This window comes from Brucella pseudogrignonensis (assembly GCF_002252525.1).
Taxonomy (GTDB): Bacteria; Pseudomonadota; Alphaproteobacteria; order Rhizobiales; family Rhizobiaceae; genus Brucella; species Brucella pseudogrignonensis.
Map to the genome: position 1 here is coordinate 230687 of NZ_NNRM01000041.1, position 55150 is coordinate 285836.

Below are 55150 nucleotides of genomic sequence, written 5' to 3' on the forward strand. Positions count from 1 at the left end.
AGCCATCACTTGCCGCGACAGTGCCGACCTTGTCCGTGTCCGACTTGGATCCGACGACGACAGTGCCTTCGGTGTAGTAAGGTGTGCTGAAATCAACAACCTTGCGGCGTTCATCTGTCACCGAGAAAGCGCCGATAATGAAATCGACCTTGTTTTCGGTGAGCGATGGAATAAGGCCATCCCATGCCATCGACTTGAATTCGCATTTGTCTGCGAGCTTTTCGCAGAGTGCGCGTGAAAGGTCCGCTTCCAGCCCTTCCCATTCACCTGCAGCATTGACCTGAGTGAAAGGCATATATGGCTCAGGCGTCATGCCGAGACGAAGTTTACCTTCCGCCTGTGCTGCGCCGCTGGCCAATACAGCAAGTGCGATCGCGCCTGCAATTTTCCCTTTAAAACCAACCATGTTCCCGTTCTCCTTATATTTTTGTAACGGCTCACCTTTTTATTACGGCAAGCACGGGGAATGCATATAGAAAACGGCTCAGGAGCGGGTGCCCCTGAGCCGTAAGACTTACTTGCGATACCAGCGAAGTGACATGCAGGAAAGACCAGCGTCGATCTTGCCAATCTGCGTGGTTTTCAGTGGAACCACGTTATAACCGCTCTTTTCCAGCAGCTCGATGGTGCGCGGGAAATCGGAGCCGACCATCACAACGTCATTGACGCGCAATGCATTGGCAGCGGCTTCCTCGCCTTCCGGCACGATCAGCTGACGAAGACCGGAGAAGACGCCGGACTTCGCGAGGCGGCTCGTGGAGAGAACAGTTTCTTCATCGACCAGCGAGCAGTCGGTTTTGAAATGAAGGACGCCTTCCGGTGTCGAAACAACTTCACCCTTGCGACCGATCTTATCGAGGCTTGCGATAAGCGCTGCTGCACCTGCCTTATCGGTACGGGCAGAAAGGCCGATCATCACGCTCTTCTGTGTCGTCAGAACATCGCCACCATCAGCAAAGCCTGGCTCTGGAAGTTCAACAACGGTGTCGAACATCTGACGGAGGGTTGGCTCGATAACAGCCGTTTCACCAACGCGCGTTACTGCGCCCGGACGGAGCAGAATTGCGCCTTCCGTGAAAACGAGTGCTGGATCTTCAACGAAGATGGAATCAGGGAAATCTTCGAGCGGAGGAAGGATCGTAACCTCAACGCCTGCAGCCTGCATGGCAGCGATATAGGCGTCATGTTCGGCCTTAACGCCTTCATAGGTTGGGTTTCCGGTATCCAGCGCACGAAGACCATTCACCACAGAGCGCGAAGGCTCACGGACGATGATCGAGTTGAACTCATAAACGGGTCTGTTAGAAGACATGGAAGGTTACCCTCAATTTAGCTGGAGCCTATCTACCCGGCTCTTGTTGTTGCGTAAAGCAAATGTGTGCCGTTTGTTGTGCGGCGCGAAAGATGAATGCCAGCCAACATGCAGCGGACCGATCCGCCAGCCAGCTCAATCGTCGGAACGGCGAAAGGCAGCAGCTTTGCGGTCTGTTCGATTGTCTTGATCTGATCCTTGCTCAAAGCGGCAAGAGCGCGGGCAGAAAGAGCCAAAACCCGGCCATCCTGGCCTTCCAGTTCTATGGCATTCCCGGCAAACTCACCAATCTGTCGTGCTGAAAGATGAATGACCGTGCGTCCGGTTTCCTGCAGACGATCAACGATTTCCTGACGGCGGGCCGGATCAGTAATCATATCGGTTCCGATCAATGCGTAATCCGCACCGATGCACATCAGCACATTAGTGTGATAGATCGGCTTGCCGGACGAATCGACCGCGTCAAACACCATTGGCTCAAAGTTGAAATGTGTGCAGAAGCGCTCGAGCGCCACTTCATTGGTGCGATTGGAACGGGCTGCATAGGCCACACGTCCAATATGGTCGAGCACCATGGCGCCTGTGCCTTCGAGATAGAAGTGATCACGCTCGAGGCCCGAATAATCGATGACGTCCTGAACGCGATAGTCGCGCTTCAGCATTTCGATCACATCAGGGCGGCGTTCTTTCTGACGGCTTTCCGAAAACATCGGATAGATGGCAACATGGCCGCCCGAATGGGTCGAAAACCAGTTATTCGGGAAGACTGAATCGGGCAAGGCGTGGGTTTCGTCTTCAAAAAGATGAACCGTTACGCCCGCATCAGCCAATCCCTCGGCCATGAGCGTTACCTCATCGAAAGCAGCTTTCGCCAGCACTTCAGCAGAGCGACGCTCGTCGACGGACTGAAACGCATTATCCTTTGCGGTTTGCGCATTGGGGGTAAAATGATGCGGTCGGATCATAACGACCGATTTCGGACTCTGGACAGATGGTCTGCTCATTCTCAGACTATTCTCACTGCTAAAGCATGTCGCAAAAGACATGCATAAAAACAAAGATTTAAAGCGCTTATCGCTTCACCAACGGAAGCGAATTTGGCATCGCTGCGCCATGAACTCTGGTAGCTCGATCAGGCGGCTTTTCCTGCTCTCCAACATACTCACACGCTCCTCCATCAGCACTCCGACAAGCAGAGTAGGAGGGCATAAAGTCAGTTAAAATTGTAAAAGTGTCGGGTCACTTGTAAAAAATCTGGCAATTTGCACAGTCGAACTGTAAAAAGTGCCATGCATATTTTTGATGATCTGGATCATAAGCTGATTGCCATTTTGCGGGAGGACGGACGTGCGCCGCTCTCAAAACTGGCGACTATCCTTGGCGTTTCACGCGGAACCGTTCAGGCGCGCCTGGATCGCCTGTTGGAAACTGGTGCAGCACTAGGCTTCACAATCCGGGTTCGGCAGGATTACGATGATGGGGTTGTGCATGCGATCATGCTGATCGAAGTGCAAGGCCGATCGACAACCAAGGTGATCAAGCTCTTGCGGGGATTGCCGCAGATCCGCACTTTGCATACGACAAACGGTTCATGGGATCTTGTGGCGGAGATCCATGCAGAAAGCCTGCACGATTTTGATCGCGTCTTACGTGAAGTGCGAACGATCGATGGTGTCATGAACAGCGAGACCAGCATTCTTCTGAGCAGCGTATAATGCAAAAGGCCGGTGGTTTTCACCACCGGCCTTGCTTTTGCTATCAGGCTGCCTGCTTCAGCGCCTTTTCGCATCGAATGAGCATTCCATAAAGGTCGCGTGGCTCGTCAGGATCAGCCAGCATATCCAGCTCGACAAAGAGGCCCGTTTCCTCCAACTTGCTGCGGACATATCGCAGCGCCGAGAAATCTTCGATTGCGAAACCAACACTGTCAAACAGGGTGATGGCTCGGTCGGAAGCACGGCCAGAGATCGCACCGGTGATGACTTCCCAGAGCTCTTTGACCGGATAATCGGCGTCAAGCTGCTGGATTTCACCTTCGATGCGGGTCTGCGGCGGGTATTCGACAAAAATGTCGGAACGCAGCAAAATGTCTTTATTCAACTCGGTTTTACCAGGGCAATCGCCACCAACGGCATTGATATGCACGCCAGGGCCGACCATGTTGTCACTGAGGATAGTGGCATATTGCTTGTCGGCCGTAACAGTCGTGATGATGTCGGCACCTTCAACGGCTTCCTGCGATGTGTTGTGAATCGAAACAGAAAAGCCCTTGTCACTCAGGTTACGCGCACAGCGCTCGCTCGCAGAACGATCAATGTCAAAGAGGCGGAGATTTTCGATTCCCAGGATGGCTTTGAACGCCAACGCCTGAAACTCGCTCTGTGCGCCATTTCCGATGATCGTCATGGTCTTTGAATCAGGCCGCGCAAGATGTTTGGCTGCGACTGCTGACATTGCAGCTGTGCGAAGCGCTGTGAGAATCGTCATCTCCGTCAACAGCATTGGGTAACCGTTGCCGACATCGGAGAGCACGCCAAAAGCGGTAACGGTCTGGCGACCTTCCTTTGTGTTCTTCGGATGGCCGTTTACATATTTAAATCCATAAAGCGTGCCGTCGCTTGTCGGCATCAGCTCAATTACACCTTCGTCGGAGTGGGATGCGATACGCGGCGTCTTGTCGAACTGTTCCCAACGGCGGAAATCTTCTTCGATCACGTCGGCCAGCTCTTTGAGGAAGGTTTCAACTCCCACCGTGAGCACAAGCTTCATCATGTGATCGACACTGACAAACGGAACAATATTCAGCTTTTCATTGGTCATTGATATGAACCTTTATCCAACATGTTTGGGCAAAGCACTGCTGGCTCAGGCCTTGGTTACGAGAAAATTTTCCGCAATCATCGAAACGATCTGCGGCAGGACTTCAAAGGCATAAGGCGCGTGTACACGCTCAAGCTTCTGGTGGAATTCACGTCCCCATGGGCCAATATTGACCACCGGGAATTGTAAGGCGTCACCCGCCGGATGATCGACAAGACGGGCGACCGGCGTGTTGTTTGAAACAATATCCTGCCCAAGCGTCGCCTGCCCCAGAAAGCTCATATCGGAAATGCCCTGGAAATACGGCTTCCAGACGAGTGACTGATCCGGGAAGGCCGCAAATGCCTGCATCGTTGTGTCGATAGCCTGTTTGAACGCACGATCATTAGCCTGCGTATGATCAAGATGGCTCGCTGGGTAATGAAGACCAGCAAAACCCACAACAACTGCCGGACCTGACAGATGTGCAACGCCGACAAGCCATTCAGTCAGTTGGCGGCTGACCGACAACGGATTGTCGATATCGGCAAGGCGCTTTTCCTGCTCGCTGTAAAGAGCTTCAAACTGCTCACCGGCGACCTCTGCAGCCATCACGCGCAACTGCTCGAATGTGATGAGCTTCGGTGCTGCCGGAATTGCGCCAGCGCGTTTTCCGATCAGTTCTCCGAACGCTTCCGACTGCCCGGCAAAGCGCTCAACGGCCTCTGTCGCACCAGCCAGAACTTCATCCTTGAAACGACTGAACAGCTCTTCCGCCGTCATGGCATGATAAAGCCAGTTAAGCGCGATCCAGAAACGTTCTGGCGTCGTCACTTCATATCCGTCACGCAGGTCTTTTGCTTCAAGGCAGATTGGTGGCGGCGAGATATCATTCGCATCGCGATCAGCAAGCGCTGCATTGCCTTCAAAGCGTGCAAGAATGCTGGCGGCCATCGCCTGTGCGCTCACGCCTTCATATGGATAGCTCGCATGTGAGCTCAATCCGATAACCAGCGCAAAGGGCAGCAGCTTTCCGATGGTCCCAGCATAAACCGCACGACCTTCTTTTCCGTCGCCCTGATCAGATGTCACATCGAGATTGATCGCAGCCGAGATTTCAATGTCAAAGTCGCGGGCGATAGCTGGCAGCGCATTGCGCATCGAACGCATGCCACGGCTTTCGCGTTCTTCATCGGGGGTGAAAACCAGCAACAAATTACCGCTGCGATCCGGGTCAGCCGCAAATTTTTCAGCACAGGCTATACCCACGGCAAGCCCGCTTTTCATATCGAGCAGGCCACGTCCCGGGAGGAAATCGCCGCTCAGCAAATCTTCCAGCGCGCGCTCTTCCTGAGCGGAGCGTGAACGGTTAGACAAATCCTTGATAAGAGCGTCCTTGAGTTTCAGGCTCTCACAAGCGAGCGACTTAAGCTCGTGGTAGTTATCGGTTGCGACCGTATCAAAATGGCCTGCGAGAGCGAGCGTGCGCTTGCCGTTTCCGCGCACCAGCGCGACCACATTATGGGTCAGCGGATCACCGTGGCTGGCTACTGTGCGGATATTATCCGGGTTCTGCTGGAAGTAAGGTATTTCCTTGAGTACGGCTACGAGATGATCGGAAAACTCCGCCTCTCCGGGTGTGCCTGTTTCACTGCCCCAGCCAACAAGGCGCAATGCCAGATCTTCGACATGCTGCGCATTAATATGGTTGTGCGCGGTCGTTACGGCGTTGGACGCGCCGTTTGAAACACTCGCAGTCATTGAATCTAATCTCCGTCGATTAGAGCGTGTTTCGAGATGTCAGAAACACGCTTCAGAACATAAACTTCAGGCTTCGGTCGTTTTCGACCGGCTTATTGCGAAAGATGCTTTCGTAGGAAGGCTCTTGTCCGTTCCTCGGTAGGATCGGACAAGACTTGGCTTGGCGCGCCTTGCTCAACCACCACGCCACCATCCATGAACATCACATGGTCGGAGACTTCGGCGGCAAAGCGCATTTCGTGGGTGACGATCAGCATGGTCATGTGCTCGTTTGCGAGCTGCTTCATGACCTGATTGACTTCTTCGACCAGCTCCGGATCAAGCGCAGATGTCGCTTCATCAAAAAGCATAACTTTGGGCTGCATTGCCAAAGCGCGAGCGATGGCAACACGTTGCTTTTGGCCGCCAGAGAGACGTGCCGGATAGGCGTGCCCCTTATCGACAAGGCCGACCTTGGCGAGCAGAGTGTTAGCGCGTTCCAATGCATCCGCCCGGGACAAGCCCTTGAGCTTCATCGGTCCGACCATGATGTTCTGCAAAACCGTCAAATGCGGGAAGAGGTTAAACTGCTGAAAAACCATCCCCATTTCCTGACGGATGTGGTTGATGTGCTTTTCAAAAGCACGCACCTTTAGCGGACGGTTTACCTGATGTCCATCAAGCCAGATTTCACCGCTTGAGGTTTCCTCCAACATATTGATGGAGCGGAGCAATGTGCTCTTACCCGATCCGCTGGGGCCGATGATGGAAACGATCTTCCCGCGTGCAACAGTCAGGTCGATGCCTTTCAGCACCTCGATTTCGCCGTAAGATTTCCGAATTTGGCGCAATTCGATCATGGGGGTCTGTGTGTTCATCGGATAGCTTCCGCTTTCTTGGCCGCTTTGCTCAAACCCCATTCCATCAGAAGGTTGACGAGGTAATAGAGCACGGCTGCAACGAAGTAGAACTCAAAAGGACGATAGGTTTCGCTGATGCCACGCTGGGCATTCAGCACCAGTTCTGTGATGCCGAGCACCGAAAGAACGGCCGTGTCCTTGAGCAGGATAATGCTGTTATTGCCGACCTGCGGCAAAGCCGTAAGGATTGCCTGCGGGATAATGAAATAGCGCAAAGAGGCACCATTGCCGAAACCAAGCGAACGAGCGGCTTCCATTTGTCCCTTGTCGACAGCCTCCAGCGACGCGCGGAAAATATCGGCATTATAGGCGGCATAATGCATACCAAGCCCGAACACACCGGTCCAGAATGCAGGCACCATGATCCCGATCTGCGACAGGCCATAATAGAGCAGATAAAGCTGCAGCAGCAGCGGTGTGCCCATGAAAAGGAATACAATGCCGCGCAAGGGAAGGCTGATCAGTTTGGGCGCATGAAGGGTGACGATTGCAATAACAATGCCAAGCACAACACTGATAACGCCAGCCAGAACAGTGATCAAAACGGTCCAGAGAAGACCGATGAGCAACAGTTCCGCATAAGGTGGAACAACTGTGAAATCCAGACTCATGCTCCTGCCCTCTTCTCAGCGTTGAAGTAGGTTTCAAGTCCGCGAACGATCAGCGAAATGACGGCTATGATGACGATGTAAGCAGCAGCAGCCACCGCAAAAACCTCGAAGGGCTTGTAGGTGGAAGTGACAAAGCGCTGCGCGGTATAGGTCAACTCAACCACACCTATGGTGGAGACAAGGGCAGTACTCTTGGTCAGAATAACCGTATTGACGCCCAGCGACCGGATCATCAAAGGAGCAGCCTGTGGCAGAATGAAGAGCCGCATCGTGCCAACTCGACCAAAACCAAGCGACCGGGCGGCTTCATTCTGGCCTTTATCAACGGCCAGGATCGCCCCGCGCATACCCTCAGACATATAGGCGCCGATGTTGAAGCCCATCGTGATGACACCCGCCACAAAGGGCGTGAATTCAAAGCCGAATTGCGGACCACCAAAGAACACGAGGAAGAGCTGCACCAGAAGCGGCGTACCACGCATGATGCTGATATAGGCCACAGCAATCCAGCGCACTGGTGCATATCGCGAAAAGCGCGCCATAACGAGCAGACTGGCGACAACCAGACCGATCAGCAGCGACACGACAGTCAGTCCGGCAGTGACCCAGGCAGCTTCAACAATGAAGGGAAAAATCCGCTCGATAAGTGCGATATCCATCCTTCAACCTTTCTGCTCCATCAGGAGGAACATCTGCCACGAGATAGTGCTTCAGCGAACGGCTGAAACGAGGCCATGGCAGAGTTTAGGAACGAGAGCATTGTCAATAAAGCTGCTTAGAGCGCTCAACATGAAGACAATGCGTAAAACAGAAAATGCGGCTATAGATTTTCACTCATGCCGCTTCCGTGTTTGAGGCAGGGCAGCAAATTATGCTGCCCTGACCCGAAACAACCGGATTAACGGATATCCGCGCCAATCCACTTTTCGGAAATGGTCTTGTAAGTGCCATCAGCCATCATATCGTCGAGCGCTTTCTGCATAGCGTCGCGAAGTTCAGGATTGTTCTTGCGAACAGCAATGCCAATGTCATAGCGCGGAAGCTTGTCATCCTTGATCTGCTCGATCGGCGCATTGCTCTTGGAAATGGCAACCAGAACAGGCACGTCGTCGGCAATCACGGCGTCGATGCGGCCCGAACCGAGGTCGAGAAGCATTTCCGGCAGGCCCTTATAGGTGCGGACTTCATACTTGTTCTGCTCGCGAACCCACTTTTCAGAGGTTTCGCCAAGCGTCACACCAATTGTCTTGCCGTCGAGTTCGTCGAGCGACTTGACGCTGTCGCCTTTACGCAGGAACAGGCCAAGACCGGAGCGGTAGTAAGGTCCGACGAAGTCGATTGCCTTTTTGCGTTCTTCGGTGATGCCCATCGAGCCGACGATTGTATCAAAGCGGCCGGTAACGAGGCCCGCAATGATGCCATCCCAGGCAGTGGTGACGATTTCAGGCTCAGCCTTCAGACGGCGTGCAATTTCAGAACCGATATCAACGTCGAAGCCAACAACCTTGTTGGATTCATCGACAAAACTGAACGGAGGGAAAACGCCCGAAAGCGCAATCGTCATCTTGCCGTTCTTCTGAATTTTTTCCAGATCATCAGCCTTAGCCGCATGGGCGGATAGTGAGATGCCAAGTGCTATAAGCGCTGTGGAAAAAAGTCTCGCCATTTTCATTATCAGAGTTCCCTACGAAAGCCCCAGGCGGAGCTGTTGACGCTATTTTGATAGCCTTGTAACCGGCCTCAACAGGGATTTGCGCAGCGTTCCTATCGCTTGCAGCATTTTAAGAGCCGCTTATGCACTCCCCTTGGCCAAAATCATTATCTGCAATTAGATTGACAAAAAAGAATATAAAGTGATTATTTTTATAAAATAGTGACGATATCGTCAGCATAACTTACTTTTAAGGAAGCCGTATCAATGGATGAGCTGGACAAGAGACTGATCACGGAGCTTCGCATTAATGGCCGGGCTTCTGTTCCACAGCTTGCAGAGCTTTTAGGCGTTGCACGCGCCACCGCACAAAAACGCCTCGACCGCATGATTGCGAATGGCGACATCAAAGGCTTCACTGTCCGTGTCCGTGACGATATCGGCAAAGATCAGATCCGTGCCTTCATGCTCATCGAAATGTCAGGCTCGTCACTGAAGGCAACAATCAGCGCAATCAAACGCGTTCCAGGCCTCACGGGCGTTTTTAACACTAACGGCATCTGGGATGTGATCGCCGAGCTGGAAGTCTCGACCATCTCCGAGCTTAACGAAGTGATTTCGACGATACGCTCACTTCAGGGCGTCAGCAAAAGCGAAACTTTCATCATGCTCGGGCCAGCATAGGCCTTCTTTGCCGACTATTTATACGCTTTATCGGAACCAAACCCGACGCCAACTAGTTACTCGCTCAAATTCACTTAACAGTAGAGTGGTCAATGCATGTTCTAAATGCGGGGCCGCTATTCTGTTGCGTGGGATATTATAACAAAACGCAAAAAGGCGGTGGCGAATGGCGCAAAGCGATGCTGCAGGCAGCTCATCTCAGGCTACACCATTACAAATTCACGACATCAAGGTCATCGATAACACCAAGCTTAAGAAAGCCATTACCGCTGCGGCCTTGGGCAACGCGATGGAATGGTTCGATTTCGGCGTTTACGGCTTCGTGGCCTATGCATTGGGCCAGGTATTCTTCCCCAATGCCGCCCCGGGCATTCAGACAATTGCAGCGCTTGCCACATTCTCCGTGCCGTTTCTGGTGCGCCCTCTGGGTGGCTTGTTTTTCGGCGTAATGGGCGACCGTTTCGGACGACAAAAAGTTCTCTCACTTACAATTATCATCATGGCTGCCAGTACATTCTGTATCGGCCTGATCCCCTCCTATGCCACTATCGGAATCTGGGCGCCTATCCTTTTGCTGCTTTGCAAGCTGGCACAGGGCTTTTCTGTAGGCGGCGAATATACCGGTGCTGCGATCTTCGTCGCCGAATATGCTCCCGACAGGCGTCGCGGCTTCCTGGGCAGCTGGCTGGACTTTGGCTCGATAGCCGGTTTTGTGCTGGGTGCGGGTCTCGTCGTTTTCCTCAGCACCATGGTTGGTGAAGACGCCTTCTTGGATTGGGGCTGGCGCATTCCATTCTACCTTGCCGCTCCGCTCGGTCTGATCGGACTTTATCTTCGTCATGCGGCTGAAGAAACGCCCGCATTCACACAACAGCTTGCGGCATTGGAAAAAGAAGACCGTGATGCCATTGAAGATCGGCCGATGGTGTCCTTCAAGGAAATCGTCAGCAAATACTGGCGTGCATTGAGCGTCTGTATTGGCATGGTTCTGGTGACAAACGTCACCTATTACATGCTGCTCACCTATATGCCGACCTATCTTTCCCAGAGCCTGGGCTATTCCGAAGACCACGGTGTGCTGATTATCATTGTCGTGATGATCGGTATGCTGTTTGTGCAGCCCGTCGTCGGCTTCCTCAGCGACCGGTTTGGCCGCAGGCCTTTCCTGATTATCGGCAGTGTGGGCCTATTGTTGTTTGCCGTGCCGGCCTTCCACCTTGTTGCCAGTGGAAACATTGCGACTATTTTTGCTGGCTTGCTGATATTGGCGATATTGCTCAACTGCCTCACAGGCATCATGGCATCGACACTGCCAGCACTGTTTCCGGCGCGTATTCGCTATAGCGCTCTTGCTGCAGCCTTTAATATTTCAATTATCGTGGCGGGACTGACCCCGACTGTTGCCGCATGGCTTGTCGAGGCAACAGATAATCTTTATCTGCCTGCTTACTATCTCATGTGCGCAGCCATTGTGGGTCTCATCACAGCATTCTTCCTTCCTGAGACGGCCAACAAACCGTTGCGTGGCGACACGCCAAGTGCCTCAAACAAAACGGAAGCCAAATTGCTGCTCAAGGAAGCCTATTCCCATATCGAAGAACGCGTCGATAAGCTCGACGATGAAATTCTCTCGCTCGAACAGCAGATCGAAGAGCTGCAGCAACGCCGTCAGGCACTCGTTGACCGGCATCCGAAACTAAACTGAGCCGCTCCAGCTTTCGGCCTGTTGCTCACCAATCCCCATCAGATCAATGGCTCGCGCTGCGATCTGATGGGCAATTTCATCCACCGTCTGCGGGTGCAGATAAAAGGCAGGCACTGGCGGCATCACGATTGCGCCCATCTCGGTGACCGTACACATATTGCGCAAATGGACCAGATGCAGTGGTGTTTCGCGGGTGATCAGCAGCAGCTTGCGTCGCTCTTTGAGCTGCACATCGGCAGCGCGCGTTAGCAGACTATCGCTGAAGCCATTGGCTATCGACGCTAAAGTGCGCATGGAACAAGGCGCAACAATCATTCCTGCCGTTTGCACGGATCCGCTGGCAATAGCTGCTCCCACATCCTCAATCGAATAGGTCTTTTCTGCCAGCCTATGCAGCATTGAATAGCCGTTCGGGCCCAGCTCATAGCGCAAAGTCCGCTCAGCGGCTTGTGATATAACAAGATGCGTTTCAACGGACTGCATCTTGTTCAGGCACTCAAGTATTTTCAGTGAAATGAGCGACCCGGACGCACCTGAAACTCCCACGACGATCCGCTTCACTGTCTGCTCTCCCTGTCGATTCCCAATTCGCCCCACATCGCGTCGACCCGAGCAATGGTCTCTGCATTCATGGAAAGGACAGCGCCCCATTCGCGATCGGTTTCCGCACCAATCTTGTTGGTTGCATCGAGTCCGAGCTTTCCGCCAAGCCCTGAACGCGGTGAAGCGAAATCAAGATAATCCACCGGTGTATGATCAAGCGTAATCAAATCTCGGCTCGCGTCGAAGCGTGTCGATAGCGCCCAGAGCACATCATCCCAATTGCGCACATTGATATCGGGATCGACGGCAATGATAAGCTTGGTGTAGCTGAACTGTGGCAACATTGACCAAAGCCCCATCATCACCCTGCCCGCTTGCCCCGGATATCGCTTGTCGATGGCGACCACCATTGCGCGATAAGAACATGCCGCAGCTGGCAGCCAAAGGTCAGTGATCTCGGGAAATTGTTTGCGCACGACCGGCACAAACAGCTTGTTCATCACCTCGCCGAGCTTTGAAGGTTCATCAGGCGGACGCCCGGTGTAAGTGGAAAGATAAATCGGGTTCTTGCGCATGGTGATCGCGGTGAGACGCATAACCGGAAAATCTTCCACACTGTTATAATAACCAGTGTGATCCCCATAAGGGCCTTCCGGCGCGGTTTCGGTTGCCGATACAAAACCTTCAAGCACAATTTCCGCATTAGCAGGGACGTTGATTGGCACAGTGCGCGCGTCTGTGATTACGGGCCTTCGCCCCGACAAAAGACCCGAAAACGCAAGCTCGCTCATCCCTTCAGGCAAAGGCATGACAGCTGCAAGAATTGTCGCTGGATCCGCACCGATCGCAACAGCAACAGGCATATCCTTCCCGGCCTTCTGCCACATGCGATGATGCCGCGCGCCACCCCGATGTGCCAGCCAGCGCATGACCAGCCTGTCTCGCCCGAGCTTCTGCATCCGGTAAATACCGACATTGATGTCGGATGGATCGTCAGGCGCACAAGTGATGACCAAAGGCCATGTTACCAGTGCAGCAGGCTCTCCGGGCCAGCACCATTGTATCGGCAACGCGTCCAGATCAATGGCGTCTCCCTCGCGTGTGATTTCATGCACCGGCGCACGGCTGACACGCCGTGGTCGCATTGCCAGCGCTGCTTTTGCCAGAGGCAGCTTGCCCCAGATTTCGCCTGCTGAACGCGGCGGCGTCGGCGCTCTCAACTCTGCCAGCAGATTGGCTAAATCAGGCAGCTCTTCCGGACTGCGACCAAGCCCCCATGCAATCCGTCGTTCAGCACCGAACAGATTGGCAAGCAACGGGATGGATTGCACTTTGCCTTCAGCATCGACCGGATTTTCAAACAGCAAAGCCGGTCCATCAGCTTCCAGAACGCGTTTATGAATTTCCGTGATTTCATGAAGCAGTGAAACTGGACGCTGGATGCGGACGAGATCGCCGCGTCGTTCGAGCTCCGATACGAAGCTCTGTAGATCGCCATAGGAAGAAGGCAGAGGGGATGCATTTTTCATGTCTCACTTTGAATACGCAATTCTTCTGCCGTCTTTGATCCAGATCAAACTCTTACAGGCTTGAATCGCCTAGTCCTTGAGAAGAGGTCGTAAGCTGGTGCGCATAGAAGTGTCTGGAGCAAAGTCATGATGAAAATTCCGCCTGCCGTGGTCGCTCCGGTTCGGTTTGTTCCGCCATTTCTGCTCAAGCCGCTTGTTTCTCGTGTTTTCTTTCAGGTTATCCGTGCGCATCCCGGCCTGTTTGAGCGGCTGGGCGAGCACGTCAACAAACGATTTGGCTTCCGGCCATCCGATCTCCCTTTCGCCTTTCTGGTTGAACCCGGTGCCCCCCGTATTTCGGTACTGCGCAACAAAGACGACTTTAAAGCCGATGCCGCAATCGAAGGCCCGCTCGTCATGCTGCTCGCTCTTCTGGAGGGCAAACTTGATGGCGACGCCCTGTTTTTCTCGCGCGACATCACTGTGACCGGCGACATGGAGGCCATGCTGGCCCTGCGCAATGCGCTGGACGATTGCAATGTTGACCTGCCAGCTGATCTTGGCCGCGGCGCAGGGCCATTCGCCCCGGTGGTGCGAACCATTGCAGGCTTTGTGCGCGACAAAGCGCTCGCTGCCGACACAAAAGAGGATACCCCTTCATGGAACTGATCTGTCCTGCCGGAACACCTTCCGCACTTCGCGAAGCCGTGCAGGCCGGAGCTGATGCAGTGTATTGCGGCTTTCGTGATGAAACCAACGCACGCAATTTTCCGGGCCTCAATTTCAGCCGCGAAGAGCTACGGGAAGCGATCAATTTCGCCCATGCCCGTCGGACGCAGGTCTTCGTTGCAATCAACACCTTCATGCGTGCAGGTGACGAGCATATCTGGTACCAAGCCGTTGATGATGCCTCGGCATTGGGTGCCGATGCCGTGATCCTCGCGGATTTTGGGCTGATGGCCTATACGGCAGAACGCCACCCGCAACAGCGACTGCATGTTTCAGTGCAAGCATCTGTTTCCAATGCCGATGCAATCAGCTTTCTGATCGATGCTTTCAAGGCAAAACGTGTGGTGCTGCCACGCGTGCTGACAATCCCTGATATTGCAAAGCTTGGACGCAAGATCGCCTGCGAAATGGAAGTTTTCGTCTTTGGCGGTTTGTGCGTCATGGCTGAAGGCCGCTGCTCGCTGTCGTCTTACGCCACCGGAAAGTCACCCAACATGAATGGGGTCTGCTCGCCTGCAAGCCATGTGCGTTATCGCCACGACGGTTCAGAACTGGTTTCAGAACTTGGCGATTACACCATCAACCGCTTCCCGGCAGGCGAAGCAGCAGGCTATCCAACCCTTTGCAAAGGGCGTTTCAACATCGGCGATGAAGAAGGCTATGCATTTGAAGATCCTGTATCTCTTGATGTGATGAACCACATAGACGAACTCCGTGCAGCCGGCGTTTCAGCTCTGAAAATCGAAGGGCGGCAACGTGGGAAAGCCTATGTTGCTGAAGTTGTTTCAACGCTCCGTCAAACTCTTGCAGCCGGACCCGAAAAGCGGGCCGCACTGCTTTCACGACTACGCGCATTGAGTGAAGGTCAGCAGACCACATCGGGCGCCTATGAAAAGCGCTGGAGATAGCCATGTCCGATCCAAGTTTTAATCCCAGCCTCAGCCTTGGGCCTGTTCTCTTTCTCTGGGACGGTCCGAAATGGCGCGATTTCTACTTCCGCATAGCCGATGAAGCACCAGTCGACCATGTCACGCTCGGCGAAATTGTTTGTTCCAAGCGCTTTCATTTCATCGATCCATACATGGGAGATGTGATCGAGCGCTTACAACAGGCAGGCAAGACAATCAGCCTTGGCTCACTCGCGCTTGTCATGCTTGAACGCGAGGCAAAGCATGTTCGGCAGACCACCGAACAATCGCTTTTTCCGGTCGAAGCCAATGATCTCTCCGCGCTGGGCCTGCTGGCTGGCAAGCCGCATATGGTTGGCCCATTGGTCAATGTTTACAACGCCGCCACTGCCAAAGTTCTGGCCGCTCGCGGCGCACAATGCATCTGTCTGCCACCGGAACTACCGTTGGCTTCAATCCGTGAAATCATCAAGGGAGCGCCAGATGTTGCCTTCGAAATCTTCACTTTCGGCCGCATACCACTCGCCATTTCAGCGCGCTGCGCCCACGCACGCTCAAAAGGACACATCAAGGACAATTGTCAGTTTGTTTGTGCCGAGGAGCCGGACGGTCTGCCAGTCAAAACACTCGATAGCCAGTCGTTCCTTGCCTTGAACGGTGTGCAAACGCTGTCGCATACCTGTCAGGCACTCATTGAAGATATACCCGAGCTGAAGGCAGCGGGTGTTGCACGTTTCAGGCTTTCGCCGCAGGATTGTGACATGGTTGCTGTCGCAAAGGTTCACCACGACGTGCTGCATGAACGTATCGACACGGAAGAAGGCCTTGCCCGATTGCAGGCGATTTACCCGACCGTTCCGCTTTCCAACGGCTTTCTACATGGTGGCATCGGTGCCGCCTGGGTCAGTCGACACAAAACTGCATCGGTTATGCATAGCTGATAAAATCAGCTTGCAGCCGACAGCGCTCTAAGCGGGGTAATGGTTTCAAGCCAGTCTGCGAGAACCGTCTGGTCCGGTGCAAGCAAAACACCGAAATCGCCTGCGAACTCGTTCCAGCCCTCAACATAGGTTTCGCGCACGACTGTCAGCACGGGTATCTGCTTTGCATAGGCCAGCTCGATAACGGTCCGAAACCCCTGACCTTCCGTTTCGCCTTTGCCAAAACGGTTGAGGATCAGCAGATCTGCTCCGGCTTCGATTTCGGCACGCAACGATCCTGCCACATCTGCAAGTGCTGCCGGATCGAGCCTGCAACCGCGCGAGCCGGTGCCGAGCGGTTGCGAGATAATTTGCCGATTGCCGCTGCCAATCCGTTCAATAACAATTTCCCGGCAGCATTCGTCGGTATCGGGGCCACGGTGTTGCAAAAAACCCGCGACCTTCAAGCCACGTTCTCCGGCCCTCGCAGCAACCGACGCCAACAGCGGATCGACCGCCACGTCTTTCTCGGCCAGAATTGCTGCAAGAATCGGCTGTGTGGTCATTTGCTTTCTTCCTCACCGGACAAAAGGTCGATACCGGTAATCTCTGCCTCTGCGGCCAAAATAGCAATATATTGCGAAACAGCTTTCGACCAGGTCGACGCTTCAAGCCAGCCCGCGATGCGCTCAGCCACAAAATCGAATGGCAACACCTCGCCATCGACACGATGATCGAGCTTGATAATGTGAAAGCCAAAGCGGCTTTCAATTGGTGCCGCTGTGATTTCACCGGGTGCAAGACGATCAAGCGCACGCTCAAACTCCGGCACGGTACTGCCTCGCGACAATTGCCCAAGGCTGCCACCCTGTGCAGCTGAAGGGCAGGCGGAATATTCGTGCGCCATCGCCGCAAATGTTGCCGGTTCAGCCAGAATGGAAGTCGCCAGGAACGATGCCGTGCCGCGTGCCTTTTCGCGCGCCTGCTGATCAGCTGGGTCGGCAGCAATCAGAATGTGGCTTGCTTGAAGCAAAGGCGAGCTGGTGAAACGCTGCCGGTTTTTCTCATAAAAGCGCAAACATTCATCGCTTGATGCAGAAGGCACTTCAACTTCCTGATCGATGACCATGCGTACCAGCGCATCGTCGTCGGTTTCAGGACGCCCTTCGGCATCTTTCTCACGTTCTGGGGTGATGCCGACTTCTCTTGCGCGCTGCAAAAGCAACTCCCGGACTGCAAGGGCGCGAGCGGCTGCAAGCAAGGCTGCTCCCGGGTTTTCTGCCGGGTGGTTTTGTGCCTCCGTCAGAATGTCGCTTTCGGCAATCGCAACGCCGTTGACCGAAACCGCATCAAAGATCGGGCGCGGCTTTGGCGGTATGCGTGTATCCGGCTCCTGGTATGTGGAATAGCTACCATGCCCGCCTGAATGCTTATGGTCATGTGCTTTCGGCTGTTTGCTTTCAAAGAGTGTCGCCATCAGTTCTGCTCCGCCCGAAAGTTGTTCTGAACGCGGGCATGGGATGGTGCCCGGCTATTATTGCGCTTGCGCACAACCTGATAACCGGGACGCCAGATATAACGCACAGGTGCGCTCAGCATATGAACGAGACGCGTAAACGGGAACAGCAGCAGGATTGTCAGACCCAAACCGATATGCAGCTTGAAGATAAGCGATGCATCGGCAACGTAGCTTGAAGCTTGCGAGTTGAAAGTGAAAATACCCTGTGCCCAGCTCATGAATTTCACCATTTCATGGCCATCCAGATGCTGTAGCGATACCGGAATGGTCGCAAGCCCCAGCAGCAGCTGAATCCAGAGCAGAATGATGATGAGCGTGTCAGTCGGACGCGATGACGCGCGAATACGCGGGTCAAACAGGCGACGATGCACGAGAAGCGTGGCACCGATAATTGCCATGACACCTGCAACGCCACCGGCCACAATGGCGAGTATCTGCTTGGCTTCATGGCTGATGCCGAGCGTATCAAATACCCAGATTGGCGTGAGCAACCCGACAAAATGCCCGGCGAAAATCACAAGCACACCGAGATGAAACAGTACCGAGCCCCACATCAGCTGTTTGCGGCGCAAAAGCTGGCTGGAACCGGAGCGCCATGTATAGGGCTCGCGGTCATAGCGGAAGATTGAACCGAGTGCCAAAACGCTCAGCGCAATATAGGGATAAATCCCGAACAGGAACGTATTGATATGACTAGCCATCATCCGTCTCCTAGATTTGGCTGGGGTTTGACGATGCCGCCGGATTACGGCGTGCAGCACGCACCTGCATACGCAACCGGTCCGGACCGCAGGCGTTTTCGCCAGCATTAGAACTGCCAAATGTTACGGCTTCTTCTTCCCAGATGCGGTCGAGAGCAGCCAGATCGTCGGGATCATCCTCTTCCTGGCGCAGCAATTCACCCAACAGCTTCTCATCAGGCTTCACGCGGCCAAGATGCGAAAGTGCAGCAAACGCATTGGCATAGATCGAGCGCCGCTTGCGCAGGCGTTCGCCGATGGCTGTGGTGATGTGTGCAGTCTGCGCCAGCAGATCGTGGATTTCTTCCGGCGAACGCGTCGACAAAAATTCAAGAAACAGCGGCAGATAATCCGGTAGTTCCTTGGCATCAATGTCGAAGCCATTTTCCTCATACATCTTCAAAAGATCGACCATTGCCTGACCGCGATCGCGGCTTTCGCCATGCACATGCTCAAACAGATGCAGCGACAGCGCGCGGGTGCGATCAAACAGATGCACATAACGCTCCTGCGCCTCATAGAGATCGCCTTTGCAAAGATCATCGATCAGATTGTCGAGTAGCTTCTGGATTCCGGGCGAAAGACTTGGGTCGCTGGCGACAGCAGCTTTCAGTTCCTCCCGTCCAGACTGCACATCCTTCGAAGGATAGGACAGCAGAAGCGATATGATTTTCAGAGCCTTGTTCATTATACTTGTTCCCTGAAAATGTCGGTCGGTGTCTGCACGACCTTCTGACGCTTGGCACCGAACAGGTCTTCCGTGGAAGAACCACCCGAGCAGCCATTGCCAAAGGTGAAGCCACAGGAACCATGCAGATCATAGGCATCTTCTGTGACTTCGCGATGCGTTGTTGGGATGACGAAACGATCCTCATAATTGGCAATTGCCATCAACTGATACATTTCCTCGATCATGCCGCTACTCATGCCGACGCGATCAGCAATTGCTTCATCAATGACGCCATCAATGGTCTTGGTGCGCATGTAGGAGCGCATGGCCAACATGCGTTCAAGCGCCGAGATAACCGGCTCTTCCTTACCAGCGGTCAAAAGATTGGCGAGATAGCGGACCGGAATACGCATCGAGCGAACATCCGGCAGCGGACCATCCATGCCAAGCTTGCCCGCAGCAGCAGCCGACTGAAGTGGCGAAAGCGGTGGCACATACCAGACCATTGGCAGCGTGCGATATTCAGGATGCAGCGGAAATGCGATCTTCCATTCCATGGCCATCTTGTAGACCGGCGAATGCTTGGCAGCTTCCAGCCATGCATCCGGCACACCATCCTTGCGCGCCTGTTCAATCACTTTCGGATCGTTCGGGTCGAGGAAGATGCTAAGCTGTTCTTCGTAGAGATCCTGCTCGTTGGCGGTTGATGCTGCTTCCGAAATCCGGTCGGCATCATAAAGAATAACACCGAGATAGCGGATGCGACCGACACAGGTTTCCGAGCAGACAGTTGGCTGGCCTGCTTCAATACGCGGATAACAGAAAATGCACTTCTCGGACTTGCCGGAACTCCAGTTGTAATAGATCTTTTTGTAAGGGCAGCCGGAGACGCACATGCGCCAGCCGCGGCATTTTTCCTGATCGATCAGAACAATGCCATCATCCTCGCGCTTATAGATTGCACCCGAAGGACAGGCTGCAACACAGGTCGGGTTGAGGCAGTGCTCGCAGAGGCGAGGCAGATACATCATGAAGGTGTTTTCGAACTGGCCGTAGATTTCCTTTTCCACGCCCTCGAAATTGTAGTCCTTCGACCGTTTGGCGAATTCGCCACCGAGAATTTCTTCCCAGTTCGGACCCCATTCGATCTTCTCCATGCGTTCGCCGGAAATCAGCGAACGTGGACGGGCGGTCGGCATGGTCCTGCTTTCGCCTGCCGTCTGCAAATGCCCATAATCGTAGTCGAACGGCTCATAATAGTCGTCGATTTCAGGCAGATCTGGATTGGCAAAGATTTTAGCAAGAATGCGCCATTTCGCACCCATCTTGGGTTCGATCTTGCCGTTCTTCTTGCGGACCCAGCCGCCATTCCACTTCTTCTGGTTTTCCCACTCTTTCGGGAAACCAATACCGGGCTTGGTTTCAACATTGTTGAACCAGGCATATTCAACGCCTTCGCGGCTGGTCCAGACGTTTTTGCACGTCACAGAGCAGGTGTGGCAGCCGATGCACTTGTCGAGATTGAGCACCATGCCAATTTGCGCGCGGATTTTCATTCTGCTGCCTCCTTTGCCACTGGTGTCTGGGGCAATGTCGCTTTGCTTTCGTCGAGCGGACCTTCCATCCAGTCGACCTTGTCCAGTTTGCGCACCACGACAAATTCGTCGCGGTTTGCACCGACGGTGCCGTAATAGTTGAAGCCATAGGACTGATGGGCGTAACCGCCGATCATGTGGGTTGGTTTGGTGATGATGCGCGTGACCGAGTTATGAATGCCGCCGCGCTGCCCTGTCAGAGGCGATCCCGGCGTATTCACGATCTTTTCCTGTGCGTGATACATGAAGATCGTGCCGTCCTTCATGCGCTGGGACACAACCGCACGCGCCACGATAGCACCGTTGGCGTTGTAAACTTCCACCCAGTCATTATCGACGAGGCCCGCCTTCTTAGCATCCGGCTCCGAAATCCAGACAACCGGACCACCACGATTGAGCGTAAGCATCAAAAGGTTGTCGGAATAGGTCGAGTGGATGCCCCATTTCTGGTGCGGCGTAATGAAGTTCAGCACGAGATGCGGTTGACCGTCTGCCTTTTCACGAATGGCAGGATTGACCGTCTTGGTGTCGATTGGCGGACGATAGACGCAGAAGCCTTCACCGAAAGCGCGCATCCACAAATGATCCTGATAAAGCTGCTGACGGCCTGTCAGTGTGCGCCATGGGATCAGTTCATGCACATTGGTATAGCCAGCATTGTAGCACACACTTTCCGATTCAAGACCGGACCATGTCGGCGACGAGATGATCTTGCGTGGCTGTGCCACGATATCGCGGAAGCGAATTTTCTCGTCTTCCTTCGGTATTGCCAGATGGCTGTGATCGCGTCCAGTGAACTTCGACAGTGCTTCCCAGGCCTTCACCGCCACTTCGCCATTAGTTTCGGGGGCAAGCGACAGAATGACTTCCGTCGCATCAATGTCAGTCATGATACGCGGGCGACCTTCGGTAGCACCAGGCTCATGAACCTTGCCGTTGAGCTTGCCGAGAAGTTCTACCTCGTGATCGGTGTTCCAACCGATGCCCTTGCCGCCATTGCCGAGCTTTTCAAGCAATGGACCAACCGATGTATAACGCTTGTAGAGGTTCGGATAGTCACGCTCGACCACAACAATATTTGGCATGGTCTTGCCGGGGATCGGTTCGACTTCACCCTTCTTCCAGTCCTTCACATCAAACGGCTGCGAGAGTTCACCTGCCGTATCGTGAAGGGTCGGAACGAGAACCACATCCTTCTCAACACCCAGCACTTCGGGCGCCACATCCGAGAATTTCTTGGCGATGCCTTTGAAGATTTCCCAGTCGCTGCGTGCTTCCCATGCAGGATCGGCAGCACTTGAAAGTGGATGAATGAAGGGATGCATGTCGGAGGTGTTGAGATCGTTCTTCTCGTACCAGGTGGCAGTCGGCAGAACGATGTCCGAATAAACGCAAGTCGTGGACATGCGGAAATCCAGTGTCACCAGCAGATCGAGCTTCCCTTCCGGTGCCTGATCGTGCCAGACGGCTTCCTGAGATTCCTGCGCGCCTTCCGGACCGAGATCCTTGCCAAGCAGGCCGTTCGATGTCCCGAGCAGATGCTTGAGGAAATATTCGTGGCCTTTACCCGACGAACCCAACAGATTGGAACGCCAGACAAACATGTTGCGCGGCCAGTTTGCCTCATTGTCGGGGTCCTCACAGGACATGTTGAGACTGCCGGATTTGAGCGCTTCAGCAACAAAATCCTTGGCCTCTTTGCCCGATGCCGCCGCCTGCTTGGATACTTCAAGCGGGTTGGTTTGCAATTGCGGTGCCGATGGCAGCCAGCCCATACGTTCAGCGCGGATATTATAATCGTGGAATGTACCGTCCCATGAACCTTCCGGTGCGGTCGGCGACAGGATGTCGTTGACCTTGACCGTCTCGTAGCGCCACTGATCGGTATGCGCGTAGAAGAATGACGTCGAGTTCATATGGCGGGGTGGGCGGTTCCAGTCGAGTGCGAAGGCAAGCGCTGTCCAGCCGGTCTGCGGACGCAGTTTTTCCTGTCCGACATAATGGCTCCAACCGCCGCCCGACTGACCGATGCAGCCGCACATCACCAGCATGTTGATGATGCCGCGATAGCTCATATCCATGTGGTACCAGTGATTGAGACCAGCACCGAGAATGACCATGGAGCGTCCCTTGGTCTTCTCTGCATTATGAGCAAATTCGCGCGCAACAGCGATGATCTGATCCTGCGGAACGCCAGTAATCTTTTCAGCCCAGGCAGGCGTGTAAGGCAGGCCTTCATCAAAAGCTTTCGCCGAGTTCTTGTCGCCAAGACCACGATCAAGACCATAATTGGCCGCGAAGAGATCGAAAACGGTGGCAACCATCGTGTCGCCGTCTGCAAGCTTTACCTTTCGGGCTGGCACCTTGCGCACCAGAATGCTGTCATGATCGGTACCTTCAAAGAAATCGTGTTCTCGATTGCCGAAATAAGGAAACGCCACATCGGCAACCGCATCGTGATCACCCTTGTCGATAAAGCTCTTTGCCAGCTCAACATCGTGGCCCTTGCCGTCTTTTTCTTCCAGATTCCACTTGCCGTCTTCGCCCCAGCGATAGCCGATAGAACCACCGGGAGCGACGTAAGATGCAGTCTTCTTGTCGAAGGCCACGGTCTTCCAGTCCGGATTGTTGCTTTCGCCAAGTGTATCGACAAAGTCGGAAGCGCGGATGAAGCGGTCAGGCACATAATGACCGTCCTTCTTGCTGAGACGAACCAGCATTGGGAAGTCAGTGTATTTGCGGCAATAGTCCTCAAAATACTCCACCTGTCGATCAAGATGGAACTCGCGCAAAATGACATGGCCAATCGCCATGGCAAGTGCAGCATCTGTGCCCTGTTTCGGATGCAACCACAGATCGGAGAATTTGGCGGCTTCCGAGTAATCCGGTGACACCACGACCGATTTTGCGCCCTTATAACGGGCTTCGGTGTAAAAATGTGCATCAGGCGTGCGGGTCTGCGGAACGTTTGAACCCCAGAGCATCAGGAAGCCAGCATTATACCAGTCAGCGGATTCAGGAACGTCGGTCTGTTCGCCCCATGTCATCGGCGAGGCAGGCGGCAAATCGCAATACCAGTCATAAAACGACATGCAGACGCCACCAAGCAGAGACAGATAACGTGAGCCGGCTGCATAAGACACCATCGACATGGCAGGGATCGGCGAGAAGCCGATCACGCGGTCAGGACCATAGGTCTTGGCTGTATAGGCGTTGGCGGCTGCGATGATTTCGTTGACTTCATCCCAGGTCGCACGGACGAAACCGCCAAGGCCACGCACCTTCATATAATCGGAGCGCTTTGCCGGATCCTGCTGGATCGCAGCCCATGCACCGATCGGGGTCTTCACCGCACGTTCCTTGCGCCAAAGCTTGAGCAGACGCGAACGGATCAGCGGATATTTCACGCGATTGGCCGAATAAATATACCAGCTGTAGCTTGCACCACGCGGGCAGCCGCGTGGCTCATGATTGGGCAGATCAGCGCGGGTCCGCGGATAATCGGTCTGCTGGGTCTCCCAGGTGATGATGCCGCCCTTGACATAGATCTTCCATGAGCAAGACCCAGTGCAGTTCACTCCATGGGTTGAGCGGACAATTTTGTCATGCTGCCAGCGCTTGCGATAGGCATCTTCCCAGTCACGGTTTTCAACCGTGGTAACACCATGCCCTTCGGAAAAGGTGTCCGCATTCTTTCTGGCAAGAAAGTTTAGCCGGTCGAGGAGTAGGCTCATAATATTGTCCTCTCAATCCATTCATTAAGTGGCAGGCGCGGATGGAAAGCAGCTTTCCGCCTTCCTCGCGCTGCCTTTGTGGTCAGGCAGCAGCGGTCGCAGGTTTGCGATTGTGCTCGACGTCATAGAGGAGGCCACCTTTTCGGGTGTAGACGGCCCAGGTGATAATGAGGCAGCTCACATAGAAGATCAGGAATGCCCACAGAGCTGCTTCCGGTCCGCCCGTCATACTGATGGACGTGCCGTAGCCTTTCGGAATGAAGAAGGCGCCAAAAGCAGCAATGGCCGATGTGAAGCCAGTAATGGCAGCGGATTCCTTGCTGGCTTCCAGACGACGTTCTTCGGCGCTTGCTTTGGGCATCAGGCGGTCCATTTCCTTCGACATGATCGCAGGGATCATCTGGAAGGTGGAGGCATTGCCGATACCTGTTGCGAAGAACAGCAGAACGAAGGAAGCGAAGAAGCCGCTGAATGCATAAGGCTGATCCTTGATGCCGACGAACCAGAGCACGCCGCTCACGCCGATCATCATAAGGATGAAAGCCCAGATAGTTACGCGTCCGCCGCCATATTTATCGGCAAGCCAGCCCGAGCCCGAACGCGACAGCGCACCGACCAAAGGTCCAAGGAATGCGTAATGCAGCGCATTAACTTCCGGGAACAGAATGTTGGTCAGGAGCGGGAAGCCAGCCGAATAGCCGATGAAGGAGCCGAATGTACCGGTATAGAGCCAGCACATCAGCCAGTTATGCTTGCGGCGGAAAATGACAGCCTGATCCGCAAAGGATGCCTTTGCCGATGCTATATCATTCATGCCGAACCAGTTGGCAAAGGCAGTGATCACGATGAAAGGCACAAAGAAGAAGCCAGCATTCTGCAACCAGAGCGGCGAGCTGCCAGCTTCGGTGGCCACAAAAGCCGGATCCCCACCAAGCTTGCCGAAGATGCCAGCGGTAATAACCAGCGGAACGACAAACTGTACGACACTGACACCAAGATTGCCGAGGCCTGCATTGAGGGCTGCCGCATTGCCTTTTTCCGCCTTGGGGAAGAAGAAGGAAATGTTTGACATGGAGGAGGCGAAGTTGCCGCCACCAAAACCGCAGAACAGAGCGAGCAGCAGGAACACGAAGTAAGGCGTATTCGGATTTTGCACCGCATAGCCAATGCCGATGGCCGGAATAACCAGCGACCACGTGGTCAGTGTGGTCCAGAGACGACCGCCGAAAATCGGCACCATGAAAGAATAGAAGATGCGCAGCGTTGCGCCCGAAATGCCGGGAAGTGCTGCAAGCCAGAACAACTCGTCCGTGGTGAACTTGAAGCCAACCAGCGGCAGCTTTGCAACGACCACCGACCAGACCTGCCAGATCGCAAATGACAGCAAGAGCGCTGGAATAGAAAGCCAGAGATTGCGCTTGGCAATATGCTTGCCTTTCTGTTCCCAGAAGGTCTTGTCTTCCGGTTCCCATTCAGTCAGCACGGCATCGCTCTTGCGGGCTGGCTTGACTTCAGCCTTTTTCAAGCCCTGCAGTTCTGCGAAAGCTGGAAGTTCCTCCGTTGCCTTGTCCTGTACTGCGCGTTCCATCTGGCGGATCGAAACATGCATCCAGGCAAACGAGACTGCAACGATGACGAACAGCAGCATGAAGCAGCTTGTCCATAGACCTGTGAGATCAAGCAGAACACCAAACAGGATCGGCAGGATGAAGCCGCCGAGGCCACCGATCATGCCGACGAGACCGCCGACCGCGCCAACATTGTCGGGATAATAAACCGGGATGTGCTTGAAGACCGCAGCCTTGCCCAGCGCCATGAAGAAGCCGAGGATAAACACGGAAACCGTGAAGCCGACCACGCCCATTTCTGCCGTGAAACGCAGCGGACCATTATCGCTCTGGATGATGTATTCCGTTGGTGGGTAAGAGAGAATGAAGGTGGCGACGAGAGCGACGAGGAAGGTCCAGTACATGACCTTGCGCGCACCATAAACGTCAGACAGATGGCCGCCATAAGCGCGGAAAAGACTTGCCGGGATAGAGAAAAAAGCTGCGATCATACCGGCATAGCGAATATCGACGCCATAAACATGGATCAGATATTGCGGCAGCCACAGCGCCAGCGCCACGAACGCACCGAAAACAAAGAAGTAATAGAGCGAGAAGCGCCAGACCTGAATATTCTTGAGCGGTTCGAGTTCCAGAAGCGTGCTGACGGGCTTTTCACCCGTGCGCTTGCGCTCAAGCAGAACCGGATCATCGCTGGTGGTAAAATAGAAGATCAGCGCCATGACGACCATCGCCGCTGCCCATATTTCGGCAACTGCATGCCATCCAAGCGCAACCATGACCATCGGTGCGAAAAATTTCGTGACGGCCGAGCCGACATTACCGGCGCCAAAAATACCAAGGGCCGTGCCCTGTTTTTCCGGCGGATACCAGCGCGAGACATAAGCAACGCCAACCGAGAATGAACCGCCCGCAACACCAACGCCCAGCGCTGCAATCAGCATCTGAGGATAGGTCGTTGCATAGGTCAGGAAATAGGTGGCGACAGCTGAGATCAGCATGGTCAGCGTAAAAATCGCGCGTCCGCCGTAGCGGTCCGCCCAAATGCCGAGAATGACACGGATCAGCGATCCCGTAAGGATCGGGGTGCCAACCAGCAAGCCGAACTGCGTTTCACTCAGACCGAGATCAGCGCGGATCTGTATGCCAATGATTGCAAAAATGGTCCAAACGGCGAAGCAGACTGTAAAGGCAATCGTGCTCATCGTCAGAGCAGTAGTCTGCTTACGGTGGGAAGCCCCCGGGACGTGTGGCATAGGCGTACTCCGAATTGAATACCATGGAAGGTTTCGTTTGCACTTATGCGGCGTCTGTCTGTTGAATACATTGATTAGGATCAATATTTGATAATCAATCAAGGGTTTTTGTAGTTAATAGTCATCATATGCTGAAAATAGATTTAGTTTTATGACACAATTGATAAAATAATACTTGATGATTGATATTTATCAAGACTTTTGCTATAATAAAACTAGAGATGAAAGGTAAGGTTTTAATGCGCGATGAGGATATCCTGGTTCTAAAGACGCTTCCGCTCTTTCTTGGAATGCGGGATAAGACTTTTGAGTTCCTCATAGCTCCCAGCTTTGCGCAATCCTTTCCGCCGCGAACCACCTTGATTGAAGAAAATCAGCCGTCTGATTTTCTCTTTGTCGTGCTCGATGGACTGGTGCTTATGTCTGCCCGCTCCGAAGAAGGTGAAACGGCACTGGAAGTTCTGCGCTCAGGTGATGTTTTCATCCTGGCTGCGTCGTTAAACAATGATGTGTGTTTGCAAAGCGCACAGACATTGACCGCCGCGCGCGTGTTGATGATCCCGTCATCGCTTGTTCGCTCCATGATGAGCGAAGATTCAGGCTTCATGCAGGCTATCGTTTTCGAGCTGGCGCGGTCTTACCGACGGCTTGTAAAAGAGCTGAAGACGCAGAAATTACGCAATAGTGTCCAGCGGTTAGCCAACTGGATCGTTAAGGAATCGCTCGCCAATAACGGAACGGATGTCGTTACCATTCCTTATGAAAAACGCATCCTGGCGGCCTATCTCGGCATGACGCCGGAGAACCTGTCGCGCAGCTTTGCCAACCTTGGCGCACATGGTGTGAGTGTGCAGGCATCAGCCGTTAAAATTATCGACTATGACAAACTTCTGGCATTTGCATCACCCTCGCCCCTGATCGATAAGGAAGAGCCGGTGCGAGGGACTGACCAAAGTCTCTGATCGTGCTGATCGAAAACTATCCCGCCAGCATTCGATAGATTGCGGGCAAAGCAATCGGCAATTTCGCGAGCTTTTCAACCATTGCAAAGCCCCCGTGGCCGAAGAGAGCAGGCAGATAAGCATTTGCCTCGCGGTCAACCGTCACGGCAAAAACGTTGACGCCTTTGGCACGCGCTTCATTTGCCGCCCGTCGGGTATCTTCCAGTGCAAAGCGCCCCTCGTAATGATCGACATCATTCGGCTTGCCATCGGTTAGCAGCAGCAGAAGTTTCTTGCGATTGTGCTGCTCGGTTAACTTTGCCGTGGCGTGACGCATGGCGGTACCCATACGCGTATAAAAACCCGGCTTGAGCGCAGCGATGCGATGCTCAACAGTCGGACTGAAAGCCTCGTCGAAATCTTTCACCGTTTCAACACGCACCCATGAGCGTCGCCGCGACGTGAAGGTCAGGATCGAACAGCGATCACCGCAGGCAGCGATGCCATTGGCCAGAACCAGCAACGCTTCCTTTTCCACATCAAGCACCCGACGGTTATCCACCCAGGCATCAGTGGAAAGCGAGACATCGACAAGGATCGTCACCGCCAGATCATTGGCCTGAGGACGGCTCATCAAATGCACACGTTCGCTGCCCTGCCCACCGGCTGCAAAATCACAACGCGAGCGCACCACGGCATCAAGATCAAGATCATTACCGTCGAGTTGTGCGCGCATCATTTCGCGTCCGGGTCGCAAAACTTCAAACTGACGCCGGACCTTTCGTACAAGGCTACGCGCCTCGTCATCCAGTTTAAGCGCGTCATCGTGATCCTGCACAGGTGCCATCAGCACACTACAATGATCCTGCAAATAGGTCGCTTTGCGATAATCCCATTCAGGATAGGTCAGCTTGGCGGTAAGCATACTGTGGTCGACCGCCTCTGGTGGGAGATCGAGGTCAAAGCGAAAGCGTGACGCGGGTCTGCCCTTGCGCTCGCCCAGTGTCAGATCATCGAGCTCGTCAGCCGACTTTGCATTCTGCTCGTCGCTGTCATCCGAAGGCCGATCAACACTGACCATTTCCGCCATGGCGAGAATTTTCTCAAAGCGATTGAGAATGAATGGGCTTCTATCAGCAAATCGCGGATCTTGCTGCTCGCGCTGCGCTATCTGGCGGCCTGTTTCCGAACCTTCGGCCCGGGAGTCGCGCACGGGTTCATCTTCTGCGTTCCGCGATGCTGTTTCATCGCGACGGATCAACCCCGGCCAAAGCGGCACCGGAAGGAGCGGCAGATAGCCCGCAGGCGCGCGATGGGGGAAAATCGTTGCAAGGCTGAAGTCAGGCAGCCCGGCCCCTTCTTTCAACAAGGAAAGAACCCGGTCTTCGACAAGCTGTTCGAGTTGATTAAGCCGTCTATTTGGCCGTGCATCCAGCACCGCATCGCAGAGCCGCGCATAGCGATCTTCAAGCCCCGGAAACAATTGGCAGGCTTTTGCCGCCGTTACTGCAGCCATATCGAGCGCCGCGAGGTCGCGGCGCAACGGGTCATCAGGAACAGCACTCATATCAGTGGGCATGATCGCCATGTAGCCCGCGAGCCAGACATAGAGATCGTAATTCAGTGTGCGATCAGGAAAGAGCGCAATCTCGGGCGGCAACATCAGCGTTGCTTCATCGCGCAAAGGGTGGCTGAGTTTTTCCTCCCCCAGAGCCATACGCTGCCGCAAGCCAAGCCGATGCCCGGAAGTTCTTGCGCGTGCTGGCGCAATCTGCACCGCAACATCGCCGCCAAAACCACGGAAGCAGATGGCAAGCCTCTGGCGAATGTCGGTAAGCCTTACCGCTTGGTCGGGATATTGCGGCCAAGATCCCGTCTTACCGATAAGCCGATGCCAGGCCCGGCCAACGGTTTCTTCAAGCTCCAGAAAATCCAGCATGACATACCCGCCTATTTCAACATCGCATCGGCGATTTCAAGCAATGCTGCCTTCACATCCGGCTCGTCGGTCAGCGGCTCGATCATGGCGGCACGAGCAGCGTCACGCTGTGACATGCCGGCGTCTATCAACGACGCGCAGTAAACCAGCAGACGTGTGGAAACGCCTTCTTCCAGATCATGTCCTTTCAGACCGCGCAGACGATGAGCGAGCGCCACAAGCGGCGCAACCTTATGGGCATCAAGTCCGCTTTCAGCGCTCACCACCGCAATTTCCTGATCCTTGGGCAGGAAATCAAATTCGATAGCCACAAAACGCTGGCGTGTGCTTGGCTTCAGTGACTTAAGCAGGTTCTGGTAGCCGGGATTATAAGAAACAACGAGCATGAAATGCTCTGGCGCTTCGAGCAGTTCGCCGGTGCGCTCAAGCGGCAGAACGCGACGATCATCAGTCAGTGGATGCAGAACCACAGCCACGTCCTTGCGTGCCTCAACAATCTCGTCGAGATAGCAAATGCCACCCTCGCGCACCGCACGGGTTAATGGCCCATCAACCCAATGCGTATCCCCGCCTTTTAAAAGATAGCGGCCAGTCAGATCAGCTGCTGCGAGATCGTCATGACAGGAAACGGTTGAGAGCGGCAGACCAAGCTTCGTTGCCATATGGCTTACGAAGCGTGTCTTTCCGCAGCCAGTCGGACCTTTAAGAAGCAATGGCAGCTTTCGTTTCCATGCCATTTCAAACAAAGCGCATTCATTGCCGGATGGGCTGTAAGCGGGGATCGATGAATCGATGATTTCAACGTTCTTGAGAATGCTGTTCATGGCCGTCTTCCTTTGGTCAAAGCATTTCCGGCAAAAGTGCGAAGCGGTTTTGCGTGAGGAAAATGCGTGAAAACAAATGATTAGAGCGGCTATAGCTATTCAGTCGTAATTGGAGCCGCTCTAAGTGAAGAAGCCTCGCCCGAAGGCGAGGCTTTCGTGTCGATCATTCAGCGGGCTGTACAAAGCCAGATGCGTTTTCCCGGCTTTCCTTGCCTGGAACGAGCATCGCCCAAATGAACATGAAGGCAGAGATTACGACCACGACGCCGGAACCCAGACGTATCCAGTAAAACAGTGCCAGCTGGTCCTGCACGACCATGAAACTTTCGCCCAGTACACGCTGCAGATGGGTCTGCACCACGCCTGCGAAAGTAAGTGCGAAGGTCATGACAGACATCGCCGTACACATCGCCCAGAAGCTCACCATGGAAAGCATTTGGTTATATGGCGCACGTCCGCGCAGTTCGGGGATGGCATAGGCCATGACTGCAAGGTTGAGCATGACATAGGCCCCGAAGAAGGCGAGGTGGCCATGGGCTGCTGTCAGCTGTGTGCCATGGGTGTAATAGTTGACGGACGACAGTGTGTGCAGAAAGCCCCATACGCCTGCACCGAAGAATGCCATCACCGAGCAACCGATCGACCAGAGCAATGCGGCACGGTTTGGATGTTTGCGACCGGCCTTCCATGTCATCACGAAAGTAAAGATGACCATGGTGAAGAACGGAGCGACTTCCAGCGTCGAGAACAGCGAGCCGATCCACTGCCAATAACCAGGAGCACCAATCCAGTAATAGTGATGACCAGTGCCTAGAATGCCTGAGAACAGGGCCAGACCAACGATCACATAGAGCCATTTTTCAACGACTTCACGGTCGATACCATTGAGCTTAATCATCAGGAAGGCGAGGATCGAAGCCATAATCAGCTCCCACACACCTTCAACCCAGAGATGGATCACATACCACCAATAAAGCTTGTCGATGGCGAGATTGACCGGGTTATAGAAGGCGAAGAGGAAGAACAGAGACAATCCCCACAGACCGAACAACAGAATGTTTGTGACGGTTGTCTTGCGGCCCTTCAAGGCGGTCATGGTAATGTTGAACATGAACATCAGACAGACGACGAGAATGCCGACCTTGATGATGAAGGGCTGTTCAAGAAACTCACGACCTTCATGGATTTTGAAGAGATAACCCACAACGGCAACGCCTGCGGCAACGAAAAACATCCAGAACTGGATGACAGCAAGCTTGGTGCTATAAAGTTCGGTTTCTGTCTCTTCAGGCAAGAGATAATAGGTTGAACCCATGAAGCCCATCAGCAACCAGACGATCAGCGCATTGGTGTGGATCATGCGGACGATGTTGAAGGGCAAAAGCTCGGAGAGCGTGTTGGGCAGGACATAGATCGTACCGGCGAGAACACCGAATGCGACCTGTGCTACGAACAGGACGAGCGCTCCATAAAAATAGAGCATCGCAACCTTTTGGCTTTTATATTTCATATCATAAAACTCCGTTCATCCCGCGCCTCAGCCTGCCTCATTTGGTGGCCAGTCCTGCGTCTTGATGCGGCTTGTCCATTCGAGGAAATCAGCCAGATCGTTGAGTTCCTGTTCGCTCAGGTTGAACTGCGGCATCTGACGACGGCCCTCGATTCCGGTAGGCTGCGCCTGCATCCAGGCTTTCATCGTTTCACGAGCGCCTTCCGGGTCTTCTTCGCCCCCCCAACGCTTCCAGACATTGCCCAGCTCGGGCGCGAAATAGGCGCCCTCACCCAGCAACGTATGGCAATTGATGCAGGAGTTTTTCTCCCAGATGTGTTTGCCGCGCGCGACTGCATCAGTGAGCGTCGATTCATCCGTGGATGTGGTTTTCATGTAGTAATGGCTGTGCGCCGTCAGTCCCACGAAGATCGCGAAAAAGAATATGGAACCGCCGTAGAAGACGTTTCGGGCGCCGGTCTTGGTTAGGCGTTCTGCCATCCCCTTCGTCCTTTCATTGGCCGAAGGCAGAGCCTCGGCATTCAGAGCGCATTTCGATCAGAATGAACCAGATCAGCGCTCTAAATATTTGTTTTAACGCGCATCTTTTCCCGAAAGACGTTTCACACTTCTCGGGATGCGCTCTGATCCCCCGTCGATTATGCGGCTCGTCAAACCCCTCACCAGCATCACGGGACTTCATCCTTCTATCGGGCAGGCGAAAGACGTCTTTGCGTTTTGGCAAAGACCACAGCTGTTCTTCAAAGCAGGAAGCGCACTGCGACAGAACGCGCCAGCGCAAGTGTGAGCAAAGCGGCGGGCCACGCGAGCAAGGCAGGCTTGAGCCCGCCTTTGGTGCCGCGCATTTCCATAAAGTCCAGGATGACGAACCAGCCTTTTGCAAAGGCGAGAATCAGCACCACCACAATCGCCATCAACCGTCCATGGCTGAGACTGGCAATCAGCGCGCCAGTGAGCGCAAGAACAAGCAGAATGAAAAGCGTGCGATTTAAAGACATGCGACCTTTGTGTGTCATTCATTGCCTCACGCAAGATAGAGGACTGGGAACATCACCAGCCATACGAGATCGATGGCGTGCCAAAGAGTGGTGATGAGCAGAACATTGGAAGCGGATGGCCGCCATGCGACCAGCGCCAGAATGATCGATCCAAACAGCACATGCATGAGGTGAAAGCCGGTGAGGAGAAAGTAGAGCTCGAAAAATGCGCCTGCCGCTTCATCGCCGACAAACTGCATTTCATGCGAGTATTCGATGAATTTGACGGCGACAAAAATCAGGCCAAAAAACGCCGCGCACAGCAGCGGATTTCGTGCCTTCTTCCCGTTATGTCGTCGCCGCACAGCTATTGCTGCCTGCCAGCCGCTCATTAGCAAGACAATTGTGTTGGTCGCCGCCAGACCCGGGCTGAGATGCGCCCGCAATTGGGCAACACCTGCAATATCGATGATCGACATCACCAGAAAGGCAATCAGCAAAATTGCAAAGGTGATGAGTTCACTCCAGACGAGAATCCAAAGCAGGAGGTTTTCCCCCGGCTCATCATCCGAAATCGTCGCCGCAAAGGCTGTATCTTCCGTTCCAAGCATGGGTCATGCCTAGACTGAGCGGCCATGCCGTTCTTTGCGTTTTGGCAAAGAAAAATCGCGACCGCATATGCATTATGCATTTTCAGAGCAAAGGAATATTTCAATGACAGATGCACAGATCGGGCTCATGGTTGCTACCCCCGCCATTATCGGCTTCTCGCTCGTTCTTTACCGCATGGGCGCTTTGCAGGGTGCCGGTACGTTGTCGGCCGTTGCAGCATCCATTGTGATCGCCATCGTGCTATTCTTTGGCCAATAGATGAAACCGGACATGACAGCTGGCTCCCCTCTTCATGCATCCGACATCATTAGGCTGGAAACACACCACAATGCCTTGCTTGAACTGTGCCTGCAGCTCGAAGAAGCTGCGGAAGATGTAACGACCGGTACCGAGACAGCGTTCGATTATCAAACACTCGCCAAAGCAATTCCTGCGCTTCTTTCAGAAGCACATTTGCTGGAAGAGACAGTGCTGTTTCCGGATTTCGACCATCATGCCGGATCGGGCTTTGCAACGGTCGTTATTGAGCGGTTGAAGGCTGAACACCGCTGCGACCGGCTTTCCGCCGAAGAGCTTGCAGGGTTGCTGCAAGCCGTGTCTGAAGGACAATGCCAACTCGCAGCCGATACGGTGGCCTATATGATCCGCGGCTTTCTCGAGAGCTTGCGCCGCCACATCCTCTCTGAAAATCTGATGCTGGAAGCCTTGCTTGCCGCCAAATCGGAAAAGCGGGAAGTGTTTGGATAAGTGACTGCTCAAATTGTCTTTTAGTATTTCCAGCAAAAGAGCGAAGCGGTTTTGCGTCGGATAATGCGTACAAACAAACAGTTACAGTGGTTCCAACGTTCTTTCTTAACTGGAACCGCTGCAACTGTCCGCATCCGTACAGGACAATTGCCCATCGGGGCCGGTACAATTGCAACCAAGATCACGCAGCAATCCGTCTTTAAGTCCGTAAATCCAACCATGGATAGCAATGCTCTTTCCCTCCTTCCATGCCGATTGCAAAACGGGGGTTCGGGAAAGGCTTTGTACTTGAGAAACGACTGTCAGCTCACAAAGTCTGTTCAACCGCTCTTCCGGCTCCGTTATGGCCTCCAGTTCGGTTTCTGATGCCTGCGCGATATCGCGAACAGGCTGCAACCAATGATCGATTATCCCGTGACGATACCCATCCATGGCTGCACGCACGCCACCGCAACCGTAATGACCGCAAACGATGATGTGTTTGATCTCCAGCGTTTCCACCGCAAATTCAAGCACGGAAAGCAGATTGAGATCAGCACGATGAACAAGGTTGGCGACGTTGCGATGGACGAAAACTTCCCCCGGCTGCAAACCCGTTACAACGTTGGCGGGTACACGGCTATCGGAGCAGCCGATCCACAGGTATTCCGGTCGCTGCATGGCAGACAACCGCCTGAAATAATCAGGGTCTTCCCGCTCTCTTTCCGCAGCCCATTGCCGGTTATGATCGAAGAGATCTGATATCATCCGCAAGTTTCACCTCAGAAATCGTGGTTCAGTGAACATTTCCAGGATCTGCATCATAGTGGAGCATGAACATATCATAATTGATCCAGAACAAGGCTGTTCTGCCTGAGAGCCATTATTTGTCATCTTGTTTGAGATGCAACAAAGCAGCTTCGCATCGATCAGATTAGAAAAGCTCTCATGATGGCGCTGGCTGTCGTCATCATCTTTCGACAATGACGGCCTGGGAAAATTATAATGCCAATCGAACCAGTTTCAGCAAATCCAGTCATCGACGTGCGCACCATTCCGCCTATTACGCGACATGCGACGATCTTTTCCATGATCGATACGCTGGAGCCAGGCGATGCGCTGGAGATCGTCAACGATCACGATCCGGTACCTTTGCGTCGCCAGCTGGAAACGCGGAATCCCGATGAGTTTTCCTGGGTCTATAAAGAGAACGGCCCTATCTGGCGTGTCGAAATTGCACGACGCAAGATCCATGGTTCAGACCATGAATGCACTTGCGGCAATCACTAAGCTGTTCTTCATCAAGGTTTGAGATGATCGGTGCCGCGCTTTCCCGCTGGACTTTGTCCTATTTTGCAGCCTCCCTCGCCTTCCTCATAATCGGGGTCGGAATGATGGCAGGCGGCTTTGGCTACCCGTTCCACGGAATTCGGGCACCGGAAACTCTCATTCTCGTCCATATCATCGCCATTGGCTGGCTGGCACTGCTGATGAGCGGTGCGCTGCTACAATTTGTGCCGGTTCTGGTTGCAAAGCCGCTTTGGGGCAGTTCCGCACAACTACCAGCCCTTCTGCTGCTGCTTTCGGGTCTAATCGGATTGCTTTTGGGCTTCGCAGGCATGGCCGGATTGCTTGAAGATACAATTGCGCTGCTTCCCATATCCGGACTGCTTTTGATCGCAGGCTTTTCGCTGATCGTTCTGATGCTTGGTGTGACCATCTGGAAAGCACGGCCGATTTCATTGCCAACGCGTTTTGTGGCCGTCGGCATTGGCTGCCTGCTGATCGTTGCCAGTCTTGGCGGGCTTTATACTTTCGTGCTGTCCGGAGCGACGGAGCAGATAATTGCTCTTGAAATCGCCGGATCAACTGTCTCTATCCATGCAGCGCTAGCACTTGGCGGCTGGATGACTTTCACCGCGATGGGTGTGAGCTATCGATTGCTCACCATGTTCATGCTTTCGCCAGACAGCAACACGAAACGAACCAGGCTTCTATGGTGGCTCGGTCTAGCCGCACTGACGATCCTCAGCTTTAGCATCACAGTTTTTGCATTCGGCATCGGTCAGCCAGCGATTGCGCTATCTATCGCACTTGTTCCGGCTATTGCCTGTATTGCTCTTTATGCTCTCGACGTGCGTGCAATCTATCGCCAACGCAAACGCAAGGCGATCGAACTAAACAGCATGGCCAGTATTTCAGCCTTTGCTGCATTGCTGATTTCCATGCTGCTTGCCCTGACGATGCTCTGGACCGGTGTGACAGACCAGATGGTCGCAGCACTCGTTTATCTTTTCGTCTTTGGCTGGCTTTCAGGCCTCAGCCTCGCGCAGCTTTACAAGATCGTTCCGTTTCTCACCTGGCTCGAATGCTATGGCCCTGTCATGGGCCGCGTGCAGACGCCGCGTGTTCAGGACATGGTGCGCGAGCAGAATGCGCGGCACTGGTTCATCCTTTATTATGGGAGCGTTTGGTTCTGCACATTGGCCCTGATCTTCAACCATCTGACTATTTTCAGACTGTCATCTGCACTCAACCTTATCGCCATTCTGGCTTTGAGCGTTCACTTCTTCCGCGCCCGGCGGCTTCTGGACGTACCAACCAATCTGCGCCTGCCCAATGGCGTGATCCTGCCCAACCTTATTCATGCCGGTGCGCCCGTGCTTAAAGCGCGCCGCGTTTTATCGCAGCCGGGCGACACGCTTTAAGTCTTCGTTTTTACGCATGTCGATATCGGAAAACCGGTTCCCACTTTTCCGCGACACGCTTTAGGAGGTCGAAATGACATTATCCATTCAGGAAATCGCCCATCGTGAGCTGGACGTGCGTCCCTTGCTCAAAAGTGGCGTAGAGCCGTTTCAGGCAATCATGGATGCCGCGGAAAATCTGCTGCCCGGCCAGAGTCTTCTGCTTGTAACACCCTTCAAACCGGTTCCGCTTTTTGCCGTGATGGAACGCAAAGGGTTTCGTGCAGAGCCGCAACCGATCGGTGACGGCGACTGGCAAACGCTGTTTTCTCCAACGCAGGACGCGGTGCCAGAAATCCAGCTGTCGAACAATGTAAGTTCGCCCGATATCTGGCCTGAACCTTCGCATTATCTCGATTGCTCAGACATGCAACCACCTGAGCCAATGGTTCATATACTGGCAGAACTCGAACGCATGACGCGCGGCGACGTTTTGTTTGCTTTGCTGCACCGCGAACCACTTTTCCTGTTTCCAGAGCTTGAACGGCGAGGCCATGAATGGGTCGGCAACTTCGATGAAACAGGCAGCGCCTATCGCATCATGATCCGTGTTGGTGAAGTGTGAGGACAAAACCATGCACTGCGAAAAAGATGCTCAACTCGAATATGCGATCCTTAATGCACTGCGGCTGATCCTCGATCCAGAGCTGGGCGTTAATCTGGTTGATCTGGGGATGATCTATCACATCGAGATCGTATCCGGCGAGCTGGTCAACGTTCAGATGACCACGACCACACCCGGCTGTCCTGCTGCGGGATTTCTCATCCAAGCCGTGCAAACTTGCGTGGGAGCGGTCGAGGGCGTCTCACGCGCCAATGTCGAGCTGACATATGAGCCCGCATGGATACCAGAGATGGCACTGCCGGAAGTACAAGCCCGTTTCACTGGCCTGTCCTTATAGAAAGCATGACCCCAACCGCTTCGCGAAGACCAGCGATTGAAATTTATCAATCGCTGGTTTTACTTTTGACAACACGCTCAGGCTGTAATCGTCCTTTGTGCTATCGCAAATAAGCCCTTAAAAACTTGGTTCATTTCACATAAAGCATTGTAAATAAACGATAATTATTTCATCGATTTATGGTCCATGTTGATTGCGGTCAAGGAAGGAACCTCCCCGATCTCCTATAGATAAAACGACAGAGCAAAGAGCGCTCGGTCCTATCGTATAGGAGAGAATCGATGGCAGACCAGATGCAGATCAACCGCCGCACGATACTGGCAGGAGCAGCACTCGCTGGTGCGTTAGCCCCGGTGCTTGCGACAACATCCGCCTGGGGTAATGGCGCAATCCGGAAGGCCAGTGCAGCGGAAATTGCAGCACTACCCCGGCAGAAAGTGGAACTGGTGAACCCGCCATTCGTCCACGCTCACAGCCAGGCCGCAGAGGGTGGGCCGAAGGTTGTCGAATTTACGATGGTGATCGAAGAAAAGAAGATCGTCATTGATGATGCGGGGACTGAAGTTCATGCCATGGCTTTCAATGGCACCGTTCCCGGCCCGCTGATGGTGGTGCATCAGGACGATTATGTTGAGCTGACACTCATCAATCCTGAAACCAACACGCTCATGCACAACATCGATTTCCATGCGGCAACCGGCGCATTGGGTGGCGGTGGGCTTACCGAAATCAACCCCGGTGAGAAGACGGTCCTTCGCTTCAAGGCCACCAAGCCCGGCGTTTTCGTCTACCACTGCGCACCTCCAGGAATGGTTCCTTGGCACGTTGTCTCGGGTATGAATGGGGCGATCATGGTGTTGCCGCGCGACGGACTGCACGATGGCAAGGGTAACAAGCTTTCTTATGACAAGATCTATTATGTCGGCGAGCAGGACTTCTATGTGCCTCGCGATGAAGCTGGTCAGTATAAGAAATACGACGCTCCAGGCGATGCATATGAAGACACTGTGAAGGTGATGCGTACCCTGACACCGACCCATGTTGTCTTTAACGGTGCAGTCGGTGCATTGACCGGTGACAAGGCAATGACCGCCAAGGTCGGCGAGAAGGTGTTGATCGTTCACTCGCAAGCCAATCGCGATACGAGACCTCACCTCATCGGCGGACATGGCGACTATGTCTGGGCAACTGGCAAGCTCAACACGCCGCCAGATCTCGATCAGGAAACCTGGTTCATTCCGGGCGGAGCCGCGGCAGCAGCCTTCTACACATTCCAGCAACCCGGCATCTATGCCTATGTGAACCACAATCTGATCGAAGCCTTTGAACTGGGTGCAGCCGCGCACTTCAAAGTCACCGGCGAATGGAATGATGATCTGATGACGTCGGTTCTGGCCCCGTCTGGGATGTAACGAAAGACTGAAAACTTCTTTGGTGATTGTCGAATAAGGAAAGGCTCGGAGCCGTATCTATTGAACGACACGGCTCCGTGACATCAAATGACCAAAGGTAATAAGAAGAAGCGCCTTCGGGAGTTGGCCGTGGCTGTGCCCGCTGTCTTGCTGGCGGTGGTTGCGGGTCTGTTTGTGGTCCATGCCGCAGGACGCGCAGAGCGCAGCTCTCGGGATACCCAATTTGAGCACCCGCAGACCATCGTCGTTGCACCGCGCAGCATGACTTATCGCGCTGATGGCGACTTTCAAAAGAACAATTATCCGGTGGATGCACCACTGACGACGCGCAAACTCGCGCAATCCTTTGAGATTATGAAATATCAGGTCAGCGCATCCGACTATGAGCGCTGCATCGCCGATGGTGGCTGCCAACCGGCGGAAGCGTTACCGCATAATCGAAACGGATTGGGCGCCAATGCACCCATTGTCGGCGTGAGCTACGATGATGCGGAAAACTATGCCAAATGGTTATCGCAAAAGACCGGTGAAATCTGGCATTTGCCGACCGACGAGCAATGGGCTTTTGCTGCCGGTTCACGCTTTACCGATACCGCTCTGGGCATTGAGGACGATGCCGCATCCAACCCCGCTTTAAGATGGCTCAAGGACTATGAGCAGCAGAGCGCGCGCAAACTCGAGCGTAGCCCTGAAGTCCGTTCTGCAGGTGCATTTGGTGAAAACGAACTTGGTATCGCCGACGTTGCCGGCAATGTATGGGAATGGACACAGACCTGTCATCGCCGTGTGAATATCGATGCCTATGGCAAGATCGTTGCCGAAACACCTGTCTGCGGCGTCTATGTGGTCAATGGCAAGCACCGTGCCGCCATGAGCTCTTTCATCCGCAACCCCAAGACAGGCGGCTGTAGCGTCGGTGTGCCACCCGACAATCTGGGCTTTCGTCTGGTTCGTGACGGTCGCTGGTATGCGGTCGTGCTGAAACGGCTGAAAGAATTCTCAATATGATGGTTTACGCTTGAATGCCCTATTTTATGCCCCCGAGACTATCCCTTATTCCTCTTGCTGTGCTAAAGCGACGAAGGGGATTTTTAGTAGGGGATGCGTGATGGCCACGATAGATCGCGGGCTTGTCAGAAAACTATCGTTGTTCGCAAAGATGAGCGATGACGAGCTGGACAAGCTTGTGTCTTACGCCTCAACGCGGCGTGTCGTTCCGGGCGAAACCATTTTTGAACAGGGCGATGACGCCGTCCTGTTCTTTCTGCTGCTTCACGGTCGCCTCAAGGTTAATCAGGTAACTCCCGACGGACAGCAGATCATCGTTCGCATGGTCCATCCCGGCGATCTATTCGGCTTCGCCAAGGCTTTGCAACGCAGCGACTATCCCGGCACGGCAATGGCGGTAGCCGAAAGCATTGTTCTGGCCTGGCCAACAGAGCTTTGGGACTATTTCGTCGAACAGAATCCCGGCCTTGCGATGAACGCGATCCAGACAATTGGCAAGCGGCTTGAAGAAGCCCATACCCGAATTCGCGAGATGTCGACTGAGGAAGTTGAGCGTCGTGTGGCACATGCCGTTCTGCGTCTCGCCCGGCAAGCGGGTAAGAAGGAAGAAGACGGCATCCGCATCGACTTCCCCATCACCCGTCAGGATATCGCCGAAATGACGGGAACAACGCTGCATACGGTTTCGCGTATTCTCAGCAACTGGGAAGGTCAGGGCTTCGTTCGCGGCGGCCGTCAGAAACTTACCGTCATCAGCATGGCTGGCATCAAACGTCTTGCCGACGGCAACCCATAAGCTGCGGACTGATCGATTTTTTCATGCGAATGCTCGTTACGAGCGGTCATTCGCATCTTTTGCTTTGACGATCCCGCAATTGTCCAAACACGCCGCAAATCATCAAGACCCTGAACACGCACGCCTGTAGATCGGATGGCAGATCAGAGCTTCAAAGCGAATGCATTTGAAGCCGGGTCCAGTCCTCTCCTCCCAAGCAAAAGGATCTACGGCCATGACTACGAACTTCATCGAAACCAAAGACGGCACCAAGATTTTCTATAAGGACTGGGGCACAGGTCAGCCAATCCTGTTCTCGCATGGCTGGCCGCTTTCGGGCGATGCGTGGAGCGTGCAGATGCTATTTTTCGCTGAGAAAGGCTACCGCGTTATCGCGCATGATCGTCGCGGTCATGGACGTTCCGATCAGCCATGGAATGGCAACAACATGGATCAATATGCCGATGACCTTGCAGAGCTGATCGAAAAGCTCGACCTCAAGGATGTGATCCTTGTCGGCCATTCGACGGGCGGTGGCGAAGTCGCTCACTATATCGGTCGTCACGGTAATAGCCGCGTTGCAAAAGCCGTGCTGGTTGGTGCCGTTCCGCCATTGATGCTCAAGACCGCAAATAATCCCGAAGGCACGCCGATTGAAGTCTTCGACGGCATTCGCAAGGGCACCCGCTCCGACCGCTCGCAGTTCTTCAAGGATTTGACGCTGCCATTTTATGGCTTCAACCGCGAAGGCGCCAAGGTCAATGAAGGCCTGCGCGAGAACTTCTGGCTGCAGGGCATGGTCGGTTCGATCAAGGGGCTGTATGACTGCGTTCGCGAGTTCTCGGAAGTCGATTACACGGATGATCTGAAAAAGATCGAAGTGCCGACGCTGGTGATCCACGGCGATGACGATCAGATCGTGCCGATTGCAGCCGCGGGCGAAAAGACCGCCAAAATCGTGAAAAATGCAACGCTCAAGGTTTATCCCGGCGCGCCGCATGGTTTGGCGGAGACCGAAGCCGACAAGTTCAACGCTGACGTTCTGGAATTCATCCAGTCGTAATTTCGGCTCGAAATCGGGGCGGGACGGCGAGCGGAACTCCTCTTGCCGTTTTCGCTTTTGTGATCGCGATGACATATCCAAATGACATCGAAATATGCAAGATTATCGTTCGTGGCTCATACAGTATGCATTTGTGCAAAGCTGGAAAGGCAATCCGCCATGACTAAGAAACCTCGCTTGCTTGAAGAGCGCGTGCGTGACGGTCTTGATACGCTGCCTGAACCAGTCGACCTGCCGGTTGACTGGCTGAGCTGCCATGATTTTCCACGCCCTTCATTGAAGTCTGCCTCAGGGCGCGCCCCGGAATCCCCCTGCTCTCAAACCGACAACACGCATTTACGAACGAAAGGACCATCATCATGACTGATAATGTAAAATCCCGTCGCTCTGCCTCTCTCAAGACACCGAGCGGTTTTTCGGAAGAAGCCGTGAAGGAAATTTCCGGCGGCATCACCGCTCTGCTCGCAGATGTGTTTGCCATTTATCTCAAGACCAAGAATTTCCATTGGCACATGTCTGGCGCGCATTTCCGCGATTATCATCTTCTGCTGGATGAACAGGGCGATCAGATTTTTGCCATCACCGACGATCTGGCAGAACGCGCCCGCAAGCTTGGTGGCAACACACTGCGCTCCATCGGCGATATTTCGCGCCACCAGCGCATTCTCGATAATGATGCCGAGTTTGTGCATCCGCATGAAATGCTCGCCGAGCTGCGCGACGACAACAAGGCACTTGTTGAAAGTATGCGGGTGCTGCACGAGCTTTGCGACGAATATGGCGATGTGGCGACCGCAAGCCTGCTCGAAAACTGGATCGACGAAGGCGAACGCCGCGTCTGGTTCCTGTTTGAAACGCTGCGTGGCACAAACGGCTGATCGCAGGATCAGTCACACAAAAGAAGGGGCCGTCGGCCCCTTTTTTCGTTTGTGCGCGAGGTGAAGCACAAACCCACTCACCCTATACCCAAGTATAGAGTAGCAAAAACTCAGGTGTATGGTTTTGCACTCATAGTACGGTTTCGTACAGCGCCGCATCATCCCAAAATCCTCCCATATCCAACGCAGTTCAACGATTTTACGGGAGATCGATGATGTCACATTTCGCAACGCCAGTTGACCACAAGCAGCCACGCCTTCCCCTCGACAAGTTCGCAAGCGAGACATCAATCAAGGTCTCGGCCCTGTTGTTGAATGCCGTAAAGCTTCTCGAAGAAGATGAGACAATCGCTATCGATCTGGTCAATCAGGCTTCAAGCCTGCTCGGCACACGCATGGTTGACGGCAATGATGTGGCGGATCGGATCGTTGTCGGCGGACTGGCGCCCTGGCAGATCAAGCGTGTGTGCCGCTTTATCGATGAGCGCATTTCCTACACGATTTCGCTTGATGAAATGGCGCGTCAGGTCAAGCTCAGCACCAGCTATTTCTCGGCAGCCTTCAAAAACAGCTTTGGCGTTTCACCACATAATTATGTGATTAAGCGCCGTGTCGAATTTGCCAAGGACAAGATGCTTAACAGTAACGCGCCTCTCTGCGAAATCGCGCTTGATTGCGGCCTTTCCGATCAGGCTCACCTGTCGCGCGTGTTCCGCCGGATCACCGGTACGACACCAAGCGCATGGCGCCGTTATCAGACACGTCCGAATATCGGGGCGAATGTCGGGGCAAATGTTAGGGCGAAACTTGCAGTCGCGGAAATCTACTGAGGTTTCACGCGTGAAAGTTTTCAGCCGATGCCGCAATGGCCTCCCTCAATGCGGCAATGAAAACCCGGACCTTCGGCAAGACCAGTCTGGTGGTCGGATAGACCGCCCAGATATTGAGCGTTTCAGGTCTTGCATCACCGAAATTGAGCCTGACCAGACGCCCCGCCTTCACATCTTCACTCACATACCAGGTCGATAGAAGTGCAAGCCCACCGCCCGCAAGACAGGTGGCATAACAGCCCTCCATCGTGTTGGCGGAAAAGCGGGCGTTAAGACGAATGTGCTTTTCACCTTCGGGCGTCGAGAAAGTCCAATGAGTTGCAGAGCCGAGCGGCAGGCAGTCATGCTCTGCAATCTCATCAGTCGCGTCCGGTATGCCGCGTCTGGCCAGATAGTCCGGGCTTGCAACGATGCAACGAGGATTGTCGCTGAGCTTCTGCGCAATCAGGCTGCTGTCGCGCAGCCGGGCAATGCGGATCGCGAGATCCGTCCCGCTCGCAACCAAATCGGGCAAGTGATCCGTAAGATCGAGCGCGATACGCAATTCTGGATTCTGCTCAAGCAGCTGCGGCACAAACGGCGTGACATAGCGAAGGCCAAAGGCGACGGGAACCGAAACACGCAAAAGACCTGCCGCACCTCTGGCTTCTGCCCGCAGCAGCGCTTTGGCTTCGGTTTCATTTTCGATCATGGCGCGCGCAAAAGGCAGGAAGGTTTCACCTTCAGGTGTCAGCGAAAGCGAACGTGTCGTGCGATGCAGCAGCCGGACACCGAGCATTGTTTCAAGAGCAGCGAGACGGCGTGTGGCAACCATCGGCTGGAGACCAAGCCTTCGGGCCGCTTCAGCCAGGCTTCCCGCATTGACTGCCGCCAGAAATACAACAACGTCATCCGTATTCATTATATCGATTTTCGTTATACAGGCAGATCATTCAAGATCACTAAAACGAAAATCGATAAAAAGCTAGATAGTCAGGTACCGATCGCGATAGAGCGGCTCTCACTTCAAGGTGCCTTTGATAGCCGCCCTATCCAAAGTTTTTCACGCATCGTTCCGCCGGAAAGCGCCTCCCACTTTCCTCGGGACCAGCCATAAGAGGGCAGCAAAATGGACGATAAAAGCCAATCTTCAATGCAAGCCGGGCAAGCCAGCGCCGGTATCGGCAAAGGGGCTCTGTTCGCAATGGCCGTAGCCAGCGGCGTGGCGGTTGCAAATATCTATTACAATCAGCCAATGCTTGGGATCATCGAAGCCGATTTTCCAAATGATCCGATGACGAGCCTTATCCCGACCGCCACGCAGCTTGGCTATGCCGCTGGTTTGTTCTTCCTGCTTCCGTTGGGGGATATCGTTCACCGGCGCAAGCTGATCATCGGCCAGTTCATCATTCTGGCAGTAGCGCTTGCCATTGCGGCTGTCGCACCATCGGCGCTGGCTCTGGTGATTGCATCACTCATCGTGGGTGCAAGCTCGACAGTCGCACAGCAGATCGTGCCGTTTGCGGCGTCGCTTGCCGTGCCTGAAAAGCGCGGCGCGACCATCGGCACGGTGATGGCGGGCGTCCTTTCGGGCATTCTGTTCAGCCGTACGCTTTCCGGCTTTGTCGGTGAACATGCTGGCTGGCGCGAAATGTTCTGGATCGGCGTACCGCTGGCGCTCTTTGCCGGTTTGCTGATGTTTTTTGCGCTACCGAACCATCGTTCGACATCGCATATGCGCTATCACACGGCGATCCGTTCGCTGGCTAAAATTTGGAAAACACACAGTGCCCTTCGCATTGCAGCGCTGACGCAGGCAGCGCTTTTTGCAGCCTTCACGGCCTTCTGGACCATTCTCGCGCTTTACCTGCAAACGCCTGAATTTGGCTTGGGCGCAGATGTTGCAGGTCTCTTTGGTATTGTGGGTGCAGTTGGTGTCTTTGCAGCGCCATTTGCAGGCCGGATTGCCGACCGCAAAGGTCCGCACTTTGTCGTGCTTATGGGCGCAATCCTCACGCTGATTTCGTGGGTGATCTTCGGCCTCTGGTCTTCGCTTATCGCGCTGGTCATTGGTGTGATCGTGCTCGATTTCGGTATCCAGAGCGCTCTCGTTTCCAATCAGCACATCATCTATGCACTTGATCCGGAAGCAAGGAGCCGCCTCAATACCATCTTCATGACGGCCATGTTCCTCGGTGGAGCGGCGGGCGCTGCACTCTCGACGCTTGCATGGAAACATGGCGGCTGGCTTGATGTGTGCCTGCTGGGCGGTTTGCTCGCCATCATAGCGCTGGCCATTCAGTTCGTCGCTTTTCGTGTTCGCAGTTCGATTGCTGCCCAGCATTGACTACAGCATAATTCCTTAAACTTGAATCAGTTTAAGGTAAAATTATGCTGTAAATATAAAGTGTTAGAGCGACCTTTGTGCGCCCAAAAGGGCGCACGGCGCTCTACGAAAGAATTGCTTTCACAGACCATAAAAAAAGGCGGCCATTTGGCCGCCTTTTTGGTTGGTGGTTTCATCAACGGGGTACCATGCCCGGCTGGTCGGAAGGCAGCTTCCGCAAATCGACAACATCAATATTCAGGTGCTGTGCAACAAGATCGGCTGGCGTATGCGTCAGCCATGAAGACAACGACACTTCCTGATATTCAGCCGTCCTGAACACGGCGACGAATTGAAGATCGGTGGTGCCGGTATTTTCAATCACATGACCCTGACTGCGCTTCACATAGCCGACATCTCCAGCTCTGAAATCTGCCGTCTGGGCGCGGGGGCCTGCATCGAAAACGGTCATGCGGCCTTCGCCCCTGATCCAGTATTGCCATTCATCGGCATTGGGGTGCCAGTGCAACTCGCGGACACCGCCGGGCTTGATCGTCTCGATTGCAGAAGCAATCGTGGTGGATGCCTTGAAGATCGAGCTGTCAGCCATGCGAATGGCGCCAGAACGGTTTTCCTTCAATGGCTTTGCAGAGCTGAGCTTGTAGGTGAAGGGAAAAGGGGGCAGACCAGCTGATGAAACCTCTTCCTGATCGTTGGAAAGTTCGCCCGGCTCGCGGCCCTGAAAAATCCAGAGATTGTTGAGCGGGATCGACTTCATCGCGTCTTCGTCGATGCCGAAATTCTTGGCAAGAATGCTGGGCGGTGTATGCGCCAGCCAATCTGTTACCAGCAGCGTGTTGTATTCGGACTGATCGCCTTCATCAAATGCCAGAACAAATTCGCAGCCATCAGGACCGAGCCCCTGCAAGGAATGCGGAAAACCTGCCGGGAAATACCACAGATCGCCTGCTTCAACGTCCTGCACATAGGCGCGGCCTGCAGTATCAAGCACAGTGATGCGGCAACGACCATTGGTCACGATTGCCCATTCCGCCGCGCGGTGCCAGTGCATCTCACGAATGCCCCCTGCACTCAGGCGCATGTTCACGCCGGAAATTTCTGCGGAAATTGCAAAGTCGGATTGTGTCAACTGACGCGCCCAGCCGCCATTCTGAATGCGCTTTGGCGCATTGTTGAATGAACCCCAAAAGAGCTGCATATCACCGATATCGGTTGCAGGCGGATTCTGGAAAGATGGAAACTGTGCGTTAAGCGCCGGGTTCTTCGGACCGGGATCAGTCAGGCTTCCGGCATTGGCGTTGACCGCGCCTTCGGGCGGCAGATCAGGATTGCCGAATGTCGGCTTCGTGGAATGATCGTTGGCGCTTTTTGCGTCTATGCGATGGGTGGTCATGGCGGCTTCTCCTCTCGTTGCCAGCGGCAACAATTTCTGATGCAGGAGAAGTTTACGAGAGCAGGGAAAGGACCACATCTATACCGAGGTCTATCTATCCCCGGCGATTGGTATGCTGTTCCCCAACCCTATGATCGGAGTGCGTGCTCAAGATGGTCGAGCAGTTTGGTCACATCGACCGGCTTGCCCAGAAAAGCGAAAGCGCCGCCTTCCATGGCCGCATTGCGGGTACGGTCGTCTTCAAAGGATGTCATGAAGATCATCGGCGGATGGGCCGTCTGCTTGTTCAGTTCGGCCTGAAGCTCGATTCCGCTTAATCCCGGCATTTTCACATCAACCAGCATACAATCGATATCCGATTGCGCCTCATAGGCAAGATATTCTTCGGCTGATGCAAAAAGACGGCTTTCATAACCGCAGGATTTGACGAGATCGTCGAGAGCTTCCCGGATGCCCTGATCATCATCAACAATGGCTATGGTATGAATTTGCGCTGCGGACAAGATATTGGACCTTGAATTGCTAAAATCTGATCGCGCATCCCGAAAACGATTCCTGTTTTTAGAGATGCACTTAAGGCCCTTTATGCGCTCTGGCAGAGCACAAATATACCATACTTAGATACAGGTCACTTTGTCGTTTCGCTGAGGAACTCGGCCTTGCGAACCAGATCGGCAAGAGAACGCACATCCATTTTGCGCATGACATTGCCACGATGAAGCTTCACCGTCACTTCGCTAATGCCAAGATCAAAGGCGATCTGTTTGTTCATTTTGCCAGTGACGACCGCGTTCATCACTTCCCGCTCGCGTGGGGTCAATGTCTGCACCAGTTCGACGACAGCCTGATTTTGCGCTGCCTCCTGCCTGCGCACGCTATCGCGCTGCACAGCCGAACTCACTGCATCGAGCACATCCTGTTCCTTGAACGGCTTGGTGAGAAAGTCGACAGCGCCTGCCTTCATCGCACGTACCGTCATCGGAATATCGCCAAAGCCCGTCATGAAAACCACTGGAAGGCGAATGCCCGATTTTTCAAGCTGGCTCTGGAAATCAAGGCCGCTGATGCCCGGCAAACGGACGTCGAGGAGAATGCAGCCGGGTCTTTCCATTCGTGATTGATCCGGGAGTTTGGCCATGAAGGCTGCGGCTGTTTCAAATGCTTCCGCATCAAACTGCATGGATAAAAACAGATCGGCCAGCGATTCTCGCATCGACGGATCGTCATCGATGATGAAGACCACAGGCTTGTCGTTTGGTTGCTTTTGGGGCTTGCGTATCTCAGGCATCCTGCACTTCCCAATTGATCGGCAGGCGCATTTCAAATTCCGCACCACCTGTTTCGTGGTTGGTCCCGGTCAGGGTTCCACCGCTTGCTTCAACCGTGCTGCGGCAGATCGAAAGCCCCATGCCCATACCGGAAGCCTTGGTTGTATGAAACGGCATGAACAGCCGTTTTAGCGTATCCTGATCTATTCCCGGTCCGCTGTCACGAATGCTGATTACGGCATGGTCATTGTCGGTGCGCCCGATGGTGATCACAATTGAACGCGAACGGGTTCTGGATGCTTCCATCGCTTGAATGGCGTTGGTCACAAGATTGATAATCACTTGCTGAAGCTCAATCCGCACGCCCTCAATCACGGGCGAACGCCAGTTCTGTGCCATGCGTACCTGCGTGCTGCTGCGTTGCAGCTCATGTTCCATGAGCGCAATGGTTTCGCGAACCAACATGGTGAGATCGATGGATTCCACCCGCCGCTTGGCCTGGCTCAGCATATTGCGCGTGTTCTGGATAATCTCGCTTGCGCGGTCACTGTCGCGAATGATCCGTTCCGCAGAGCGTCGCACGGCGGTCAGGTCCGGCGGATCGCGGTCGAGCCAGCGCAGCACTGTCTGCGCATTGAGCATGATGGCGCCAAGCGGCTGGTTGAGTTCATGGGCAAGCGAGGCAGACAAGGCACCGACGGTTGCGGCCCGCGAGGCTTTGGTCAGTTCGGCTTGTGCTTCCACCAGCGCCTTCTGCGCCAGTTCACGCTGAGTAATATCGACCATACTCAGCACAACGCGATTGAAAGCAGCAGGATCGCTCGGGAAGCTAATGCTCAGCAGCGCCAGCCGTTCTTCACCACTTTGGGTGTGAAACTCGACTTTGTTCTCAAAATAGCGCTGTTCATCGAGCAGCGCTTGCAACACATGCACAAATTGGTCATCGCGTGGAACGAAGAGACTGCCAAGTCGATGTGCCTGCCCCAGATCAACCCCTAAAAGTTCATAGGCTGCTTCATTGGCTGCGACCGTATCGGTCATGCCAATGCATTTATGGACGAAATCCGGATGCGTGCGGGCGTAGTCTTCGATGTCAGTGATGCCTTGCGCCTTCAACTGAATCAGATGCTGGCGAAGCCGCGAATAATCGCGCTCGCAAAGGGCAACGCGTGTGCGGTCAAAAATCGAGCGATAGCGCGCTTCGCTATCTTTGAGCGCTGCGTGGGAGGCGAGCAATTCCTGCTGCCCCATTTTGTTTCTCAGAATGAGAACCGCCGTGACCACAACTGCAGCAACAGCGACTGCCAGTCGAATGGTTGTCTGAAAATCCGGCTCCGGGCCATGGGTCGCATAATAGGATATGATGGTGAGGATGAAACAGCCAATGCCGCTCAGGATAATGCCTGTGCGCCCTGTTACTTCGGCTGCCAGCAGCAGCACAATGGCATAGAGAACGGCAATAGCGCCTTCAATATCGGTGAAGGTATCGACGTAAAAGACAGCAAGCGCCAGCGCCAGTGCGACAAAGCCGACCGCCAGTTCACTGCCTCGCTTATGCACGCCCTCTGCATATTTAGACATCGTTTGTCGTTCCCCAGATTCGACTGCGCGAAACCATATAGCAATTTAAGTGGTTGCGAACCTATACCTATGTTTGGGTGCTAACCAAATCACCTGATAGAACACCTGCGCTTTCCGGAAGCGATGATCCGTCCCACGACACCGCATTCAATTGCCTATCACTCTGGGTTTTTTTAAGCCGAGTTGAGAACACATGTCCGATAATTCAGTTTGCGAGTTAAGGATATACCTCAGTGTCGTTGCATAGCACGTTCGAAACAGATCCACTGTAATGAGTTAGCCCCCACATTACCGGCCATTAACGAGCAGCATGGCAGAATAGATGCTGCTGTTGCAGAATTGGCAGATCACCATCAATCTTAAGAACGAGGCTTGATCGGACCAGCTTGGCGCAAGTTTCACGCGTTATCCCACAATAGAGTTTGCTACGTCGTAGACTCATAAGCTGACGCACCAGATGAGCACGGCGATCAGTTTGACAGCAGCGAGGAAGTTGGCTGGGTTCTTGTCGTAACGCGTTGCGATGCCACGATAGCGTTTAATGCCGTTAAAGAAGCGCTAGACCCGATTTCTGTGACGATACCCCCCCCCCGGCGAAAACGCGAAGATATCTCGCCGGTTGGATTTGGGTCAGCGAGCAGCGTGCCGACTTCTTTGATGCATTCTATTAGGCCCTCTGCCTGTGAACACTCAGCAACGCGCCCCCGTTATTCAAAGATTGATCGGACGGCCTTCTGCATCAACAATTGTGTGGATTTTACCTGTGAGAAAGCCACGCAGCCATCGTCTTGCCCCCTTTTTCCTGTGGCTCCGTGCTGGTGAACACGAACACAGGTTTTATCAATCATCAAGATGTCGCCATCATAGGCCGCGGACAGTCGATCCCAGACAGCAGCACGTCACCGACGAACGAACCGGCTGTTACAGCTCTTTGCAATACCATAGCGTTGAGGGATTTCGGACCATGATGACCCTGTGCGGAGCGCAACAGAATGACATTGAGTACCATGCGATCATCAACACGTGCTACAACACGACGTTTGCACGGCCTAGCACCTAAACAGACAGCTCTGTTTATTCGTGGCCTCTATGTGAGGAACCAGGATCAAGCGATGCCTGCCGGTTCACGCAGATGCTCGTTTCAAGCAACGATAACAGGAGTGTCTGAGCATCAGTAGCGGTACGAAGGTCAATGTCGCCAGGTAAGATCGATGAGAAGATAACATTTTTCCTCCTTGCTCGGGATAAAGCGACGTTCATTCGCTGAACGGACTGATCATCCTCAAAGCCATCCAGAAAAGCTGGCAGGCGGTTTTTTAAGTTAAACGCAACGCCTAGGGAAACGTACACATTGTCCGCTTCTTCTCCAAGAAGTTCAGCAGGTAAACCTTTAAATTCAAGCTTCTTTTGTTCGTTAACCGGTATAAAACCTAGAATGGCTTCGAGCTGCTGTTTGGAAAAAGCAACCAGTCCGGTCGTCCCGTTGCTTTTGAGCGAATCTCTGACAGCTGAGCTAACCGCGGCGGCTTCTAACTCAACGATTCCCTTTAATGAATGGGCTCGAGGCAGGTAAAAAATCTCGCATGCTGGCGCCCCTTTACGTTCGCAGATCAGTGAATTTTCGTATGCGAAGATATTCGACCATGCCATTGTATCGCAGTTTTTGCTCCGGCGTGTGAGGAACAATTGAAACACCGGCAGATCTGATCTTCTCGCATTTTCAAAAACAGACCCGTCAACTGATATCTGCTGCTGGTCTCCTAACACGATCACCTGTTTGTAGCGCGTCACAAAAGCCGAATGGAACGTTATCTGCGTCGCATCATCAATTACAAGCACATCGGATTGCTGCATCTCATGTCTGATATGCCGGTGACTTTCGATAAAGGCTTTCCGTTCTTTGCCGTTTTCAGCATTGGCAAGCGTATGCGCATTTCTGCCCCCGAAGAAAAGCAAATAATCCTGCTCCCGGAACCAGACCATAGGCACAGTGACATTCCGTCTTACGGACATGAATTCGCGGCAAAGTGCTTCAATTCTGTCCAGACTACCTTGAGCACCCAGCACCTTAACCGAGCGTCCATCTGCCAGAAAATTAGAGATGAGACCTGGCACCATTGATGTTTTGCCAGTCCCAGCTCCCCCCGTGATCATCAATGAATTCCCGGCGCGCGCTACCGTCAGAATTTCATCGAATATTGTAGGAAGGTCTTTACGCAACTCAGGATCGCAAGCACTGTCAGCAGTCTGGCTGCGATGAAACTTCTCTGTGTGCGAAGAGAAATTCACGGAGAGCTCTTTCTCAGACCTTGCTCCGCGGAATTTCCTTAGCCGTAAGCCTTCACGTTCGCTTCCTTCGAAAGGGTGCGGCGTATAGTTAAATTCCTGCACGGCCATGGGACCGGCTATTTCGTGTCTCAGATCGTTTGGTTGATCAAAAAAAAGTAATGTGGCTTCTTTTCGATGATCTGAAAAGTTCTGCAGATCGAAGGCGAGCGGCCTAAATTGCGACGTTTGCTGACGACCCGCCCAGAAGAAATGGTGAGCGACTGCTGCGCGCAGATGTCCTGGCAATGCCATTTTAGCGATAAGCGAAAGATTTTTCTGATGGGTGAGCCCATCCCCTAACAGTGCATGGTGTAGTTTGAAGGCTGGCGCCTTCCACCCGGCCTGTGTTCTGTCCTTTATAGCCAGTTCAGCATCGCGAAAAATCAAAGTATCAGCGTTCTGGCGCATACAATCTTGGTTCAAAATCTGCTTTGTTTCGTTACCAGGCACATCATGGGAGCTGGCACTTTGAGTTTGCGTTCGTAGCCAGGCGTAACCAGATCTTATAAAGTCAATTTTTTGAGAAAAGCGCTGGACTGCTTCTGCAAGTCTGCGTTCGGTGCTAAGTACGTGCTTATCAAGACGGCTTTTTTTACTTTCCTTCTCCAAGCGATAGTTTTCAGCTGTTACCCGTCGACCCCATGGATATATGTCATCGTGCTGGCGGGTGGAGAGATGGGCTGAGCTCTTGTGGTCTTCCTTCCATTTCTTGATGAGGGCGAGCGCGTGATCAAATTCTGTTTGGAACCGGTAGCGGTCAAGTTTGGCGCGCAGATGCGCGCTCCCTCTTTTGATCACCGCGCTTAAAAGTTTGCGGTACATCACATCGAGACGCTTCTCACATTGCGATCTCGACAGCGTTGCGTAAGGCTTTTTTGGAACTATTTTTTCCAGACAACCTATCTGGTACTGCACACCGGCCTCCGAGTCTGATTTTCCTTCCGCACAATAGCTTCACTGTGCGCTAAAGAAACCTTAAATCATCGTTCTCGCAACGCTTCGCTTGCCCTGTTGAGCGGTTTGATCAGGTAATCAAAGACTGTCTTGCTACCAGTATGAATATCCACCGTCGCAACCATTCCTGGAACGATGGGAAAGCGTTCTCCATGCTTGTTTAAAAGCGCATCTGTCTCGGTCTTGATGAACACGCGATAATAATAATTTTCAGGCTTCGCTTCATCCTTGATCGTGTCGGCCGAGATGCTGACAACCTTGCCTTCCAATCCGCCATAAATCGCATAGTCATATGCGGTCACCTTGACGGTCGCGCGCTGATCCGGGTGAATATAAGCAATATCCCGCGGCGAGATACGCGTCTCGATCAGCAGCTGTTCATCAAGCGGCACAATAATCATAAGTTTGCCATTCGGAGGCACCACACCACCAATGGTCGAAACTTCGATATTCTTGACGATGCCGCGCACCGGCGAGCGCAACGTCAGACGCGCAAGCGCATCCGATCGTCCACGAATAACCGATGAAAGCGATTCCACCTCGGCATTTGCCTTTGCAAGCTCCTCACGCGCCTGAACGATATAATCCGATTTGATCTCGGTTTCCTTGAGTTGCAACTCAACCAGCTGCCGTTTCAGGCGGATCACCTCCACATTACTGGCAGCACCCATTTTGCTTAGTGACTGGCTGATATTGAGTTCGTCTTGCACAAGCTTTTTGGATTCGGTGATCCATTCAAGTGAGTCCTGCAGGCTGCGTGTACGCGCATCGAAAAGTCGTGTTTCTGCAGCCACCAGCATCGGAAACGCATCAAGCTCCGGCGAGAATTGCAGCTCAGTCTGGCTGACTTCAGCAGTTAGCCGCGCAGAACTTGCCAAAGCCGCACGATATTTGGCGGCACTTTCCTGCACGCTTGATTCTGTGACGGTTGGGTCGAGCTGCGCCAGAATCTGCCCCGGCTCCACCACATCATCCTGTCGCACCATGAGCTTGGCGACAACGCCGCCCTCGAGTGACTGAATGACCTGTTCCTGCGAGGTCGGC

53 protein-coding genes and 1 pseudogene (1 of these 54 only partly in view) are annotated in these 55150 nt (G+C 53.7%); 21 read left to right on the plus strand and 33 right to left on the minus strand.

From position 1 onward, the window contains the following. From CEV34_RS18880 to ctlX, 3 genes are all read right to left on the minus strand, one after another. On the minus strand, nt 1–406 hold the 5' portion of the coding sequence (locus tag CEV34_RS18880; protein WP_064321274.1) for a transporter substrate-binding domain-containing protein. The gene continues 398 nt to the left of window position 1, outside the view; the window shows 406 of its 804 coding nt (coding positions 1–406); its start codon is at nt 404–406; its stop codon lies beyond the left edge, outside the window. A gap of 108 nt (nt 407–514) precedes the next feature. Next, a complete protein-coding gene (locus CEV34_RS18885) occupies nt 515–1312 on the minus strand; it encodes a dimethylarginine dimethylaminohydrolase family protein (protein WP_007877625.1) in 798 nt (265 codons plus the stop codon). 32 nt (nt 1313–1344) lie between these two features. Next, the gene (ctlX, locus tag CEV34_RS18890) at nt 1345–2316 is read right to left on the minus strand and encodes a citrulline utilization hydrolase CtlX (protein WP_064321275.1); all 972 of its coding nucleotides are present in this window, start codon (nt 2314–2316) and stop codon (nt 1345–1347) included. 285 nt (nt 2317–2601) lie between these two features. Between ctlX and CEV34_RS18895 the strand changes: the two genes are divergently transcribed. Beyond that, nucleotides 2602–3027 (plus strand): Lrp/AsnC family transcriptional regulator, encoded by a 426-nt coding sequence (locus CEV34_RS18895; protein ID WP_007877621.1) that lies wholly within the window; start codon nt 2602–2604, stop codon nt 3025–3027. Nucleotides 3028–3070: 43 nt separating this feature from the next. Here CEV34_RS18895 and CEV34_RS18900 read toward each other — a convergent pair whose 3' ends face one another. The 6 genes from CEV34_RS18900 to CEV34_RS18925 form a co-directional block, all read right to left on the minus strand. Then, nucleotides 3071–4132, minus strand: coding sequence for an ornithine cyclodeaminase (locus CEV34_RS18900; protein ID WP_064321276.1), 1062 nt, complete (start codon nt 4130–4132; stop codon nt 3071–3073). A gap of 45 nt (nt 4133–4177) precedes the next feature. After that, on the minus strand, nt 4178–5872 hold the full coding sequence (locus CEV34_RS18905; protein WP_094544222.1) for a M20/M25/M40 family metallo-hydrolase: 1695 nt from the start codon (nt 5870–5872) through the stop codon (nt 4178–4180). A gap of 92 nt (nt 5873–5964) precedes the next feature. Beyond that, nucleotides 5965–6729 carry an amino acid ABC transporter ATP-binding protein gene (locus CEV34_RS18910; RefSeq protein WP_094544223.1) on the minus strand — a complete coding sequence of 255 codons (765 nt, stop codon included), beginning with the start codon at nt 6727–6729 and terminating at the stop codon, nt 5965–5967. After that, nucleotides 6726–7382 (minus strand): amino acid ABC transporter permease, encoded by a 657-nt coding sequence (locus tag CEV34_RS18915; RefSeq protein ID WP_007877612.1) that lies wholly within the window; start codon nt 7380–7382, stop codon nt 6726–6728. Before CEV34_RS18915 ends, CEV34_RS18910 begins: the two co-directional genes overlap by 4 nt. Continuing rightward, the gene (locus CEV34_RS18920; protein ID WP_094544224.1) at nt 7379–8041 is read right to left on the minus strand and encodes an amino acid ABC transporter permease; all 663 of its coding nucleotides are present in this window, start codon (nt 8039–8041) and stop codon (nt 7379–7381) included. The genes CEV34_RS18915 and CEV34_RS18920 overlap by 4 nt, the downstream gene beginning before the upstream one ends. Nucleotides 8042–8280: 239 nt before the next feature. After that, nucleotides 8281–9048 carry a transporter substrate-binding domain-containing protein gene (locus CEV34_RS18925; RefSeq protein ID WP_039860371.1) on the minus strand — a complete coding sequence of 256 codons (768 nt, stop codon included), beginning with the start codon at nt 9046–9048 and terminating at the stop codon, nt 8281–8283. Between the two features lie 252 nt (nt 9049–9300). On the opposite strand from CEV34_RS18925, the gene CEV34_RS18930 reads away from it, so the two are divergent. Further along, nucleotides 9301–9717: an Lrp/AsnC family transcriptional regulator gene (locus tag CEV34_RS18930; RefSeq protein WP_007877606.1), complete on the plus strand. Its 417-nt coding sequence runs from the start codon at nt 9301–9303 to the stop codon at nt 9715–9717. A gap of 166 nt (nt 9718–9883) precedes the next feature. Next, nucleotides 9884–11422 (plus strand): glycine betaine/L-proline transporter ProP, encoded by a 1539-nt coding sequence (proP, locus tag CEV34_RS18935; protein ID WP_007877604.1) that lies wholly within the window; start codon nt 9884–9886, stop codon nt 11420–11422. Here the strand turns inward: proP and CEV34_RS18940 are convergent. Then, complete coding sequence (locus tag CEV34_RS18940; RefSeq protein WP_094544225.1) at nt 11414–11983, minus strand: UbiX family flavin prenyltransferase; 570 nt, start codon at nt 11981–11983, stop codon at nt 11414–11416. The two genes, proP and CEV34_RS18940, sit on opposite strands and share 9 nt — an antisense overlap. Further along, nucleotides 11980–13494, minus strand: a complete 1515-nt coding sequence (locus CEV34_RS18945) for a UbiD family decarboxylase (protein WP_094544226.1) — start codon at nt 13492–13494, stop codon at nt 11980–11982. The genes CEV34_RS18940 and CEV34_RS18945 overlap by 4 nt, the downstream gene beginning before the upstream one ends. A gap of 126 nt (nt 13495–13620) precedes the next feature. Between CEV34_RS18945 and ubiT the strand changes: the two genes are divergently transcribed. From ubiT to ubiV, 3 genes are read left to right on the plus strand one after another with little or no spacing between them, the layout of a single operon-like run. Next, nucleotides 13621–14142: a ubiquinone anaerobic biosynthesis accessory factor UbiT gene (gene ubiT, locus CEV34_RS18950; RefSeq protein WP_094544227.1), complete on the plus strand. Its 522-nt coding sequence runs from the start codon at nt 13621–13623 to the stop codon at nt 14140–14142. Then, the gene (gene ubiU, locus CEV34_RS18955; RefSeq protein WP_094544228.1) at nt 14133–15110 is read left to right on the plus strand and encodes a ubiquinone anaerobic biosynthesis protein UbiU; all 978 of its coding nucleotides are present in this window, start codon (nt 14133–14135) and stop codon (nt 15108–15110) included. The genes ubiT and ubiU overlap by 10 nt, the downstream gene beginning before the upstream one ends. A gap of 2 nt (nt 15111–15112) precedes the next feature. Further along, nucleotides 15113–16051 carry a ubiquinone anaerobic biosynthesis protein UbiV gene (gene ubiV, locus CEV34_RS18960; protein ID WP_094544229.1) on the plus strand — a complete coding sequence of 313 codons (939 nt, stop codon included), beginning with the start codon at nt 15113–15115 and terminating at the stop codon, nt 16049–16051. Nucleotides 16052–16056: 5 nt separating this feature from the next. Here ubiV and CEV34_RS18965 read toward each other — a convergent pair whose 3' ends face one another. From CEV34_RS18965 to CEV34_RS18995, 7 genes are all read right to left on the minus strand, one after another. Beyond that, nucleotides 16057–16596, minus strand: a complete 540-nt coding sequence (locus tag CEV34_RS18965; RefSeq protein ID WP_094544230.1) for a DUF2478 domain-containing protein — start codon at nt 16594–16596, stop codon at nt 16057–16059. After that, entirely contained in the window at nt 16593–17507 is a 915-nt protein-coding gene (locus CEV34_RS18970) for a peptidylprolyl isomerase (protein ID WP_094544231.1), read from the minus strand. The genes CEV34_RS18965 and CEV34_RS18970 overlap by 4 nt, the downstream gene beginning before the upstream one ends. After that, a complete protein-coding gene (gene narI / locus CEV34_RS18975; protein ID WP_007877591.1) occupies nt 17507–18250 on the minus strand; it encodes a respiratory nitrate reductase subunit gamma in 744 nt (247 codons plus the stop codon). Before narI ends, CEV34_RS18970 begins: the two co-directional genes overlap by 1 nt. A gap of 10 nt (nt 18251–18260) precedes the next feature. Continuing rightward, entirely contained in the window at nt 18261–18977 is a 717-nt protein-coding gene (narJ, locus tag CEV34_RS18980) for a nitrate reductase molybdenum cofactor assembly chaperone (protein WP_007877589.1), read from the minus strand. Next, nucleotides 18977–20515 carry a nitrate reductase subunit beta gene (gene narH, locus CEV34_RS18985; protein ID WP_007877588.1) on the minus strand — a complete coding sequence of 513 codons (1539 nt, stop codon included), beginning with the start codon at nt 20513–20515 and terminating at the stop codon, nt 18977–18979. Before narH ends, narJ begins: the two co-directional genes overlap by 1 nt. After that, entirely contained in the window at nt 20512–24288 is a 3777-nt protein-coding gene (locus tag CEV34_RS18990) for a nitrate reductase subunit alpha (RefSeq protein WP_094544232.1), read from the minus strand. The genes narH and CEV34_RS18990 overlap by 4 nt, the downstream gene beginning before the upstream one ends. A gap of 82 nt (nt 24289–24370) precedes the next feature. Then, nucleotides 24371–27112: a nitrate/nitrite transporter gene (locus CEV34_RS18995; protein WP_094544233.1), complete on the minus strand. Its 2742-nt coding sequence runs from the start codon at nt 27110–27112 to the stop codon at nt 24371–24373. Between the two features lie 239 nt (nt 27113–27351). Between CEV34_RS18995 and CEV34_RS19000 the strand changes: the two genes are divergently transcribed. After that, nucleotides 27352–28074 (plus strand): cyclic nucleotide-binding domain-containing protein, encoded by a 723-nt coding sequence (locus CEV34_RS19000; RefSeq protein ID WP_064321289.1) that lies wholly within the window; start codon nt 27352–27354, stop codon nt 28072–28074. A gap of 16 nt (nt 28075–28090) precedes the next feature. Here CEV34_RS19000 and CEV34_RS19005 read toward each other — a convergent pair whose 3' ends face one another. The 6 genes from CEV34_RS19005 to CEV34_RS19030 form a co-directional block, all read right to left on the minus strand. Continuing rightward, nucleotides 28091–29992 carry a nitric oxide reductase activation protein NorD gene (locus CEV34_RS19005; protein ID WP_094544234.1) on the minus strand — a complete coding sequence of 634 codons (1902 nt, stop codon included), beginning with the start codon at nt 29990–29992 and terminating at the stop codon, nt 28091–28093. Between the two features lie 11 nt (nt 29993–30003). After that, nucleotides 30004–30816 (minus strand): CbbQ/NirQ/NorQ/GpvN family protein, encoded by an 813-nt coding sequence (locus CEV34_RS19010; protein ID WP_094544235.1) that lies wholly within the window; start codon nt 30814–30816, stop codon nt 30004–30006. 163 nt (nt 30817–30979) lie between these two features. Beyond that, nucleotides 30980–32326 (minus strand): nitric-oxide reductase large subunit, encoded by a 1347-nt coding sequence (locus CEV34_RS19015; protein ID WP_094544236.1) that lies wholly within the window; start codon nt 32324–32326, stop codon nt 30980–30982. Between the two features lie 27 nt (nt 32327–32353). Next, complete coding sequence (locus CEV34_RS19020; RefSeq protein WP_064321292.1) at nt 32354–32806, minus strand: c-type cytochrome; 453 nt, start codon at nt 32804–32806, stop codon at nt 32354–32356. Between the two features lie 260 nt (nt 32807–33066). Continuing rightward, nucleotides 33067–33342 (minus strand): cytochrome C oxidase subunit IV family protein, encoded by a 276-nt coding sequence (locus tag CEV34_RS19025; protein ID WP_007877568.1) that lies wholly within the window; start codon nt 33340–33342, stop codon nt 33067–33069. 8 nt (nt 33343–33350) lie between these two features. After that, entirely contained in the window at nt 33351–33914 is a 564-nt protein-coding gene (locus CEV34_RS19030) for a cytochrome c oxidase subunit 3 (RefSeq protein WP_094544237.1), read from the minus strand. A gap of 103 nt (nt 33915–34017) precedes the next feature. Between CEV34_RS19030 and CEV34_RS27110 the strand changes: the two genes are divergently transcribed. Both CEV34_RS27110 and CEV34_RS19040 read left to right on the plus strand, forming a co-directional pair. Beyond that, on the plus strand, nt 34018–34173 hold the full coding sequence (locus CEV34_RS27110) for a hypothetical protein (protein ID WP_007877560.1): 156 nt from the start codon (nt 34018–34020) through the stop codon (nt 34171–34173). Between the two features lie 12 nt (nt 34174–34185). Further along, entirely contained in the window at nt 34186–34662 is a 477-nt protein-coding gene (locus tag CEV34_RS19040) for a hemerythrin domain-containing protein (RefSeq protein WP_094544238.1), read from the plus strand. Between the two features lie 105 nt (nt 34663–34767). Here CEV34_RS19040 and can read toward each other — a convergent pair whose 3' ends face one another. After that, nucleotides 34768–35409, minus strand: a complete 642-nt coding sequence (can, locus tag CEV34_RS19045; protein WP_039860342.1) for a carbonate dehydratase — start codon at nt 35407–35409, stop codon at nt 34768–34770. A 237-nt stretch (nt 35410–35646) separates the two neighbouring features. Here can and CEV34_RS19050 point away from each other — a divergent pair, with 237 nt between their 5' ends. From CEV34_RS19050 to CEV34_RS19095, 11 genes are all read left to right on the plus strand, one after another. Beyond that, nucleotides 35647–35931: a DUF2249 domain-containing protein gene (locus tag CEV34_RS19050; protein WP_064321297.1), complete on the plus strand. Its 285-nt coding sequence runs from the start codon at nt 35647–35649 to the stop codon at nt 35929–35931. 23 nt (nt 35932–35954) lie between these two features. Further along, the gene (locus tag CEV34_RS19055; protein WP_094544239.1) at nt 35955–37349 is read left to right on the plus strand and encodes a hypothetical protein; all 1395 of its coding nucleotides are present in this window, start codon (nt 35955–35957) and stop codon (nt 37347–37349) included. A gap of 73 nt (nt 37350–37422) precedes the next feature. Further along, nucleotides 37423–37953: a DUF2249 domain-containing protein gene (locus CEV34_RS19060; protein WP_094544240.1), complete on the plus strand. Its 531-nt coding sequence runs from the start codon at nt 37423–37425 to the stop codon at nt 37951–37953. A gap of 10 nt (nt 37954–37963) precedes the next feature. Beyond that, entirely contained in the window at nt 37964–38290 is a 327-nt protein-coding gene (locus tag CEV34_RS19065) for a metal-sulfur cluster assembly factor (RefSeq protein ID WP_094544241.1), read from the plus strand. Nucleotides 38291–38571: 281 nt separating this feature from the next. Continuing rightward, nucleotides 38572–39702 carry a copper-containing nitrite reductase gene (nirK, locus tag CEV34_RS19070; protein ID WP_094544242.1) on the plus strand — a complete coding sequence of 377 codons (1131 nt, stop codon included), beginning with the start codon at nt 38572–38574 and terminating at the stop codon, nt 39700–39702. Nucleotides 39703–39789: 87 nt separating this feature from the next. Continuing rightward, on the plus strand, nt 39790–40710 hold the full coding sequence (locus tag CEV34_RS19075) for an SUMF1/EgtB/PvdO family nonheme iron enzyme (protein ID WP_094544243.1): 921 nt from the start codon (nt 39790–39792) through the stop codon (nt 40708–40710). Between the two features lie 100 nt (nt 40711–40810). Then, entirely contained in the window at nt 40811–41506 is a 696-nt protein-coding gene (locus CEV34_RS19080; protein WP_007877544.1) for a Crp/Fnr family transcriptional regulator, read from the plus strand. A 214-nt stretch (nt 41507–41720) separates the two neighbouring features. Then, nucleotides 41721–42548 carry an alpha/beta fold hydrolase gene (locus tag CEV34_RS19085; RefSeq protein ID WP_007877543.1) on the plus strand — a complete coding sequence of 276 codons (828 nt, stop codon included), beginning with the start codon at nt 41721–41723 and terminating at the stop codon, nt 42546–42548. Between the two features lie 159 nt (nt 42549–42707). Beyond that, nucleotides 42708–42911, plus strand: a complete 204-nt coding sequence (locus tag CEV34_RS26815) for a hypothetical protein (protein WP_143853444.1) — start codon at nt 42708–42710, stop codon at nt 42909–42911. Continuing rightward, a complete protein-coding gene (locus CEV34_RS19090; RefSeq protein WP_007877542.1) occupies nt 42908–43426 on the plus strand; it encodes a Dps family protein in 519 nt (172 codons plus the stop codon). The genes CEV34_RS26815 and CEV34_RS19090 overlap by 4 nt, the downstream gene beginning before the upstream one ends. Nucleotides 43427–43638: 212 nt before the next feature. Then, nucleotides 43639–44256, plus strand: a complete 618-nt coding sequence (locus CEV34_RS19095; RefSeq protein WP_235819108.1) for a helix-turn-helix domain-containing protein — start codon at nt 43639–43641, stop codon at nt 44254–44256. A gap of 4 nt (nt 44257–44260) precedes the next feature. Here CEV34_RS19095 and CEV34_RS19100 read toward each other — a convergent pair whose 3' ends face one another. Beyond that, nucleotides 44261–45157, minus strand: a complete 897-nt coding sequence (locus tag CEV34_RS19100) for a LysR family transcriptional regulator (RefSeq protein ID WP_007877533.1) — start codon at nt 45155–45157, stop codon at nt 44261–44263. A gap of 207 nt (nt 45158–45364) precedes the next feature. On the opposite strand from CEV34_RS19100, the gene CEV34_RS19105 reads away from it, so the two are divergent. Then, the gene (locus CEV34_RS19105) at nt 45365–46582 is read left to right on the plus strand and encodes an MFS transporter (protein ID WP_007877532.1); all 1218 of its coding nucleotides are present in this window, start codon (nt 45365–45367) and stop codon (nt 46580–46582) included. Between the two features lie 175 nt (nt 46583–46757). On the opposite strand, the gene CEV34_RS19110 is transcribed toward CEV34_RS19105, so the two are convergent. From CEV34_RS19110 to CEV34_RS19140, 7 genes and pseudogenes are all read right to left on the minus strand, one after another. Next, complete coding sequence (locus CEV34_RS19110; protein WP_007877531.1) at nt 46758–47975, minus strand: cupin domain-containing protein; 1218 nt, start codon at nt 47973–47975, stop codon at nt 46758–46760. 128 nt (nt 47976–48103) lie between these two features. After that, a complete protein-coding gene (locus CEV34_RS19115) occupies nt 48104–48478 on the minus strand; it encodes a response regulator transcription factor (RefSeq protein ID WP_007877530.1) in 375 nt (124 codons plus the stop codon). 125 nt (nt 48479–48603) lie between these two features. Beyond that, the gene (locus CEV34_RS19120) at nt 48604–49263 is read right to left on the minus strand and encodes a response regulator transcription factor (protein WP_094544244.1); all 660 of its coding nucleotides are present in this window, start codon (nt 49261–49263) and stop codon (nt 48604–48606) included. Next, nucleotides 49256–50824, minus strand: coding sequence for a sensor histidine kinase (locus tag CEV34_RS19125; RefSeq protein ID WP_007877528.1), 1569 nt, complete (start codon nt 50822–50824; stop codon nt 49256–49258). The genes CEV34_RS19120 and CEV34_RS19125 overlap by 8 nt, the downstream gene beginning before the upstream one ends. 438 nt (nt 50825–51262) lie before the next feature. Further along, nucleotides 51263–51902 (minus strand): annotated as a pseudogene (locus CEV34_RS19130) (transposase). Continuing rightward, nucleotides 51899–54067 carry a DEAD/DEAH box helicase gene (locus CEV34_RS19135; RefSeq protein ID WP_007877527.1) on the minus strand — a complete coding sequence of 723 codons (2169 nt, stop codon included), beginning with the start codon at nt 54065–54067 and terminating at the stop codon, nt 51899–51901. Before CEV34_RS19135 ends, CEV34_RS19130 begins: the two are co-directional and overlap by 4 nt. Before the next feature lie 65 nt (nt 54068–54132). Next, a partial coding sequence (locus CEV34_RS19140; protein WP_094543192.1) for an HlyD family type I secretion periplasmic adaptor subunit occupies nt 54133–55150 on the minus strand: 1018 nt, incomplete at its 5' end.

Bases quoted from the DNA above. Each gene is read 5' to 3' on its own strand.
- CEV34_RS18885 (WP_007877625.1), bottom strand. From the start codon at position 1,312: ATGTCTTCTAACAGACCCGTTTATGAGTTCAACTCGATCATCGTCCGT.
- ctlX (WP_064321275.1), bottom strand. From the start codon at position 2,316: ATGAGCAGACCATCTGTCCAGAGTCCGAAATCGGTCGTTATGATCCGA.
- CEV34_RS18895 (WP_007877621.1), top strand. From the start codon at position 2,602: ATGCATATTTTTGATGATCTGGATCATAAGCTGATTGCCATTTTGCGG.
- CEV34_RS18900 (WP_064321276.1), bottom strand. From the start codon at position 4,132: ATGACCAATGAAAAGCTGAATATTGTTCCGTTTGTCAGTGTCGATCAC.
- CEV34_RS18905 (WP_094544222.1), bottom strand. From the start codon at position 5,872: ATGACTGCGAGTGTTTCAAACGGCGCGTCCAACGCCGTAACGACCGCG.
- CEV34_RS18910 (WP_094544223.1), bottom strand. From the start codon at position 6,729: ATGAACACACAGACCCCCATGATCGAATTGCGCCAAATTCGGAAATCT.
- CEV34_RS18915 (WP_007877612.1), bottom strand. From the start codon at position 7,382: ATGAGTCTGGATTTCACAGTTGTTCCACCTTATGCGGAACTGTTGCTC.
- CEV34_RS18920 (WP_094544224.1), bottom strand. From the start codon at position 8,041: ATGGATATCGCACTTATCGAGCGGATTTTTCCCTTCATTGTTGAAGCT.
- CEV34_RS18925 (WP_039860371.1), bottom strand. From the start codon at position 9,048: ATGGCGAGACTTTTTTCCACAGCGCTTATAGCACTTGGCATCTCACTA.
- CEV34_RS18930 (WP_007877606.1), top strand. From the start codon at position 9,301: ATGGATGAGCTGGACAAGAGACTGATCACGGAGCTTCGCATTAATGGC.
- proP (WP_007877604.1), top strand. From the start codon at position 9,884: ATGGCGCAAAGCGATGCTGCAGGCAGCTCATCTCAGGCTACACCATTA.
- CEV34_RS18945 (WP_094544226.1), bottom strand. From the start codon at position 13,494: ATGAAAAATGCATCCCCTCTGCCTTCTTCCTATGGCGATCTACAGAGC.
- ubiT (WP_094544227.1), top strand. From the start codon at position 13,621: ATGATGAAAATTCCGCCTGCCGTGGTCGCTCCGGTTCGGTTTGTTCCG.
- ubiU (WP_094544228.1), top strand. From the start codon at position 14,133: ATGGAACTGATCTGTCCTGCCGGAACACCTTCCGCACTTCGCGAAGCC.
- ubiV (WP_094544229.1), top strand. From the start codon at position 15,113: ATGTCCGATCCAAGTTTTAATCCCAGCCTCAGCCTTGGGCCTGTTCTC.
- CEV34_RS18965 (WP_094544230.1), bottom strand. From the start codon at position 16,596: ATGACCACACAGCCGATTCTTGCAGCAATTCTGGCCGAGAAAGACGTG.
- CEV34_RS18970 (WP_094544231.1), bottom strand. From the start codon at position 17,507: ATGGCGACACTCTTTGAAAGCAAACAGCCGAAAGCACATGACCATAAG.
- narI (WP_007877591.1), bottom strand. From the start codon at position 18,250: ATGGCTAGTCATATCAATACGTTCCTGTTCGGGATTTATCCCTATATT.
- narJ (WP_007877589.1), bottom strand. From the start codon at position 18,977: ATGAACAAGGCTCTGAAAATCATATCGCTTCTGCTGTCCTATCCTTCG.
- narH (WP_007877588.1), bottom strand. From the start codon at position 20,515: ATGAAAATCCGCGCGCAAATTGGCATGGTGCTCAATCTCGACAAGTGC.
- CEV34_RS18990 (WP_094544232.1), bottom strand. From the start codon at position 24,288: ATGAGCCTACTCCTCGACCGGCTAAACTTTCTTGCCAGAAAGAATGCG.
- CEV34_RS18995 (WP_094544233.1), bottom strand. From the start codon at position 27,112: ATGCCACACGTCCCGGGGGCTTCCCACCGTAAGCAGACTACTGCTCTG.
- CEV34_RS19000 (WP_064321289.1), top strand. From the start codon at position 27,352: ATGCGCGATGAGGATATCCTGGTTCTAAAGACGCTTCCGCTCTTTCTT.
- CEV34_RS19005 (WP_094544234.1), bottom strand. From the start codon at position 29,992: ATGCTGGATTTTCTGGAGCTTGAAGAAACCGTTGGCCGGGCCTGGCAT.
- CEV34_RS19010 (WP_094544235.1), bottom strand. From the start codon at position 30,816: ATGAACAGCATTCTCAAGAACGTTGAAATCATCGATTCATCGATCCCC.
- CEV34_RS19015 (WP_094544236.1), bottom strand. From the start codon at position 32,326: ATGAAATATAAAAGCCAAAAGGTTGCGATGCTCTATTTTTATGGAGCG.
- CEV34_RS19020 (WP_064321292.1), bottom strand. From the start codon at position 32,806: ATGGCAGAACGCCTAACCAAGACCGGCGCCCGAAACGTCTTCTACGGC.
- CEV34_RS19025 (WP_007877568.1), bottom strand. From the start codon at position 33,342: ATGACACACAAAGGTCGCATGTCTTTAAATCGCACGCTTTTCATTCTG.
- CEV34_RS19030 (WP_094544237.1), bottom strand. From the start codon at position 33,914: ATGCTTGGAACGGAAGATACAGCCTTTGCGGCGACGATTTCGGATGAT.
- CEV34_RS27110 (WP_007877560.1), top strand. From the start codon at position 34,018: ATGACAGATGCACAGATCGGGCTCATGGTTGCTACCCCCGCCATTATC.
- CEV34_RS19040 (WP_094544238.1), top strand. From the start codon at position 34,186: ATGACAGCTGGCTCCCCTCTTCATGCATCCGACATCATTAGGCTGGAA.
- can (WP_039860342.1), bottom strand. From the start codon at position 35,409: ATGATATCAGATCTCTTCGATCATAACCGGCAATGGGCTGCGGAAAGA.
- CEV34_RS19050 (WP_064321297.1), top strand. From the start codon at position 35,647: ATGCCAATCGAACCAGTTTCAGCAAATCCAGTCATCGACGTGCGCACC.
- CEV34_RS19055 (WP_094544239.1), top strand. From the start codon at position 35,955: ATGATCGGTGCCGCGCTTTCCCGCTGGACTTTGTCCTATTTTGCAGCC.
- CEV34_RS19060 (WP_094544240.1), top strand. From the start codon at position 37,423: ATGACATTATCCATTCAGGAAATCGCCCATCGTGAGCTGGACGTGCGT.
- CEV34_RS19065 (WP_094544241.1), top strand. From the start codon at position 37,964: ATGCACTGCGAAAAAGATGCTCAACTCGAATATGCGATCCTTAATGCA.
- nirK (WP_094544242.1), top strand. From the start codon at position 38,572: ATGGCAGACCAGATGCAGATCAACCGCCGCACGATACTGGCAGGAGCA.
- CEV34_RS19075 (WP_094544243.1), top strand. From the start codon at position 39,790: ATGACCAAAGGTAATAAGAAGAAGCGCCTTCGGGAGTTGGCCGTGGCT.
- CEV34_RS19080 (WP_007877544.1), top strand. From the start codon at position 40,811: ATGGCCACGATAGATCGCGGGCTTGTCAGAAAACTATCGTTGTTCGCA.
- CEV34_RS19085 (WP_007877543.1), top strand. From the start codon at position 41,721: ATGACTACGAACTTCATCGAAACCAAAGACGGCACCAAGATTTTCTAT.
- CEV34_RS26815 (WP_143853444.1), top strand. From the start codon at position 42,708: ATGACTAAGAAACCTCGCTTGCTTGAAGAGCGCGTGCGTGACGGTCTT.
- CEV34_RS19090 (WP_007877542.1), top strand. From the start codon at position 42,908: ATGACTGATAATGTAAAATCCCGTCGCTCTGCCTCTCTCAAGACACCG.
- CEV34_RS19095 (WP_235819108.1), top strand. From the start codon at position 43,639: ATGATGTCACATTTCGCAACGCCAGTTGACCACAAGCAGCCACGCCTT.
- CEV34_RS19100 (WP_007877533.1), bottom strand. From the start codon at position 45,157: ATGAATACGGATGACGTTGTTGTATTTCTGGCGGCAGTCAATGCGGGA.
- CEV34_RS19105 (WP_007877532.1), top strand. From the start codon at position 45,365: ATGGACGATAAAAGCCAATCTTCAATGCAAGCCGGGCAAGCCAGCGCC.
- CEV34_RS19110 (WP_007877531.1), bottom strand. From the start codon at position 47,975: ATGACCACCCATCGCATAGACGCAAAAAGCGCCAACGATCATTCCACG.
- CEV34_RS19120 (WP_094544244.1), bottom strand. From the start codon at position 49,263: ATGCCTGAGATACGCAAGCCCCAAAAGCAACCAAACGACAAGCCTGTG.
- CEV34_RS19125 (WP_007877528.1), bottom strand. From the start codon at position 50,824: ATGTCTAAATATGCAGAGGGCGTGCATAAGCGAGGCAGTGAACTGGCG.